General features: G+C 39.0%; 41 protein-coding genes, 2 pseudogenes and 1 riboswitch (1 of these 44 cut by a window edge). Of the genes and pseudogenes, 2 read left to right on the top strand and 41 right to left on the bottom strand.

Annotated elements, in window-relative coordinates; genetic code table 11:
* From V7D18_RS16910 to V7D18_RS16760, 31 genes and pseudogenes are all read right to left on the bottom strand, one after another.
* The coding region (locus V7D18_RS16910) for a helix-turn-helix domain-containing protein (RefSeq protein ID WP_426155826.1) at window positions 1–308 on the bottom strand (308 nt) is incomplete at its 3' end.
* A 303-nt stretch (window positions 309–611) separates the two neighbouring features.
* Window positions 612–797 (bottom strand): CAT RNA binding domain-containing protein, encoded by a 186-nt coding sequence (locus V7D18_RS16905; protein WP_426155824.1) that lies wholly within the window; start codon window positions 795–797, stop codon window positions 612–614.
* Between the two features lie 1,150 nt (window positions 798–1,947).
* Window positions 1,948–3,417: an N-acetylglucosamine-specific PTS transporter subunit IIBC gene (nagE, locus tag V7D18_RS16900; protein WP_426155822.1), complete on the bottom strand. Its 1,470-nt coding sequence runs from the start codon at window positions 3,415–3,417 to the stop codon at window positions 1,948–1,950.
* Window positions 3,418–3,489: 72 nt separating this feature from the next.
* Window positions 3,490–3,744 (bottom strand): HPr family phosphocarrier protein, encoded by a 255-nt coding sequence (locus tag V7D18_RS16895; RefSeq protein WP_426155821.1) that lies wholly within the window; start codon window positions 3,742–3,744, stop codon window positions 3,490–3,492.
* The gene (locus tag V7D18_RS16890) at window positions 3,741–4,244 is read right to left on the bottom strand and encodes a PTS sugar transporter subunit IIA (protein ID WP_426155819.1); all 504 of its coding nucleotides are present in this window, start codon (window positions 4,242–4,244) and stop codon (window positions 3,741–3,743) included. The genes V7D18_RS16895 and V7D18_RS16890 overlap by 4 nt, the downstream gene beginning before the upstream one ends.
* A gap of 21 nt (window positions 4,245–4,265) precedes the next feature.
* Window positions 4,266–5,093 carry a BglG family transcription antiterminator LicT gene (licT, locus tag V7D18_RS16885; protein WP_426155817.1) on the bottom strand — a complete coding sequence of 276 codons (828 nt, stop codon included), beginning with the start codon at window positions 5,091–5,093 and terminating at the stop codon, window positions 4,266–4,268.
* A gap of 154 nt (window positions 5,094–5,247) precedes the next feature.
* Window positions 5,248–5,868, bottom strand: coding sequence for a manganese efflux pump (locus tag V7D18_RS16880; RefSeq protein ID WP_426155816.1), 621 nt, complete (start codon window positions 5,866–5,868; stop codon window positions 5,248–5,250).
* A gap of 66 nt (window positions 5,869–5,934) precedes the next feature.
* Complete coding sequence (gene lepB, locus V7D18_RS16875; protein WP_426155814.1) at window positions 5,935–6,501, bottom strand: signal peptidase I; 567 nt, start codon at window positions 6,499–6,501, stop codon at window positions 5,935–5,937.
* 175 nt (window positions 6,502–6,676) lie between these two features.
* Window positions 6,677–7,963 carry a recombinase family protein gene (locus V7D18_RS16870; protein WP_426155812.1) on the bottom strand — a complete coding sequence of 429 codons (1,287 nt, stop codon included), beginning with the start codon at window positions 7,961–7,963 and terminating at the stop codon, window positions 6,677–6,679.
* Entirely contained in the window at window positions 7,960–9,003 is a 1,044-nt protein-coding gene (locus V7D18_RS16865; RefSeq protein WP_426155810.1) for a recombinase family protein, read from the bottom strand. The genes V7D18_RS16870 and V7D18_RS16865 overlap by 4 nt, the downstream gene beginning before the upstream one ends.
* The gene (locus tag V7D18_RS16860; protein WP_426155809.1) at window positions 8,978–10,618 is read right to left on the bottom strand and encodes a recombinase family protein; all 1,641 of its coding nucleotides are present in this window, start codon (window positions 10,616–10,618) and stop codon (window positions 8,978–8,980) included. Before V7D18_RS16860 ends, V7D18_RS16865 begins: the two co-directional genes overlap by 26 nt.
* 40 nt (window positions 10,619–10,658) lie before the next feature.
* On the bottom strand, window positions 10,659–10,910 hold the full coding sequence (locus tag V7D18_RS16855; RefSeq protein ID WP_426155807.1) for a DUF6870 family protein: 252 nt from the start codon (window positions 10,908–10,910) through the stop codon (window positions 10,659–10,661).
* A 156-nt stretch (window positions 10,911–11,066) separates the two neighbouring features.
* Window positions 11,067–13,385: an FtsX-like permease family protein gene (locus V7D18_RS16850; RefSeq protein WP_426155805.1), complete on the bottom strand. Its 2,319-nt coding sequence runs from the start codon at window positions 13,383–13,385 to the stop codon at window positions 11,067–11,069.
* On the bottom strand, window positions 13,382–14,065 hold the full coding sequence (locus tag V7D18_RS16845) for an ABC transporter ATP-binding protein (protein ID WP_426155803.1): 684 nt from the start codon (window positions 14,063–14,065) through the stop codon (window positions 13,382–13,384). Before V7D18_RS16845 ends, V7D18_RS16850 begins: the two co-directional genes overlap by 4 nt.
* A gap of 99 nt (window positions 14,066–14,164) precedes the next feature.
* Complete coding sequence (locus tag V7D18_RS16840; protein ID WP_426155802.1) at window positions 14,165–15,202, bottom strand: sensor histidine kinase; 1,038 nt, start codon at window positions 15,200–15,202, stop codon at window positions 14,165–14,167.
* Window positions 15,203–15,211: 9 nt separating this feature from the next.
* Window positions 15,212–15,898, bottom strand: coding sequence for a response regulator transcription factor (locus tag V7D18_RS16835; RefSeq protein ID WP_426155800.1), 687 nt, complete (start codon window positions 15,896–15,898; stop codon window positions 15,212–15,214).
* A gap of 111 nt (window positions 15,899–16,009) precedes the next feature.
* Entirely contained in the window at window positions 16,010–17,662 is a 1,653-nt protein-coding gene (locus V7D18_RS16830; protein ID WP_426155798.1) for an ABC transporter ATP-binding protein, read from the bottom strand.
* Window positions 17,663–17,682: 20 nt separating this feature from the next.
* On the bottom strand, window positions 17,683–18,615 hold the full coding sequence (locus V7D18_RS16825) for a radical SAM protein (protein ID WP_426155796.1): 933 nt from the start codon (window positions 18,613–18,615) through the stop codon (window positions 17,683–17,685).
* Window positions 18,612–19,961: a radical SAM protein gene (locus tag V7D18_RS16820; protein ID WP_426155795.1), complete on the bottom strand. Its 1,350-nt coding sequence runs from the start codon at window positions 19,959–19,961 to the stop codon at window positions 18,612–18,614. The genes V7D18_RS16825 and V7D18_RS16820 overlap by 4 nt, the downstream gene beginning before the upstream one ends.
* A gap of 1 nt (window position 19,962) precedes the next feature.
* On the bottom strand, window positions 19,963–21,384 hold the full coding sequence (locus tag V7D18_RS16815) for a radical SAM protein (RefSeq protein ID WP_426155793.1): 1,422 nt from the start codon (window positions 21,382–21,384) through the stop codon (window positions 19,963–19,965).
* Window positions 21,385–21,434: 50 nt separating this feature from the next.
* Entirely contained in the window at window positions 21,435–22,739 is a 1,305-nt protein-coding gene (locus V7D18_RS16810) for a radical SAM protein (protein WP_426155792.1), read from the bottom strand.
* Between the two features lie 4 nt (window positions 22,740–22,743).
* The gene (locus tag V7D18_RS16805; RefSeq protein ID WP_426155790.1) at window positions 22,744–24,078 is read right to left on the bottom strand and encodes a radical SAM protein; all 1,335 of its coding nucleotides are present in this window, start codon (window positions 24,076–24,078) and stop codon (window positions 22,744–22,746) included.
* 140 nt (window positions 24,079–24,218) lie between these two features.
* Window positions 24,219–24,344: a hypothetical protein gene (locus V7D18_RS16800; RefSeq protein WP_426155788.1), complete on the bottom strand. Its 126-nt coding sequence runs from the start codon at window positions 24,342–24,344 to the stop codon at window positions 24,219–24,221.
* Window positions 24,345–24,540: 196 nt separating this feature from the next.
* Window positions 24,541–25,128, bottom strand: a complete 588-nt coding sequence (locus V7D18_RS16795) for an accessory gene regulator ArgB-like protein (RefSeq protein ID WP_426155786.1) — start codon at window positions 25,126–25,128, stop codon at window positions 24,541–24,543.
* A complete protein-coding gene (locus tag V7D18_RS16790; RefSeq protein WP_426155784.1) occupies window positions 25,128–25,286 on the bottom strand; it encodes a cyclic lactone autoinducer peptide in 159 nt (52 codons plus the stop codon). The genes V7D18_RS16795 and V7D18_RS16790 overlap by 1 nt, the downstream gene beginning before the upstream one ends.
* A 96-nt stretch (window positions 25,287–25,382) precedes the next feature.
* Complete coding sequence (locus V7D18_RS16785) at window positions 25,383–26,690, bottom strand: GHKL domain-containing protein (RefSeq protein WP_426155782.1); 1,308 nt, start codon at window positions 26,688–26,690, stop codon at window positions 25,383–25,385.
* Window positions 26,683–27,414 carry a LytR/AlgR family response regulator transcription factor gene (locus tag V7D18_RS16780; RefSeq protein WP_426155781.1) on the bottom strand — a complete coding sequence of 244 codons (732 nt, stop codon included), beginning with the start codon at window positions 27,412–27,414 and terminating at the stop codon, window positions 26,683–26,685. The genes V7D18_RS16785 and V7D18_RS16780 overlap by 8 nt, the downstream gene beginning before the upstream one ends.
* A 59-nt stretch (window positions 27,415–27,473) precedes the next feature.
* A complete protein-coding gene (locus V7D18_RS16775) occupies window positions 27,474–29,261 on the bottom strand; it encodes a WD40/YVTN/BNR-like repeat-containing protein (protein WP_426155780.1) in 1,788 nt (595 codons plus the stop codon).
* Between the two features lie 74 nt (window positions 29,262–29,335).
* A complete protein-coding gene (locus V7D18_RS16770; RefSeq protein WP_426155778.1) occupies window positions 29,336–29,998 on the bottom strand; it encodes a polysaccharide deacetylase family protein in 663 nt (220 codons plus the stop codon).
* A gap of 195 nt (window positions 29,999–30,193) precedes the next feature.
* Window positions 30,194–30,556 (bottom strand): annotated as a pseudogene (locus V7D18_RS16765) (sigma factor-like helix-turn-helix DNA-binding protein); the annotation flags it as partial.
* Window positions 30,528–32,198 (bottom strand): recombinase family protein, encoded by a 1,671-nt coding sequence (locus tag V7D18_RS16760; protein WP_426155777.1) that lies wholly within the window; start codon window positions 32,196–32,198, stop codon window positions 30,528–30,530. The pseudogene V7D18_RS16765 and the gene V7D18_RS16760, both read right to left, overlap by 29 nt.
* Before the next feature lie 104 nt (window positions 32,199–32,302).
* Here V7D18_RS16760 and V7D18_RS16755 point away from each other — a divergent pair, with 104 nt between their 5' ends.
* A complete protein-coding gene (locus tag V7D18_RS16755; RefSeq protein WP_426155776.1) occupies window positions 32,303–32,491 on the top strand; it encodes a hypothetical protein in 189 nt (62 codons plus the stop codon).
* Here V7D18_RS16755 and V7D18_RS16750 read toward each other — a convergent pair.
* From V7D18_RS16750 to V7D18_RS16730, 5 genes are all read right to left on the bottom strand, one after another.
* Complete coding sequence (locus V7D18_RS16750; RefSeq protein WP_426155774.1) at window positions 32,475–33,851, bottom strand: nickel-dependent hydrogenase large subunit; 1,377 nt, start codon at window positions 33,849–33,851, stop codon at window positions 32,475–32,477. The two genes, V7D18_RS16755 and V7D18_RS16750, sit on opposite strands and share 17 nt — an antisense overlap.
* Before the next feature lies 1 nt (window position 33,852).
* The gene (locus tag V7D18_RS16745; protein WP_426155772.1) at window positions 33,853–34,746 is read right to left on the bottom strand and encodes a hydrogenase small subunit; all 894 of its coding nucleotides are present in this window, start codon (window positions 34,744–34,746) and stop codon (window positions 33,853–33,855) included.
* A gap of 15 nt (window positions 34,747–34,761) precedes the next feature.
* Window positions 34,762–35,361, bottom strand: coding sequence for a cytochrome b5 domain-containing protein (locus V7D18_RS16740; RefSeq protein WP_426155770.1), 600 nt, complete (start codon window positions 35,359–35,361; stop codon window positions 34,762–34,764).
* Between the two features lie 190 nt (window positions 35,362–35,551).
* The gene (locus tag V7D18_RS16735) at window positions 35,552–36,007 is read right to left on the bottom strand and encodes a hydrogenase maturation protease (protein ID WP_426155838.1); all 456 of its coding nucleotides are present in this window, start codon (window positions 36,005–36,007) and stop codon (window positions 35,552–35,554) included.
* An 86-nt stretch (window positions 36,008–36,093) separates the two neighbouring features.
* Complete coding sequence (locus tag V7D18_RS16730; RefSeq protein ID WP_426155768.1) at window positions 36,094–37,386, bottom strand: alpha-galactosidase; 1,293 nt, start codon at window positions 37,384–37,386, stop codon at window positions 36,094–36,096.
* A 105-nt stretch (window positions 37,387–37,491) separates the two neighbouring features.
* Here V7D18_RS16730 and V7D18_RS16725 point away from each other — a divergent pair, with 105 nt between their 5' ends.
* Window positions 37,492–38,349, top strand: a complete 858-nt coding sequence (locus V7D18_RS16725; protein WP_426155837.1) for a helix-turn-helix domain-containing protein — start codon at window positions 37,492–37,494, stop codon at window positions 38,347–38,349.
* Here V7D18_RS16725 and V7D18_RS16720 read toward each other — a convergent pair.
* From V7D18_RS16720 to V7D18_RS16700, 5 genes and pseudogenes are all read right to left on the bottom strand, one after another.
* Window positions 38,350–38,625: pseudogene (locus V7D18_RS16720) on the bottom strand (sigma-70 family RNA polymerase sigma factor); the annotation flags it as partial.
* A gap of 195 nt (window positions 38,626–38,820) precedes the next feature.
* Complete coding sequence (locus V7D18_RS16715; protein WP_426155765.1) at window positions 38,821–39,999, bottom strand: phosphoribosylaminoimidazolecarboxamide formyltransferase; 1,179 nt, start codon at window positions 39,997–39,999, stop codon at window positions 38,821–38,823.
* 14 nt (window positions 40,000–40,013) lie between these two features.
* On the bottom strand, window positions 40,014–40,727 hold the full coding sequence (locus V7D18_RS16710; RefSeq protein ID WP_426155764.1) for an IMP cyclohydrolase: 714 nt from the start codon (window positions 40,725–40,727) through the stop codon (window positions 40,014–40,016).
* Window positions 40,728–40,781: 54 nt separating this feature from the next.
* Window positions 40,782–40,864, bottom strand: a riboswitch (ZMP/ZTP riboswitch).
* Between the two features lie 62 nt (window positions 40,865–40,926).
* Window positions 40,927–42,285 carry an ABC transporter permease gene (locus tag V7D18_RS16705; RefSeq protein WP_426155762.1) on the bottom strand — a complete coding sequence of 453 codons (1,359 nt, stop codon included), beginning with the start codon at window positions 42,283–42,285 and terminating at the stop codon, window positions 40,927–40,929.
* Window positions 42,275–43,842: the 3' portion of a CARDB domain-containing protein gene (locus tag V7D18_RS16700; protein ID WP_426155760.1), read on the bottom strand. Its footprint extends 268 nt past the window's final position; the window shows 1,568 of its 1,836 coding nt (coding positions 269–1,836); its start codon lies off the right edge, out of view; its stop codon occupies window positions 42,275–42,277. The genes V7D18_RS16705 and V7D18_RS16700 overlap by 11 nt, the downstream gene beginning before the upstream one ends.

Here is a 43,842-nt window from a genome sequence, read left to right as displayed (position 1 = left end):
GAATTAATTATATATAACAATTCTTTTTTTTGTTTTAAGCTAAACTGGTTTAAAATTATTTCAATCTCCTCATCTATTGACTTTTTATCAATTCCTAACAATATGAATTCGCAGCTAACTGACAACGCTCGTGAAAGACGAAATAGAGTATCCGCAGAAAATCCTTTTATTCCATGTTCTATTTCGTATAAAAATTTAGGAGATATATCAGCCAATTCTGCCAATTTTTCTCGAGAATAATTGCTAGATTCTCTAAGTTCCCTAATATTTTTTCCTGCTTCTAAATAAAAATCATTAATCAATTTCATACTCACGTCCCTTTGCTTATATTAAATATATCATTATATTAATCTTTTTAAATGACCTATAGCAATAATCCCATAGAACAATAGCAGTATAAAATTATTTTAAATCTTTTAATTCCTGCTTTTAAACTTTTTAAAAATAATAAGAAATAAGCGTCAAACTTTAATATATAAAATATCATCTCGATATACAATATAAACAGATAATAGAAAAATTAAGAAGTCAAAAATATAGATTAAATCTAATTTGATTTAATATCAGATATACAATTTATAACCTATTCGCACTTTTGACCCCTATATATCTTAAGCTATGAAACTTAATGGATAATTAAAAGAAGACATTATGAGAAAATACAATAAAATTTTTTCTTTTAAAGATATGATCAAAGATGTACCAAAACTGATTTCTCTGCCCATGATGACCACTTCCTTGCCATATGGATACAGTGAAATGATAATATTGATATTAATAATTTTATGAATATTCATGACTTAGTATTAATTATCTCAGATGGTAAATGTATTATTTCCTTTCTTCCACCTCTTATTTATAAAAAGATTCTATACTGAATGTTGGGGTGTGCTTAAAAAGCACTTCACGTCGATTCCACCTTGAGATTTTTATTGAAACATAGTCAACTGAACAATCCTATCCTTGTTGTGGTTGTAACAACAAACGAGTTTACGATTACAGAACTCAGGAGATTGATGACATACCATTTCAGTAACGATTACTCTTGTTCTTCAGTAACGGTGATATCTCTGCACCAATTGTGGAAAACGATTTTCAGAATACTATTTCATCCTCCCACACCACCATCGAAGAACCAGACGATTGGCCTTTTAGGTTATTTCATTGCTCCGCCAGACTTTCTCCTTAAAACAGGTAGCCCTTCTTACCGGTGTTTCTGTCCAAACTGTTTGCCAACTTCTGAAACTCTCAACTATGCACCGCCAGATAAGTTACCAGAGGCTGTTTCCATCGATGAATTCAAAGGCGATGCTTCAACTGGAAAATATCAGTGTATCTTCGTGGATCCACTAAAACTCCGCATTCTCGACATTCTACCGGACTGCGCAATGCCCAAAAACACCTAATGATAGAATCATTAATTAAAACAGTTCTTAATTCAAGAATGGAGCGGGATTCAAACGAATCCCACCCCAATTATTGACAAAGGGCCAATTAAAAAACCAACTTTGACTATGAAAATAAGATATTATTTTCTTAATCAAAATTGGTTTTGCCTGCTTTCCAGTAACAATCCGATATTCACTTGTTTTAACTATAGCTGAGTTTTTTACCCTAAGAATTTCTTTCAAACTGTATACTTCTTCTGTTCAAAAAGAGTTCTCCAGCGTATTCAGATTAACATTGGAATGTTCAATCTCTCTGGAAAATCTATGAACCAACCGTACAAACTAGCCAGTTCTTCTATTAGTATAGTACATATACCGCGTCATCTTCACTTTCACATAGGGATGCTCATCGCAAACAGCTCCGCAGAAATAGTATAAAGAAATAGACCAGGAGCTGTACCAGCCACTGATTCCACTCCCTCTTTCTTTCCATATTGTCTAAAAAGACCTCGCACCAGCGATAAAAATCGTTAGTGCGACAGCCCCTTTCAGCCCAATATTATTTACAAAGCTTTTTAAATTCATCTGCAACGTGCTGAACCTGAGTTCCTACCACAACCTGAACGCTGTTCTTTCCAGGACGGATGACTCCTGCCACACCGGCAGATTTAATCTTCTTTTCATTTACCTTAGTGTAGTCAGCAATTTCCAGTCTTAATCTGGTAATGCAGGCATCAATACTGGTGATATTATCCTTACCGCCAAGTCCTTCCAGAATGATGGAAGCAACAGCTGTATAGTCATTATTGGCAAGAGTCACTGTACTCTCATTAACTTCATCATCATCATCTTCCCGACCAGGTGTTTTAAAGTTAAATAACGGGATTGCTAAACGGAATATTATGTAGTAAACAGCACCATAAGCAATACCGATTGGGATGAGCAGCCATGAGTTCTCCGCAAATGGTGCTTTGAAGCTTAAGAACCAGTCAACAAAACCTGCACTGAAGAAAAAGCCTGCACGTACAGGAAGTATTGCAATGATTGTCATGGAAATGGCTGTTAAACCTGCGTGGATTAAGTAAAGTCCGGGAGCAAGGAACATAAATGCAAATTCAATAGGCTCTGTAATACCTGTAAAGAAAGAACATAATGCGGCTGAGAAAAATAAACCGTATACCATTTTCTTTTTTCCTGGTTTTGCAGTATGGTACATAGCCAGAGTCGCTGCCGGAAGGCCGAACATCATGACAGGGAAAAATCCTGACATATACTGACCGGTCTGACCTAATATTCCGCCTTCTGCTGTACCCCAGAATTTACCGATATCATTCACTCCGGCAAGGTCAAACCAGAACACAGCATTCAGCGCATGATGAAGGCCAAGCGGAATGAGCAGGCGGTTAAAGAATCCATAAAGACCAGCTCCAACAGGTCCCAGACTTAGAATCATTTCACCGAATGCAACGATTGCAGAATAAATAGCCGGCCATACGAAGAACAATACAATACTGACCACCAAAGACGACAGGGCAGTAACAATTGCAACAGAGCGCTTACCGCTGAAAAACGCCAACGCATCAGGAAGCTTGGTTTTCTTAAACTTATTATAGCAGTTTGCACCGATAAGACCTGATATAATACCAATACACGGGTTTGCAATCTTACCAAAAGCTGGATTTACCTGAGATGCGTCAATTTTCATTAACAAAGCAACTGTTCCTGTTGAAAGAATAGTCGTAATCATCAGCCAGGAGACAAGAGCTGCAAGTGCGGAAGTACCCTCCTGGTCATCGGACATCCCTATACCTACACCGACAGCAAAGAGAATCGGCAGATTGTCAATAATTGCTGCTCCAGCTTTAATTAAAAAAGCAGCAATAACGGACCAGACTCCTGTAGCGGTCCCTTGCCCGGAAATTATGCTTGGGGCAATCCAGTATCCAATCCCCATCAGGATACCTGCTGCCGGAAGACATGCTACCGGAAGCATCAACGATTTACCTAGTTTTTGCAAATACTTCATCATAAAAAGAAACCCCTTTCTTTTTTTGTCCTGCCGGACATTTTTTATCCATACCTGCAGATCGGCAGGTTACGATCACCTTTTATCCAGAACAGACCGTATTGCGTAATACGCAGCCTCTTCATCCTCTCCCTCAAAGCGGAAGACAAGGACATCCCCTTTTTTTGCTCCAAGCCCCATAATAGCCAGGAGGCTTTTACAGTCCGCCTTTTGTAAACCCCAGTAAGCCTCTATGGTACACATATATTTCCCTGCCTCCATAAAAAGCTTAGAGGCCGGTCTGGCATGAAGCCCCATGGGATCTTCTATTTCATATCGATACTCCCTCATTTAACCACCTGCAATTCAATAACTGGTTCCAGCTCCTTTACTTTTTTACCAACATGACATTCCATATCCGGAAACTCCCCTGTATTTAAAATGATGACCGGTGTGATTAAATCATACCCTTTCTTTCTAATCTCCTCCAGTTCAAATTCCAGCAGAAGCTCCCCTGCTTTTACTGCATCTCCCTGTTTTTTAAAGGACCGGTATCCTTCCCCTTTTAATTTCACCGTATCAAGACCCACATGGATCATTACCTCTGCTCCGTTATCTGCAGTAATGCTGACTGCATGCATTGTCTCAAACATCACTGACAGCACTCCATTTACCGGAGCCACAATTCTTCCTTTTGAAGGGATTATAGCGATTCCTTTTCCCAGAATCTCCTCACTGAACGCAGGATCCTTTACTTCACTTAACGGGACTGCCATTCCTTCCACAGGTGCAAGAATATCCTCCCTTTTAACGCCCCCTCTTTTTAAATACTTCTTTAATGCTTCAAACATGCCGATTGGTTCCCCTTTCTTCTAGAGCCTCATTCTTTTGATATGAACTGCCAGATATGCAGTTTCCTCCTCTGTTACATCATGATGATATGACTCAAAAATATATTCTTTAATTTTTAGACTGCACTCGTATTCTTCCGGATACATTCCTGCTATGATATTACTGAATTCTGTATTTGCGCTGTTTAACAATTCTCCGGTAAGAATTCGCTGGGCAAGAAATCTTAAGTGGGTAATAAACCTCTGATAACTTAAGGATCCCTCGTCCGGTTCCATGGCAAAGAATTCTTTTACTATTTTTACCCCATTCTGAATCAGATTAGTCATATCGATCGTCTTATTCATGGCTGTATTGAGTTCTGCATTTACAATATGCATCGCTATAAATCCAGCCTCATCTACCGGAAGTCTGACTCCCACACTTCTCTCAATCAGTGCAACCGCATATTCGCCGATTAAATACTCTTCTTTGTAAAATGTCTTAATTTCACTGAGAATGGGATTTGAAAAAAACATGTTTTCCTTAAAGCGGTGAATCGCGAAACTTATATGATCAGTCAGTGTGATATATATATTCTGATTCAAAGTCCTGTTTAATACACTTTTCGCATAAGCAATGATTTCCGCCGACGCCTTGATGTGTTCAAGCGGAAGCTTCACAAGCAGTTCCTTAAACTGATCCAGACTGTTCTGGCTGTCTAACCGGAAGGTTTTTTCAATTTTGCTCTCTGCGACCGGGCGGCCCGCCTTAGTGCCAAAACCGATTCCTCTGCCCATGATGACCACTTCCATGCCATCCGGATCCAGTGCAGTTACAATATTGTTATTAATAATTTTATCAATATTCATAGATTACCTCTTATCAATAAAAAAACCAACTTTGACTATGAAAATAAAATGTTATTTTCTTAATCAAAATTGGTTTTGCCTGCTTTCCAGTAACAATCCGATTACTATTCACTTGTTTTAACTATAGCAAAGTTTTTGGGAAATGTCAATCTTTTTAAAGCTTACTAAAAGCAAGAAACAGAAACAGAACTCCGCTGAGCCAGGACAAATCCCAGCCTCTTAGTGCAGCAAGCCGTTTTCCCAGAAAAAGTCCGGTATACATCACGGCAATTCCTACTAAAAGTGCTGCCAGTGCTGCAAACCCCGGATTGATCATTAAAAACCCGGACAGAGCACCTGCAACCAGGCTGTCAATGGACATTGCAAATGAAAACATAACCGTCTCTTTCCATGACAGCGTTTTTGAATCATCCCAGTCAGCCGCCATGGGGTTTCCGTATATATTAATAATAATACTAAGCCCTGAAACGGAAAAAGTCAGATCTTTATGAACATGGACATGACTATTAATGTATTTTTTAATGGTATAGTCCAGCAGCTTCATCACTCCCAAAAAGAATAAACAGGAAAAGCCTGCTCCCTTTGCGAATGTTTCCGGCACAAAATTATCAATCACATTGCCGAATAACAGCGCTGCCCCCAGACAGCCGCTGCAGACTACATTGGCTGCAATTACCTTTATCCATGAAATGCCTACCCGGTTTGCACCATAGGCAATACTGGCAACAAACGTATCCGTACTCAGCGCCAGAACCAGAATGAAAATATTACGCATATTTCATCCATCTACCCTTTTTATTTTAATATATTCACAGGCAATTGGTTTGGCACCGGAATACAGCTAACTGATTTTTTTAATTCCGGGATAATAGCGGAACAATACCTTCGCCAGTATTTTATCCTCCGGTACATAAGGGTCACTCCAGTATCTGGCATCAGCAGAATTATTCCGGTTATCTCCAAGCATCAGATAACAACCGTCCGGTATGTTGAAATGATAATCCTCTGATTCCATGGGTTCCTTTAAATATGGTTCCTCAAGTGGAGTCTGGGACTGATTAATATAAACATGATTATTCTTAATGTCAACGGTTTCACCCGGCAGTCCGATAATCCGCTTAACCAGATGAATCTCTTCATTTCCAGGACCCGTCATGTGATCAAATATAACCACATCTCCCCTTTTGGGTTCTTCCTTAAACCGGTAAGCCAGTCTTGAACCGATGAGCCGGTCCCCTGTCATGATTGTTGTCTCCATGGACCCGCTTGGTACCTTGCTGTTGGCAATAAGAAACGTATTAATAAAAAATGCAATAACCGCTGCAATGACAATAATCTTCAGCCATTCAAACAGCTCCCTCTTTAAGCTTAGAGGCTCTTCCACTTCTTTGTTCTTTTTTACACTCATGTTTTTTCCTTCGACTGTTTTTTATTATTGTATCAAATGAAGAAAGAGGAATCAACTTATTATATCCCATTTCTTTTCAATTCTGTTCTAAGCCGTTCCAGTGCTTTTTTTTCAAGTCTTGATACATATTCGGCTGTCTTGTTAAGGACAAAAAATTTTTCTCCCTCATTCTCCGCTACAACTGATATGGATCCCGGAAACTCCATACAATGATAACTTTTCCATCGGTTTCAACATGGAAAGCCAATAGAAACCCTTTCATTGCTTCCTCATGCAAATGAGGAAAACGAATGTGCAAAAGCTCTGTTTCCATATCTGCAGTTTTTTTAACAAAGATATCTTCCGATATCTTTCCTGCTTTAAACCGCCTGTACAGTTTAAATGCATCACTCTGTTTTGCTGCTTTGTCACCTTTTTGTACTAAAAATACCAGCAGTTGTAAACAGGTAAGGATTGCCGTTTCCAGTTGTGAGTCCTGCAGATGTCCTGCAATGCAGTCAGCTCTGTTCCCGCTTTCATGTACTCTATATTTCTTTTTAAGGGACCTGGCAGCTTCAAATATTTCCCGTATCACAATACCCGGGTGCGCATCTGGTACAATGATCCAGTTTTCTTCCGCAATGCGGACATCCTTTTTGCTCCCTGTCTCTTTTGGCGCTACCTTTCCATATACCGCATCTCCCACATATCTCTGGTCGGACAATATTCTGGTAACCGTTCCTGCTGTCCAGTGTGTTTCTTTCTTGCAGCCGGTGCAGTGGAACTTTTCTTTCCGCTGTCTGCGTACCATATACGGAGAAGGGATTCCTTCATTATCCAATAAACAGGCGATGGATGTACTTCCCATTCCGCTTAAGAACAATTCAAAAATGCGTCTGACAACAACCGCACACTCCTCATCCACAAGCAGCTGGTTTTTACTCTTTTCCGCCTTTTTATAACCATACGGTGCAAAAGCTGTCACAAACTTTCCCTGTTCTGCCATCATCCGCCGTACACTTCTTATCTTCTCCGAAAGATCCTTACTGTATGCCTCATGAATGATATTCTTAAAACCAACTTCAATGGCTCCTGCCGCTCCTATATTCTCAAAGCTGTCAAAATGGTCATTCACCGATAAAAACCGTATGCCGAGAAATGGAAAGATCTGTTCCAGATAATTTCCTGCTTCAAGATAATTTCTTCCAAATCTGGAAAAATCCTTTACAACAATACAATTGATCTGGTGTGACTTTGCCATTTCCAGTAATTTTTTTATCCCAGGACGGTCAAAATTCGTACCGCTGAAACCATCATCCACCAGTTCGATAATCCGGCTGCCGGAAAGTTCTCTATGCCCGCGGACAAAATCAGTGAGTAAAAGCCGCTGGCCGGATATACTTTCACTCTCACGGGCTTCCCCTGAATTATTATCCTCATCCGATATCCGCAGATAGAGAGCGGTTACGTTTTGCCCGCTCATCCTGCCGGCCCCGTGTAGTTGGACCCGGGCCCGGACTTCTTCCTGCCTGCAGCCTTGCCTGAAGTCTCAATTAACTGCCGGACCTTCTCAAAAGCAGCTTTATCAATAATTGCTTTATGTGTATTTTCTATGTAATTCCATTCTGATTTTGGAATTTCGATCTTTTGTCCCCCTTTGTAATAAGCAGAATCACTTTTACGCTCCACCATACAGCCGCAATAAACCGGATTTTTCAAGATACCCAGGACCGAACCGCTGGACCAGTGAGACAGGGCTTCTCCTCTGGTTCCCTTAATGAAACCCCTTTCATACAGAAGCCTGCTATAGGAAGCAGTTCCCTGATCATTTAAGATTCGTGCAATTTCAGCAGCACTGATCCCTTCCAGACGCATTTTAAATATATCACGTACTGTGCCGGCCGTTTCTTCGTCTATCTCCAGTTTATATCTGTTGTTATCTGATTTTTTATATCCGTAGGGCGCAAATCTTCCCAGAAACAACCCCTGTTTCTTTTTCGTTTCAAATACCGTGCATATTTTACGTGAAATATCCTTTGCATATATATGATGACAGATATTTTTGAGTGAAAGAACCAGTTCGTCATTGGATGTAACAGAAATACTGTCATAATTATCATTAATGGATATAAACCGCACCCCCAGGAATGGGAAAATTTTTTCCAGATAATTTCCCCCCTCCATATAGTTTCTCCCAAAACGGGAAAGATCCTTCACTACAACACAATTGATATTGCCCTTCTTAATTTCCTCAAGCATGGCTGCGAATCCCGGTCTGTCAAAATTAGTACCTGTCATACCGTTATCGTAAAATATGGAATGCAGAGTCAGCCCTTTTTTTTCTGCTATATAGTTTTTTATCATCTCAATCTGGTTTTTGATGGAATCGCTGCCGCATCCATTATCTTCAATGGAAAGCCTGGCATAAACAGCGGTATTATAAGTTGATATACAGGCTTTGTCCGGAGAAACGGATTCCAGCAGATCTCGATTATTTCTATTTGGTCTTGCCAGTAAAACCACCCCCTGTATGGTATACTCTTTCAAACTCTGTGGAAAAAGTAAAATAAACCCGCAGTGTATTTTTATCCGTCACTTCAATTTTTTCAATCAGTGACGCCAGCAGCGGACGTGTCAGCTCCCTGATCTCTTTATATTTTCTGAATTCCTCAATCCATCCGTTTTGTAATTCATAATTATTGAAAAAATTCCAGCGTTCCTCATTTAATAGTTTGACCGCCTCTTTTATCTGCCTGCAGTTCTCTTCATAATTTGATTTCCATGCAAAGTAATGATCCTGGTTTACAATTCCCTTTTTATAATCTTCATAAAGCTCCAAAATATTTTTTTGACAGTGGCTGTACTCTTCCTGTTTTTTTTGAATACGCAAATCTGTTTTTTGTACGTCAGCCTGTTTTAAAGGTAACGCATCTATGTAATCCAGAATCTCATCCATCTCACAGGCCGTATGGATCACTTTTTGCAGTACTTCCAGCACACAGGCGGTTAATTTAAGTTCGCCGATCCGGCTTCTGCCCGTACATTTTTTTCTGTCTGTCTTTTGTGTCCTGCATACGTAATAAACATAGGTTTTGCCGCCGGATTTAACAGGTCTTCTAATCATACCATGATGGCAGCTTCCGCACTGCAACAAACCGGAAAACAGATGAAGATCATCATTTTCCGGTGCAGTTCTCGTATCAGCAGCCATCAGCCGTTTTACCAGGGCAAAATCATCTTTTGAGATAATCGCCTGGTGTGTGTCAGCTACTTTCATCCACTGGGCTGGGGGCTTTTTGAATCTTTTTTTTATTTTGTAATTGGGGCTGCTTTCCTTTCCCTGTATCATGGTTCCGGTATAAATTTCATTTTTCAAAACACGGAGAACAGAAGCAGCAGACCATTTTGCCACCGGCTGAAGCTGGAAAGAAGTGCTGTAAGCCCACCCCAGCATCCGTTTGTACTCCAGCGGCGATAAAATACCCATAGCATTGAGACGTCTGGCAATACCCTGATTGCTCATGCCCTGAATTTTCCATTTAAATATGTCGCGGATTGTCATTGCTGCGTAATCGTCTATTACCAGCTTATACTTATTTTCCGCTGACCGAAAATACCCATACAACGGAAATGCCCCTATATAATCCCCCTGTCTGCGGCGTATATTCTGTCCGCTTCGTACTTTAATAGAAATATCCCGGCTATACGCATCATTAATCAGATTCTTAAAGGGAATAATCATACCATCTGACTGGCTCAGTTTACTGGCGCTGTCAAAGCCATCGTTAATGGCAATAAAACGTACTCCCATAAACGGGAATACCTGCTCAATATAACGGCCGGTCTCAATATAATTTCTTCCGAAACGGGACAAATCCTTTACAACAACGCAATTAACAGATCCTTCCCTGATATCACGCAGCATTTCTCTCACGGCAGGTCTGTCAAAGGATACCCCGCTGTATCCGTCATCGATCCGTTCCGAGCAGATCTCAATTTCAGGCTTATTCTGTAAAAATGACCGGATTAATGTTCTTTGATTTGAAATGCTGTTGCTCTCCATTTTATCTCCGTCGTCTTTTGATACCCGGATATAGATTGCTGCTTTATATTTTCTACTTCCATCAGATAAAACCATAAAAACCTCATTTCACCAGCTCTTGCATCGCTGATCTGCGTTATGCATTTTTTAAATACTGCTTCAGCCGGTCATTTAAAGTAGTTTCCGTATCTGAAAATACACATTGGATTACCATGTCCCCGTACTTAAAAAGATATGGGTTTTTAATCTGCCTGATAAAATCAACAATCCGTTCTTCTTTTGGCAATTCCGTGTTTATTTTTACAGAGCAAATGTCCACTAATGTATCTATATCAATACTGGATGGATCAATTGCACGTAACTGCTGTAATTCATCTGCAGTCAGCATTCGCTCACCTCTTTGCAGGTCTTTCATATAACTCTATGAAAACTGCGGATTGTCCTATTACCGAAAGGAGCGTCCCGGAGCATTGACAGCTGCACCGGAAAAGCGGTTAAAGTAATTAATTATACTCTAACCGCTTTCCATACAGAAATTATTTAATTACCATGCATTCACTACATTTACAATCACCATTTCTTCAATCTTCTTTGTTGGTGAAATTGCCGCCGCAAAGGTTGTTAATATGGCGGCTGAAATTATAATACTCAGGACGAGTAAAGGCGGCTGCCAATTTTGGCCCCAGTTTGCAGTAATTAACATGTTAAAGAAGATCCGGTGTAAAAGAAGCCCCAAAATGCCTCCCGTAATGCTGCCGGTTATGGCATATGCAGCTGCCTCTGCCATAACTACCCGCTTTAACTGCCCGCCGGACATACCAACTGCGCGCATGACTCCATAATGATTCATTCTGCCAGACACACTGGCATTAACCGTATTAATAATATTAATCAGTGCGACAAAAGCTATTACCAGTAAAAATCCATATACAAATACAGCCATCGCAAAATAACCGGTACGGACTTCATTGTTGTGCTGCTGCAAATCAAGAAGTTTTATCTGGGCAGGAAGCTTTTGTCTGACCTGATCAGATATATCCTGTGTTACCTGCATATCAATGACCTTATAATCAGAAATGCCGGTCAGTGCAGTAAACGTAGATTCGGAACAGACGATGATCCATTCACCGTTCTCAGAATCAAAGGGAACTCCTGAAACAATTCCATCAACTTTTACTTTATATGGTATTGCTCCGATATTCAGCGTAACTACATCTCCGATCTTCCAGCCAAATCGTTCTAAATACCCGTAATCCACCAGTACACCGTTTCCATTCTGCACCTGATCAATATCGCCCGAAATCAGTGCCTCCTTTGCCCATTGAAACTGGGGTTCATCATAGGAAACAAGGGTTGCTGTATTTGCTCCATTTTTATCGCTGGCCTGGATATTGGTATAGAACATTCTCCCATACACATTTTTTACATACGGAAGTGATTTAAGGCTATCTTTCAGAGAGTGATTCAGCTGTGCTGTATTCTGATCTCCTTCCAGTGTCATATCAGGAGCATATGGCTTTAAAGGACTTAAAGCATGATTCATGAAGGTAACAAGAATCGTAAAACACAAAAAGAGAATAATGCTGATTGCAAAAGATCCGGAAATTAATATCATGCTTTTGGTATTTGAAAAAGCATGGTTTAATCCCATTGCTATATCAACAGGAAACAGCTTTGTATTTGATGCTTTTGTAATACTGTAATTATTAAATTGATTGATATTGCCTGTAACTGCTTCCTGGGGCGAAACTTTAGCCGCATGTTTTGCCGGTGCATCAGAAGCAATCATCACTACGATTATTCCGGTCCCTGCTCCGGCAAGAATTCCCGGTAAACTGATCTTAAACATGGGCATGACTGGAAGGTACTGGGAATTTAATCCATTGAGAACGGCAATTGCTATCCATAGTATGATACTGCCGGCTAATACCCCTGCCGGAATCGCTCTCAGGCAATACTGCAGTCCTTCCAGCCTGACATAGCGTCTAATCTGTTTTTTTGTCGCGCCCAGGCAGCGCAGCAGACCAAAAAACTGAGTTCGTTCCAATATACTCATATTAAAACTGCTGGCAATCATAAAAACGCCTGCCAGTAAAACGAGGACGAATAAAATACCTGCAGTAAGATAAACCGACAGCATGGTAGAATTATCACTCTGTCCCATTAACCCCAGAAGCATCACATTTGTTGAAACCTGCTTATCAGACAATTGATATTCCGCTTTCAGCTGGGAGAGAGCTTCATTAATATTTACTTTGTTTTTAAATTGAATATAAAAAAACTCCTTATACTGGCTGGCCGGAAGTTCACGCATTCCCTCTGGTGATAACTGCAGACCGTGAGCATCCGAACCTTTTAAAGTAGAATAATCCCGATACATTCCGCTTATCTGATACTTCCGTACCTGCCCATCGCTAAAAGCAACCTCTATCCAGTCTCCAATAGAAAGGTTAAATTGTTCCATCGCCGGTCTGTCCAGCAAGGCCTCCCGGGCAGAAGCCGGATAGTGTCCGTTTGTCACAATTAAATTCATCTGCCTGGCAAGCTCCTCGCTGCTGCTCTGTACAATTAATTCCTTTCCCTTATAGGTTGTATCTGCAGCCATACCAAGATACCCGGCCACATTTATATCCTGCCGTTTTCCTATTTTTACAGCAAGATTATCCGGAAGATCAGATATGATGGCATGCCAGTTGCCATAGCGGCGGATTGCCTCATCTGTCTGGGATCTTAAGCTCATATCTGCCATTCCAAAAATAGTTGTTACCAGCATAACTGATACAGTAATGCATATTACCGTCAGCCGGCTTTTCCTTTTGTGTACTCTGGCATATTGAAAAACAAGGGAAAGATAGTTATTCATTGAACATACCTCCCCAGATCAGTAAGTATGCCGTCCGTCACCTCTAAAACCCGGTCAGCTGCAGAAGCAAGGCCCCTGTTATGAGTAATCATGATTATCGTCTGCTGGTAACGTTTCGATGCTGTCTTTAAAAGTGCTATTACTTCAGCACTATTTTGAGTATCTAAATTTCCTGTGGGTTCATCAGCAAGAATTAGCATAGGACGCGCAATGAGAGCTCTTCCGATGGCCACCCGCTGCTGCTGGCCTCCGGACAGCTGACGCGGCAGATGGTTTCGTCTGTCTTTTAAAGATAGTACAGAAAGTATTTCTTCTACGTATTCCGGGTCCGGTTTCTGGTAATCAAGCAATAGTGGAAAAACAATGTTCTGCTCTACATTGAGTTCCGGTATTAAGTTAAATGCCTGAAAGATAAATCCGATATTTCTGCGGCGAAATATGGTCAGTTCCTCATCCTTCATCTGGAAAATATTTTTTCCGGCTATCATCACTTTACCTGACGATGGCATGTCAAGTGCGCCTATCATGTTCAGTAATGTACTTTTTCCAGAACCCGATTCACCCACTACTGCAATAAACTCACCTTTCGGAACAGTAAAATTCACATTTTTTAATGCCTCAACTGCCGTTTCTCCTGAACCATAGGTTTTACAAAGAGCACTGATTTCTAATAAACTCATAATCTGCCACACCTTTCTAAACAATTGATTTCACACAATTAATTGGCTTAATTCAATGTTAGAATAGCATTGTTTCATTACCCGCACATGAATCTTAGATTACATTTTAGTAATATTTGGAAAACACATGGTAAAAGTACTTCCTTCGCCCAGAACGCTATTTACGGAAATGGTTCCATTGTGTGCCTCTATAATCGCTTTTGCAAGAGGAAGCCCAAGTCCAAGCCCCTGCACATCTCTTGAGAAGCGGCTGCGGTAAAATCGCTTAAAAATATGATAGATGTCTTCCTGATGAATACCGCTGCCATTATCCCGGACCTTAATCTGTATCACAGATGGCAGCTCTTTCCATTCAATTTCAATGAGGCAGCCCGCACCAGTATGATCAAGTGCATTTTTTATTAAATTTCCGACCGCCTCTGCTATCCAGTTCTTATCACAAAAAAGCGACGAGGTTTTTGAGCCCTGTAAGGAAATGATCTTTTGTTCCTCACTGGCCTGAAATTCAAACCGGGATTTAATACCATTCATCATTTCGGCTATGTTTTCTGCTTTTTTCTCAACAACAATTGTTCCTGCATCTAATCTGGATAGTTTTAACAGATTCTGAACCAGTACCTCGATCCTGTCCAGCTCCTGCTCGGACAGCGAAACAAATTCCTGTATTGCTGCCATATCCATGGATTCATCCTGCAAAAGCCCGTTGTAGATATTAAGCGCAGCCAATGGGGTTTTTAACTGGTGGGAAATATCAGAAATAATTGCCTTTAAAAACTCCTTCATCTCCTGTTCTTTGGCGGCCTGTGCATTCAGTACGGAAGCAAGTGTATTAACTGCATGAAACAATTTATACAATTCGCCTTCATGATTGCAGTCAATACTGATGTTGGTATTGCCTGACAGGAATGAGTTTACCTGCGAAGCAGCCTGTTCAATGATTTTATTTTGCTTCCGGAAATAAAACAGAGAACTGCTTAAAATACATACCGCCAGCAATAAAGAGAGTATAAAATATTCAATCATTAATTTTCCGCAAAAACGCCACGAAATCAACTGGATCAGGAGCATAAAACAGCCTAGTATTAAAAATTCCCGAATAAAAAAATTTTTAATTTCTGCGGTCGTAAAAATTTTCATTCCGCCACCTCAATCATTTATATTCCATTTATAACCCATACGTCTGATTGTCAGCACCATCTGCGGGTTGCCAGGTTCGTCTTCAATTTTCAGCCGCAGCCTGCGTATATAAACGTTCAATGTGTTTTCGTCGATATAATCCCCCTCATTATCCCACAGTTTATCTAAAATCGTATCTTTTGTTAGAATTTGATTTGGATTTTGCATGAAAAGGCAGAGCAGCCGATATTCCACTGCAGTCAGATCCAATGGCTTTTGCCTCTTATAAGCCTGTCCCTGCAGCAGCAACACCTGTATACCATTAGAAGCCAATTCTGTTTCTGTGGTCTCAAAGTGCTTTGCCCTTCGCAGCAAAGCATTGATTCTTGATATAAGCACCCCAAGTTTAAAGGGCTTGGTAATATAATCATCACCCCCCATATCAAGACCCATGACAATATCCGTTTCCTCGTCAAAAGCAGTCAAAAATATAATAGGTACTTTGGATATCCGGCGCACTTTTTCACAAAATTCAAACCCTGATCCATCAGGCAGAGATACATCCAAAATTAATAAATCGTATTTTCCATCTGCCCACTCTGCATTGGCTTCTCTCACCGAACGCGCAATATCCAGATCATACCCCTGCTTTTTTAAAGCATAGGAAAGTCCGTTAATTAAACTCAAATCATCTTCAAGCAATAATATCTTACTCATTTTTCTCCAAACAATTTTATATTTTGAAATATTGTACAATTACCGATAGCACTTATTACCATTCATTGCTATTATATGCGATCATTCATGGAATAGCAATGAATGATCTAATTAAAATACCTCTTTTCTTAATTCTAAAATTTTATTACAGATCTTCAGAATCCTTGGACGGTGAGTAATTATTATTATTGTCTTTCCTTCCAGATATCCGGGCAAAATCTGGCATATATGATCTTCAGATTTAATATCAATTTCAGATGTAGGTTCATCCATAATATTAATTGGTTTATTTTCCATTATCAGCCTGACAAATGAAATTTTTTGAGCTTCCCCTCCCGATAAATTCATTTTATTTTCTCCGATTATTGTATCTAAACCATCCGGAAATTTTAAAAGATCAATTGTGAAATCCCTGCATATTTCAAGTATTCTTCTATCTTCATATTGGTGATCAGGATCAATAATCGATCTGAGGGTACCACTTAAAAAATAACAGCTTTGCGGCATACAGCTTATATTTCTTCTTAAACTTTCAACCTTATAATCATCAATTTCAATTCCATCTATTAAAATTTTACCTTTATAAGCTTTACAACCCTTTGTCATTAGTTTCATTAATGTAGTTTTGCCACAGCCATTATTGCCGATGACTCCTACTACATCACCTTTATTAATTGAGTAATTTAATTGATTTATAATTAACTCTCTTCCATCATACTTAAAACTTAAATCATTAAATACTATATCTCCATTCATATTATTAGCAGTGTAATTGCCATCAGAAATAACATCATCACTTTCTAAAAAGGTAATAACTTTTTTTAAAACTACCATTGTCTTTTTTACTTCCAGATAATCAGCAGTTAACGTTAAGATTGGACTATAAATCCTCTGTGTATACAAGACTAAATTGAATATATCTCCTATACTTATTATTCCATCTAAATTCTGCTTTGTTCCAATTACCAGTATTGCGAATACTGACAATACATTAAAAAAAATACCTATACTATTAGTTAAAGCGGAGAGCATGTTTTGTTCAATAAATTTCGAAATTACTCCTTCATTTCTTTTCTTAAAATTTGCAAATACAGTATTTTCGTATCCAGTCATCTGTATACCCGTTATATTATTTAATGTCTCATTAATAAAAGATAAAAATTGTCCCATCAGACATCGTAACTCTTTTTGATTGCTTTTAGCTTTATTGCCAACAGCATGATAGAGACAGCAGAAAATAACAGCAAGCAAAAGAAGCAGGACCCCAAAATAAATATTAATATAACTGATATAGATAAACAAACCACAAATAAGCAATAAATTTGTTAAAATTCCCAATATTATATTTGACAGAAAAATTTCTATTGATTCAATATCTTTCTCTATAATTGTTACAATCTCACCTACATTTTGCTTATTCCAAAAGGTGCAATTACTTTTCAGTACTTTATTATAGGCTATCTCCTTTAATCCCCTGCCTATATTTTTACCCAATGAATAAAATGCTGCTTTCTGAAAATAATTTGATATTACTACAATTATTCCAAATAGCAGCATATAGCAACACTTTAATAATATCGATTTATAGTTTATTCCATTATTAATCTCATCAACTATTATCCCTACAAATCCAGGGAAAACAACTGATGAGATTATAAACACTAACATGGTCAAAAAACAAGTAACCTGTTTCTTAATAAAATATTGATAGGTAATACAACTATCCCTGTTTAATATAGTTAACAATTTAATTATTTCGTTCAATAATATCACCTACAAACAGCTTAGCAGTTTAACTTGTCCAGGATCTCATCTAAATATTTTATGTCATTATTTAAAAACAGATCGTAACATGCGTGACATGTGTCTGTATATTCATGCGTCAAATTCATTGGAACATCGTTTTTGCTAATATAGTCAAAATACGGCTTTATTCCATTATTCGCAATGTATTCCGTGTGTCCATTCGTCTCAGCTTTTTCTATCAGCTCTGCCAGAGATTGCTCATAAATTGATCCAACACAACGACTGGGAACAAAGGAACAAATATTTCCGCACGGATATACCTCTCCGGTTGGAGTCACTGACAGCATCCCCTGTTCTCTGCAAAATTTATTGATATCATTTGTATATATAAAATCATTCCTGTTGAATTTTTCTTTTGCTCTGCCTATAGGGTAACAGCTTATCTCCGTTAAAATATTTCCAAAAGCTTCATTTTCTATATGCTCAAGAAGCCCCTTTAACCTACTGCTGTTTTTTGTAACTGTACAGCCAAGCACAACCCTGACATTTACAGTTCTTCCGGCTCTTAAAACATTAACAATGTTTTTGTAGGAAACATATTTTCCATGAAAATCATCCGCACTTATTTTAATATGTTCCGCTCCATTTTCTTTCAGCTGCTCTAATTTTTCAACTGCATGTTCATATGTATCGGCCCAGTAGCAGTTTGTTGTTATGGTTAATGCCAGCTGCTGTTTTCTTACATAGTTTGATAATTCCAGCAACTCGTCATAGTAAACAAATGGCTCACCACCAGATATTCCAATTAATTTTATACCTGCATCTTTTGCTTCTTTTATCAGTTTTTTAGCTGTATCCAGGCTCATTTTTTCTTCCCGCTTCGGCGAACATGAAAAAATACATATATCACACTCTGCATTACACTTATAGGTATAAATTAATCCCAACATATAATATTGATTCAATTTCATTCCAATCCCTCCTCTAAAAAAGTTTGTTTCCGTATCTTATCCATATTTCTTTTTACAAAAATATAATATTTTAAACTATTACTATAAATAATTTTTGCAAATTCACAGTATAAATCTTTATGATCTATTGATTTACAGCCACCGCCGCATAATCTTTTTGCCCAGCATTCATTGCAGGATTGATCATAATGAAATGATCTGTAAAAATCCTTCCAGCTTACCCCTTCATTTATATTTCCAGAATATTTGTCAGCCTTGTTTAAGGTCCTGCAGCATTTATAAATGTCTCCACTTGGCGTGAATTGAATTGTAAATGGATTAAAATACATACAGGATTCTTTCAATAGTTTCTTATCAATAAAACAGTACACGTCCGTAATGTTTCTTAGGGACTTAAAGTTACCTTCTAAATATTGAACCATCATAAGATTTAAAATTTCACCCATCTGTAATGAAATTTTCTTCATGTCATCCGCGTCAATAAGTAAATCCGTTCTATTTGTCTCAGCTATATCCACATATACCTGGTCGAAACCAATGTTCCATAGATATTCCACATCTTTTTTAAATGTAGCCACTCCAGGTTTACTTAATGTCATCCTTGCAATAATATTTTTATAACCATTGCCCCTGAATTTATTAACACATTCTGCTACTTTCTCAAATGACCCTTCTCCATTCTTAAAAACCCGGCAGAAATTATGAATATCTCTATTACCGTCTATACTGATATTTATACTGATATTGTTTGCGATAATCATTTCCATAATTTCATCATCCATTATTGTTCCATTCGTAGTCAGCAGATAGCTAATTCTTTTATTTCTCTCTTTTGCCTTTTTATTTATATATTCAATAGAAAACTTCACTACCTTACTGTTTAATAATGGTTCTCCGCCAAAAAACCGGACACTATAATAGTCTATGTCCTTATTTGCGTATTTAAAAAAATAATCAATGCATTTCCGGGCCATATCTACTGACATAAAATTACTGGTTTCTCTTTCTCCGTATTCCCCAAAACAGTATTTACACTTCATATTGCACGATTCAGTTAGTGATAACCATAATTTATGTACAACATTACCCTGTTTCCATTGTTCTTCCGTTATTTTTGTGTGATTTCTTATTCTTGTTTTCTCATGAGAGCGGTTATCCGAAATTATATTTAAGTAGTCGTTTAATTCCTCACTGGCTTCATACACTTTTACTCCTGAAGCAGACATCCGAAGCAGCTCACAATTTATAGGTTCAATAGAAGGATAAATCATTCCACTTTCCCCATTATATAAAAAACAGTCCTGGTTCATAGAAAACGGGAATATAGTTTCATAATTGATATTCAAATTATCTCCCTCCTGACAAAGATTTCAGCTTTTGTGGATATTTAATTTGCAGTCTGGCATACAGCCTGAGACCTTCCTGGAAAGTAATTTTGCTTTTTACGCATAACTGTTCTGATGGAATATTAATATCACCGTTATAAACATCATGCTCATAAGGGCAGCCATCTCCGCAGTATAACTGATACCAGCATTCGGTACATTTATCAACTTTTTCTTTCTTAAGTTTCTTCGAAAGTATATCCAGACTGTCATTTTCTATATTTCCTAATTTGTGTCTCTCATCCCCTATAAACCTATGGCATCTATATGCGTCTCCTGACGGAGAAAAAATAAATATTCCATTTTGCCAAAAATAACAATTACTCGTAAAATCTTTTCTATCAATCGTTTTAATTATTTCAATAAACGGAGAATATACATATGGGTCATTATTTACGATATTTTGATAACTAATATCAGCCAATTCACTTATCTGTTTTTTTAATTCCATATAATCATCAAAGTTATATGTATAATTCTCTCCAAAAACTAAATTCCCATATACATTTTTTATTCCCATACTCCACAGCCAGGTAACTGATTGTTGGAAATAACGTATACTTTGGGACGTCAGGCACACATAAGCAGACAACCTGGTGACGACTTTGTTCAACTGATTCAAATGTTTTATAATTACATCATAAGTAGCTCCTCCAGATTTATAACCTCTATTACTTTCATGAATTTTCTTCAAACCGTCAATACTTACATTTACATGAAAAATATTGTCTTTAAATAGCTCCAATATCTTATCATTTAGTATTGTGCCGTTTGTTGTTATACTATAGCGGGCAATACCTTTTAGATTTTTTAACAGATGGTTTATGTAATTTACAGAAAAGATTATCACTTCCTGATTCAACAATGGTTCTCCGCCAAAAAAGACTATATCATATATACTCTGCTCCCTGTTTATCCGCTCATACCAGTAGTCGATACATTTTTTTGCTGTTTCAACACTCATCTGCTCTTCACTTAAGTATCTGTCACTTTGCTCAAAGCAGTATTTACAATTTAAATTACAATTATGTGTAACACTAAGCCATAAATTACCTTTAAAGGATTCTTTCCCCTCAAATAAATATTCTTTTTCAAAATAGTCATATACCTTTTCTGTTTCAGTCAAAAATCCTTTCTCAAAGCTATCCCTCATGGTTTTTACAGCATTTTTTATTTCATCCAAATTATATTTCTTTTCTAAAATCCGGAATATCTCATCATTATCATCATGATTTCTCAGATTGTACATTGGCGATAACGAAAGAAGATCGTTTACTAAGGGATCCACTTTATATATCAATCCACTTCCCCCATCGAACACAAAATCCTGATCTTCTGCTTTAAACGTTAAGAATGGACTGATCTTATCATTTAGCTGTTTCATATTGCCTCCATTTCATTATGAGCTTAAGTGTCCTGCAATCAGACAACGCTTTAGAAAATGTATTTTGCCTTATGGGTAATAATATAATCATACATATAAATTCGCAGAGCAAATATATGACGTTTTAAACTGCAGCGTAACTTTTTCTGCTCCAAATTATCCCATAATTTACTGCTTAAACACTCTCCTCCACATAAATATCTGGCCCAGCATGAATCACAGTCTTTTTCAGCAAGCATTGTTTTTTTCAAATATAATAATTTATCTGCTTCAATTCGATTATTAATATTTCCAAACGATGTATTACTTTCCATTAGTACAATACAGGGATACATATTTCCATCGCTGTCAAATGCTGCCCGGTTCTTTAATGTGCTGCAGGGAAAAAAAACCGGTTGTTTTAAATGAAGTTTTTTCATGTTATCAGTCAGCGGCTGACAGGTAATAATTAGTCCTTCTTCCATCTTCTTTAAAATATAATCACATATTTTTTCATATTCACATTTTAATATATTAATATGTTCTTTTCTAAATTGCATTTCCTGTCTATCTGAATCACACAAATAAAAGTGTATGTTTTTAACACCTTTTTCGTATAAATATTTTGCTGTGTCAAATATGTTCAAATTTAATGGTGTTATTGTAACATTAATATGTAGATCAATTTTATTTTTTACTTTTTCAATAACGTCATGCACTTTTTCATATACGCTGATGCTGTTTTTATTATCTGAACGTAAATAATCATTGACTTCCTTAATATGACTATCCAGACTCATGATAAATCCGACATTGTATTTCTCCAAAATGGCAATTCTCTCATCATCAAGCAAAACAGCGTTGGTAGTTGTAATGAATTCCACCTTTTTGTTATGAATTTTACCTAAATAGCTGCCATATTCCAAAATATATTTAAATGTCTCCATATTCATAAGAGGTTCTCCGCCCATAAGTGTTATTATGAGATAATCTTTATGAGAGAGGTGTTTAAATATAAAATCCAGTATTTTTTCCGCATTTTCTTTTGATAAAACGCCGCCTTTATTATCATGGTTATCATTGACAAAACAATACTTACATCTGAGGTTACATTCGTATAATAAATTTATATCACAACCTGCAATCTCTATTGTATCTGCATCATAATAGTTTAATTTAGTCTGAAGATTATATTCTCTGCTTCTTTCTTCATTATCCATTAATTCCTTTATAATTTTGTAATCACTGTTTTCCTTAGATTCACTGCGTTCTATTTTTTCGTAAACAGTCATAATCTCTTCATTGTATCTATAAATATTAAGAGTGTTCGGCAGAAAAATATATTTATTATTTTTAACATCTATAACTTTAAACATGCGATTACTCCTTTTTTTGAGTTTGAACCGTTGTATATAGTTTAATTCCTTCTTCTATCAGTAATTTATTAAAATCACAATAAACATCATAAGGCTCATCTAAATTATTATTATATAAATAATTTATTTGAGGACATGACGTGCATAATTTATTAGCCCAACAGCTGCGGCACTTTTCATTATTTGCTTCTGTTGAATATTTTTCTTTTAAAAAATCACTGTTTTCATATATGTTGCCGATAACAAACTCATGATTTCCCACCAATCTGTGACATCTGTAAACATCACCATTTGTCTCTACCAGCAGATTTTTGTCAGAATAGAATAAACAGTTATTATTCATTCTGTTATACAGCAGATATCCATATAGTTTAAAATTATATATACTTATATTTTTATGATTGTACATCTCTAACGCAAGATTATGGATCTGATCACGTAAACACTTTATATCATCATTCGTGATTTTGTATTCATCTTCCAAAGAAGCTACCATATTTAGCGCAATTGATTTTATTCCTAACCCCCATAACATTTTAACATTATCTTCTAAATGCCTTGCATTTTTATGAACAATTGTCAATCTGGCCGTTATATTATATATATTATTTTCCTGCATGAGCAGTATGGTATCAATTGCTTTTCTAAAGCTTCCATCCCCATTGCTGAATGGCCTGTTTTTATTGTGATTCTCTTCGTCTCCATCAATGCTGACTGTAATACTGAAATTATTATTTTTTAAAAGCTTAAGTAATTCTTCATCCATTATGGTGCCATTTGTGGTTATTTTATATTTAACTGGTATTTTCCCATACAGTAAATCATTTAAATACCCCAATGAAAAGGCAATAACCGTTTTATTTATGGTGGGCTCTCCCCCAAAAAAGGTTATTGTTGCTTCCTCTGCACTCTTATCCAGCCGCTGATACCAGTAATCAATTGTTTGTTTAGCATCATCAATTGACATTAATGGTTTATGAGTTCCGTACGTACCATCGCCTCCATAGCAATAGACACATCGCAAATTACATTTATGAGACACATTCAGCCATAAAGAATCAAATACAGCACGATTCGAATTCTCTCTGCTTTTTCTATTGGGCAATAATTTAGAATAAGCTTCCATCTGTTTGTCAATATCAGCTGCAGGATATTTTTTTCTCAGTTGCTCTGAAACGAGATCTTTTTCTCTGACGATATTACTTGTCAGAATATCTTCTACAATATCTGAATATTTAAATATACAGTTGGATTTGCTGTCATACAGATATAAATTATCTTCATAATCTTGAAATTTTAAAATACAATTATCAGAAGATATATTTTCACCAATAACCACTTTCGTCATCTCCTTAATTTAGAAAAAAATGCAACTAGGCTTCAATAAAGTTCAACAATATGTTACGATTTTACTTTTTGAATCAACATGATCCTGTTGAATTACAATAATACAGTAGGACTTATGTAAGAATACACTTATTAGCGTACTCCCCAGGAACAGATACTCTGACATGTGTCACAAGTATCAACTGCTCCGCAGCCAAAATACTCATCTTTTTTTTCTGTTTTCTCTTCATTATTGATAGGTACTATTAAGTTCTCCATAAAATCTCCTTTCTTTGCCTAGTTGCATTTTAAGAGAGATATTTTATAATACCTTTTTGTTTTTTCCTCTCCTGTAGGTATTCTATCAAATCATGCTGCTGTGTGCTTTATCATGTAATTTTATCCATTATCAATGTAACTTTTTTTTATTTTAACTCATTGAAAAAGCAGCCTGAGCTGGCTGCTTTTTCATACTCTAAATTTTTGATATATTTTCTCTAATATCTCTTCGTGACAGTTCCATAAGCATGGAACTTAAAATTACAATCATAATATACATAATTAATGACATAAATCTCGTAAAATTAAAAAACCAGAAAATCATATCAAAAACTACAATGTACGATAAAATCTTTCTTCTCTGATGTGAGAAATAAACAGCCTCTGCTTCATCCTGTATCTGCCTTTCAGCTGTAGCAGGTGCCAATTTATAGATTGTCCACACGATTCCTATAGTAATTGAAATAGAAAAATATCCGGCTGGATTAATATATCTGGATAAAACCAATACACTGCTGATCACCAGACAAGAACAAATACAACACCAGGTATAACGTTTAAAATGTAATCCGCCTACGTAAGATCTTAAAGAAAAAAACACCGCTATAAAAATACAAAATTCAGTAAATGACTTTAAATATACGGCTATAATGGAACTTATAAATAAGCACAAGAGCATTTCTATACCCGTTTGTATTCCATATTTATAAATATGGTAATCCTCTTTTTTAATTCTTCCATGGAAAAGGAGATAGTAAGCGGCTTTCTTAGCAAGTCTCTCCATCAGAATTTTCTAAATTTCTTCATGTCCGGTTTTTCAGGCTGATGATAAATAGCACAACATAGAGTATTTGCTGCCATAACGGAAAAACTGGATGCAAAACAACTGATTACACTGATCACTTTTGAGTTACTCAAGATACAATCTTTAATTTTTTTCATGCCTATATAACCTCCTAATATTTTTTTTAATTATAAACTTTTTAGATGTCATTTTAATAATGATGTAATTTTTAAGGCATTAGATGTAACTTTTTCTTATGAGTATAAAACAATTTTCAGTCTAAAAATATTATTATCACACTCTGTGGTTACATAACCATGATATTTTTCAGCAGCTTTTCGAATGGAATCTATACCAATACCGTGGTTCTCCATATCATCTTTTAATGTCAAAATTTTTCCCTGCTTGTTTTTCCTGATATTTCCATCAAAAGAATTCTCTATTAATATTATCAAATTTCTAAAATCAATCCTCATTAAAAGCTTTATATACCGCTGGCTGCTTTTTAGCCGGATATTAGCCTCTATCGCATTATCTAAAGCGTTTCCAAGAATAACACATAAATCTGAGCTGTCAAATGGCAATGAGGTTGGTACGTCTAATTTTGTAATAAATTCTATATCATTATTTTTGGCTAATGCATATTTATAGTTTACCAGAGCATCAATAACAGAATTATTCGTATTTGCGATTAGTAGATTTTGAAAGGGTTTATCCATAATGATATTATCTAAAAAGGTGTCTAATTCATCATATTTTTCTTCTTCCGAAAGTTTTTTTAAATAGATTAACCGATTCTTCAAATCATGCTTTGTGCGTCTAAACTCTTTTACGCTATTTTCTTTTTCTTTTATATACATATCATATAAATTGATTGCTTGCTCAAATACCAGATTTTTTCTTTTTAATTCAAGATTTTCAGATAAGCGTAAATATAAATTAAACATCAAAATATTAATGGTAAACATGATGAGTAATGATAAAAAAGAATTAAAGATATTTTTATGACCAGATAAATTGCTCCTCATCATAAAAGAATCATATACTACATACATACTTCCATTTAAAATGAGCATAAAAGCTATAATATATTTCATTGCGATTCCTTGCACGCTATCATTACCAAAAAATTTTTGCAATGCCTTAACAAGTATTAATAGTAAAATTTTTGATAATAATGACCCCAGTAATTCCAACGCATGATCATATACACCCAGAATTATGAATATATAACCAACTAAAAATTCCATCATCATCCATAAGGAGTTATATAATATGGTAAATATAATCTTTCCAGATACATTTCCCTTATATAAAAGACTAATGAAAAAAATCAAAAATACATTTACTGCTATCTTCAGATATACCGGTAAATCTATCAATTGCATTATTGCACTTATCTGCCAGATAAAATAAATGCTCCATAAAGCATAATCATATACCCGGTTTACACTTTTCTCAAAAAAAATTTGAAAATATTCTTTTAAAATCCATAAAGACATTGCTGCCATTAATGCTGCCATAACTGCATGAATGACCATGCCCATAAAATAATTATTCAATTATGTCCCCCTCTATTTGATTCCAATAAAGTTCAGCTACTTCTTTTCTTCTGTCTTCACTTACAAATAATACTTTTCCATCAATTAATTCAATTTGTTCAAAAGATTTTCGCACAACATACATTGCATTTACCAGGTAAGATTGATGTATACGCCAAAATTCAATTTTTGACATCTTAAATTTTGTTTCAAGTTCATTCAGTTTTTCATAATATTTAACTACGCTTCCATCTAATCTGTGTATGAAGACCACACGCCTCTTACTTTGAAAATATAAAATATCTTTTACTAAAATCTGATAAGTGTCTTTTCCATATTTGTATCGAAAATAGCTGTCTCCAGAAATTATTTTGTCATATGCCTTAATAAAGTATCTTTGTAATATCTCTCGTTCTATTGGTTTTACTAAAAATTGAAAAGGTTGTACATCATAAGCCTCAATCGCATAAGAGGTATGACTGGTAACATAAATAATCAGAACTATCTCATCAGCTTCCCTAATCTTTCTAGCCACTGTAATGCCATCCATACTCTTCATTTCAATATCCAGGAATATGAGATCGTACTTTATCTTTTCTTCGCATATATTTCTCACCAAATCTCTTCCATCAAAAAAAACATCGATATCGACTGAGACATTCTGTTTCTTGGACATTTGAAAAATTATATTTTCAAATTCACCTGTAAACCTGATATCATCATCGCAGATGGCAACTTTAACCATACCACTCAACCCCTTTTCTTTCGCAACTCCTCAGTATTTTTATCGTAGCCAATATCCTCTTATTTACCAGCCCTAACCCAGATCCCTCTGCCGCTTGTCCCTGCAAATATCCGCTTATCACCGATTAAGATTGAATACACATCAATTGATTCCAGACCAGAGTTAAATTCATTCCAGTTCTTTCCCTTATCAAGAGACTGAAACATACCGCCTCCGTAGGTCCCGGCAAAAACTGTTGATTTTCTAACAGCAAGTGAATTAATATTTCCGCTCGCCAGACCGGAATTGACTGGCTTCCAGCTGGCTCCTCTGTCCGCAGACATGAAAACTCCGTCGCCGGGTGTCGCCGCTAAAATAAATGAATCAGTGCCAGTCAGTGAAAAAATCTGGCCGTTGGTCAATCCGCTGTTCACCTCCTCCCAATTCTTCCCGTGATTGGAGGAGCGGTATACTCCTCCTCCAAATGTTCCCGCATAAATGTCCGAACCGCTTACAACAAAGGAACTGATATAGTAATTTTTCAAATCCTGATTTATGCTTATCCAGCTGTTTCCATTATCATTGGAACAAAATATACCCCCTCCGAATGTCCCGGCATAAATGTCTGTTCCATTGACTGCAAGACAATAAACAAATGGATTGGTCAGCCCTGCATTGACTGCCTGCCATGTATTGCCATGATCCGTAGATTTATAAATTCCTCCTCCATTGGTTCCCGCATAAATGCCGGAATCATTTACAGTAAGAGTAAATACAAAGGGATTTGTTAATCCTGGTCCGGCTTCCTTCCAGTTCATACCGCCATCTCCGGAGATAAACACCCCTGCCCCGCTGGTTCCCGCAAAAATATCAGAATCACAGACAGTAAATGAACTGATATGGGTATTAATTAATCCCTGATTTGTTTTATTCCAGCTTGTCCCATTGTCAGCTGAGAAAAATACACCGCCGCCGTCAGTACCTGCATAAATGCCCGAATCATCTGCAATCAGGGAATATACATAAGGATTTTCCAATCCTTTATTGGCCGCTTTCCATCCTGTTCCTTCAAAGAGAAATATCCCCTCCTCAGTACCGGCAAAAACACTGTTTTTTCTCACAGTAATGGAATTGACGTTTTTACTGTCCAGCCCCTGGTTCAGTGCCTGCCAGCTTTCCCCTTTATCTGTTGAAACAAATACTCCTTTGCCTGCTGTGCCTGCATAAATTACCGATTCACTTACTGCAAGGGAATTGACCTGCAGTGAGGTCATACCAGTATTAACCTCATACCAGTTAACACCATGATCCGGGGAACGAAAGATACCCCTGTCCTCCGTTCCTGCAAATATATCTGTACCATTTACCACAACTGCTTTCACATCGCCTGAAGTTAATCCCTGACTGGCTTCATTCCAGTTTAAACCGTTGTCTGCTGAGTAAAAGATGCCTTTGCTGGTGCCTGCATAAAGGTACTCTTTATCTGCCGCGAGAGAGAATACCATAATATCCTCCCATTTGGGATCTATGGGCCTCCAGCTGATCTTTTCTACAGGTGAGACAAAAATACCCCCGTTTGTTCCCGCAAAAATATTCGTTTTGCTGACTGCCAGAGAATAGATACTGCTGTTTGTTAAACCCGAATTAACCGGCTTCCAGTTTTTTCCATGGTCCGAGGAAAAAAATACGCCATTTCCCTGAGTACCTGCAAAAACCTTTTGATCTTCCACTGCCATACAATGAATATATCCTCCATATGGGCCATTAACCTGCTTCCAGGTGCTGGAATTTTCTCCTTTGAAGAAAATAATAGCTGCAATAACAAAAGAAATTGCAAGCAGGAAAGGCAACCAAAGCTTTTTAATCATGTTCTTCCCCTTTTCATCCAGTGAATAAAAACGCTGCCCATAAAAAAAGGCAGCGTATATGAGTTATGTACGAATTAATACTGTGCAAAGCCAAAACCACGATTCTTTAAGTTATTTACTATGGTGGGTACAGCTCTTAGAGTATTCTGATAAGAATCATGCATGAGCGGATTTCCTCCAGCCTGCAGGTTGTTACAGGAATTGATAATTGTCTCTGTACTTGCTCCTTCCCAGTCGCTGGTATAGACAGTGGGGGTAACAATGGACAGACCCAGTGCTGAGCATGCCTGAGTAATTGTATTATTGCTGTAAAGATAAGGCAGCCTCACCTTGGTGGGTCTGGGCTTGCCAGCATTTTGAATCACCTGGCTGCATTGCTGGAAATCATTGTAAACCTGCTGATAGCTCCAGTTGCTCATGTAAGAGTGGGTCCAGCTGTGATTCTGAAGACTGAATCCTGAGTTTAAATAGGCATTCCATGCAGTCTGGTTGCCGGCAATCCTGTTGCCCCAGACAAATAAGGTTGCGCGGTAACATCCTGCATTTTTTAAATTGGATATCAGTGTCTGTGAAGTAGCATTGTTGGGACCGTCATCAAAGGTCAGGTACACATTTCCCGCATAAGCAGCCGCTTTCATATCTGCTGCCTGATCCTGGGCGTAAACATTAGTAAATTTTAGTACTCCAATTGTCAGGACCAACACGGAAGTCAGTAAAAATCTTGCTTTTCGCTTCATACAAATTCCCCCTTATGAGCTGAAAATCACAATTAATTAGTTAATATTTACAGGATTATAGTAACATGTACAGAGCCAATAAGCAAGTTTTTTCTACTTTTATTTGACAATACATTGTATTATGCGTAATTTTACAAATATTTACAAAATATATTTTTTTTCGACATAATCTTATATCCCCATTGTACCAAAATTTTAAAGCCTGTTTTTTATCCCTATTATGACAGCAGAGTAGGATCTCGAAATTCCCATGAGATCTGCAATCTCCCTCTGTGTGTATTCCCTGCCTCCATGAAGTCCATAGCGCATGCCGATGATCGTCTTTTCATTGTCCTTTAAACAGGAATCAAAAACTTCATAAAGTTCCTTGATATCCTGCTTTAGTATGATTGTCTCCAACGTTTCCTTATTCTCCATTTCGATCACATCAAGAAGACTCACTGTTTCTCCATCCTTGTCTACACCGATGGGTTCATATAAAGAAACCTCTTTTGAATATTTTTTATTAGCACGAAGGAGCATTAGGATCTCATTTGCTAGAGTCACAGGACGGCTCCCTGGAACCGAAAAGATAAAGATGAACGTTTTCTCCATCCCAGACAACCTGTTTCACTAATATCCGTATGGCCGCACGTTTCTGTTCTACATCCATTCGATCCACAGTCTTTTCAAAAGTGGAAAGCATTTCTTTTTGCAGGTCAAATTCCAGAGCAGTCAGTTCTTTACCCATGGCGGTTTCCTTACATGTTCCTATCTGAAAAAGAATTTGCTCTTTCTTTTTATGCAGTTCATCGATCTGTCTGACAATATAATCCCCCGCCGCCGTTCCTCCGGCATTCTTTAAAGAGGCAACAAGACCTTCAATCTCTTTTCCTGTCTGTAAAAGCTCTTCTTCCAAACGGCTTAAATCCATCTCATAATCCTGTTTTTCTTCCTGAAGCTGTTTTCTGCCCTCCTCCATTTGTTTCACAAATTCCTTTTTATCTTCCGATATTTTTTTTAATTCTTCAATTACCATGCTGTCCAGCAGATTTCCATTTGCGTTCTTCATTGTACAGCATTTCATGCGGCTTTTTTCTTTCATGGAACAGAGGTAGGAATAGATCTGTTCTCCCCTGTCATTATACCTGCCTGAAAGCTTGGGGCGCATATAATCATGGCATGCTCCGCAGATAAGAATGCCGGAAAGAAGTGCCACATTACTTCTGGGCCTGCGGTAATTTTTTGATTTATTCCGTTCCAGCTGACGCTGGACGCTGACCCACTGCGCCCCCGGGATCAGTCCCTCATGTTTACCGATTGCCACAATCCATTCTTCCATATCCTTCATCTCATGGGCTCTGCCCTGCTTTTGTAAGGTCCGGTTATATGCGATGACACCATGGAAGCCCTTAAAATCAGACCGGTCTGCAAAAAGCTCCACCTTTTTCTCCTTCAGATATTCATAAGCTTCCTGATCTGCAATCATATATACCGGATTCATAAGAATTCCCTTAATTGCAAAACGGCTGAATATCCGTCCCTGTTTTGTTTTGTATCCATTCTGTATGAGATAAGTCTCTGTCTGTGTGAGGGAACCGGTCTCCAGAAACTTCTCATATATTCGTTTTACCAGCTTCGCCTCTTCCGGAATCCGTTTCAGCTTATATGCCTTTTTCTGCTTTCCGTCAATGGTAACTGATGTCACCCGTTCAGACTGGTAACCGGTAGGGGTGTTTCCTCCAAGCCACCTTCCGCTTTTCGAGAGCTCATGCATATTATCCCGGATCCGTTCTGCAATGGTTTCCCTCTCCAGCTGGGAAAATACAGAAGCGATATACATCATGGCCCTTCCCATGGGCGAAGATGTATCAAACTGCTCTTTAATTGAAATAAATGAAATATCCAGATCATTCAATTCTCCAATCAGGTTTGCAAAATCCCCGATATTGCGGCTGATCCGGTCAAGGCGATAGCATACAATGGCTGAGATGTTCTTTTTCTTCGCCTCTTTCATCATTTGTTTAAACTGGGGGCGCTCTAAATTTCCTCCGGAAAAGCCCTCATCTTCAAAAACCATGGCACTGTCCGCTATGCCTTCCCCGTAATGAGCCGTAATATATTGTCTGCAAAGCTCAATCTGATTACCGATGCTTTCCCCTTTCCCGGTAAATTTGGATTTTCTGGAATATATGGCAAATGGTTGATTTCTGTCTTCCACCACACAAATCCTCCTTGTTTTCTCATGGAAAGCGAGTCCTCAAACATACCGGACACGCAGAATAACATACAAATATATAAACCCTGAATTGTAAGGCATTCTCTATGAATATGATCGTATATAATCCCCAGACTGAGGAAGATAAAAAAGAACTTGGCAGAAGGGCAGCCATCATTCATAATCAGGTACTTATGCAGTCAGTCCGCCTGCTTCACTGCCCAAATGACCAGAAAAAAGCGCTGTTAGACGCAATAAAAGCAGAAAGTACTCAGGTGTTTAAACAACCTGAATAATTTTATCCCATTTTCCCGGAACCAATACGTGAGTGGCACAGGAAACGCAGGGATCAAAGGATCTTATGATTCTCCCTATTTCCACCGGCATACTCTCTTCTTTCACCGGGGCACCCATAAGTGCCTGTTCTGCTGTTCCCATTCTTTGTCCTGTCTGAGTGGATAGGTTCCAGGCGGAAGGAGTAATAATCTGGTAGAACAGGATTTTCTTCTCTTCAATTGTCAGCCAGTGGCCAAGTGCTCCGCGGGTTGTATCAATCAGACCAGTTCCATAAGCATGTTCCGGTACTGTATACTCCTGCTGCATCGGCACATCGGGAATGAGATTTTCCAAAAGAGTATTCATGATCTGTGTGATTTTCTTTGCTTCCAGAACCCTGGCAATGGTTCTGTCCATAACAGATATCCCATGTCTGTACTCTCCAGAGAGCCATTGTCTTGCTAACGGTCCCACTTCAAAAGGCATCCCGTTGTATCTGGGGGCTCTGATCCAGGAATAGGCGTCCGGCTTATTCCTGTCCGGTTCATCCGCTTCATTAAACCACGCATATTCGTCTGACTGGGCAATAAGTGCCGGATCGAAATGGGAATACTGTTCATTTGTATAAACATATGGGTCAACATATAAAGTCCCAAGCTCTTTATAATGATCAAAGCAGCCGTAGGTTAAAAGATTACGATAGCCGCCTCCAAAATGATAATATTCCGGATAATAAGCAGCAATTTCATACACATCCGGCAGCATTTTTTCCGTTATAAACTGTTCAATCCCGAATAAAATTGATTTAATGGCAATAATCATATCAACTGTAACAGGTGATGTGATTCCGCCTATAAATACTCCATGATTGTGAGGTGCCTTTCCTCCCAGAATGGCTAACATTTTATGGGCATTCCTGCTGTATTCCAGGGATTCAAAATAATCATTTACCAGGCGTGTATTAACCTCTTTGGGCAGCCTGTAATCGTAGTGATCTGTTTTAAAGAGAGGATAACCCTCCGGCAGTTTCACATAGTCCGGAAGAGTATACTGGTAAAGATGCCTTAGATGATTCTGCAGAAATTCACAGGCATGAAGCAGATCCCTTACATACCTGCCCTGCTCTGACGGAACAATCCCAAGGGCATCTTCCAGGGCTAAAGAGGAAGCCATAGAATGGGCTGTGGAGCAGATTCCACAGATACGCTGTGTAAAATACACTGCATCCAATGGACTTCTGCCAGTCAGCATCTTTTCAAATCCGCGAAACATCAGTCCTTTTGTCCTTGCATCTGTCACGGCATTATTTCCCACCACTGCTTCTATTTCCATAAAACCGTTGATTCTGGTAACCGGATTGATAATAATTGTCTCCGCCATATTATTCCTCCCTCATGGTATCATAGGTGATGAAGGGCTCCATGGCATCCGGAAATCCAAACTGAGCACATCCGATGCAGGGAGTGTCATCTCCTACCGGCCAGTTTACGTGCCCGTTCCATTGGCGAATCGGGCAGTCCGTCTGGGTCACTGGTCCCCTGCATCCCAGCATGAACATACAAGTCTCTTCTCCCAGCTTTGTCGCAAAAATGCCCTCGTCAAAATAAGATCTTCTGGGACAGCGGTCATGAATTGTTATGCCATAGAACATCAAAGGCCGGTCCATATCGTCCAGAGGCGGTTCCCCGTAAAGAATTAAATATGCCACTGTTCCCATTAGCCAGTCCGGATGGCAGGGACATCCCGTCAGTTTAATCACTTTCCGGTCCACAACATCTGAAATTCCAGTGCAGTCTGCCGGATTCGGTCTTGCTGCCGATACCCCGCCATAAGATGCACAGTCTCCAACTGCAATGATATGGGAGGCATGTTCCCCCAGCCTGATTGCAGCTTCCAGACCTGTCACTTCTTTCCCCTCATGACGTCCAATAATATGATACAGCCCATTGTCCTTCCTGGAAACAGCTCCCTCTACTGCAAGTATGTACTCATTCCCAATCATATCGAACAGCTGATCCATCGCTTCTGCGCCCTCAGATGCAATCAAACTGTTGCTGTAAATAAAGTTTGTCATCTGTGTCATAAGATACTGGAAATCCGGATTCTGACCGTCAAGGAGGGAAATCGTATTTCCTGTGCATCCATCCAGCTCCAGCCATACCAGATTGGGCTTTGTCAGCTTCTGGCTTCCGATTTTCTCCATTGCCCTGGATACCAGATGTGTGGTTTCCTTTAATTTAAACTCCTGAAAAGGACATGAATGTTCTCCCTTCAATGATTACCGCTCCCCCTATTCCTGAATCATGTACCCTACAACCGGCAGCACACTTAAAACCATTGCTCCCGGATGACAGGATGCAAACTCTACGCTTAAATCCCTTCCTGCAGACAGACCCCAGAAATGATTACCTCCTGACCATAACCGGTTATTGGTTACATTATAGACTACTCCATTGACAGCAACATAAGCCGGAGCACCGTTTTTTCCATCATATTTTGACAGCTGCTCCGGTGTAAAATAGGTCAGGGGCTCTGGCTCTGGGATTTCTCCCGGCTGCTCTCCTCCTGTTGCTCCTCCTGTTTCACCGCCTGTTGGGCCTCCTGTTTCACCGCCTGTTGGGCCTGCACCTGTTGGGCCCATCGGCACACCCGTCGGTCCCATTTGGCCTCCTGTCAGTCCTCTTGCCTGATCGTCCATCTGACTGGCAAATAAACCTTTCTCCTGCATCTGTCCGAAATAATAGACATGATTCTGCAGCATAATTAATTCACTGCTTAAGTGATCCAGTACATCATCGCTGTTGTATTGATTGGAGCGAAGTTTCTCCACATCAGCATTTAATCTCTTTAAACTGCTGCCAAGATATGTCATTAGCAAATCCATATCCATACTTAAACCTCCTTACCCGTTTTTACGTTTTCTTATTCACCGGTCAAATCTCTGAAGAAACGCCAAATCATCATCACTCTGTCTGGTTAAAGGCTGAACTGCTATGATCAGATGGCGCTTATCTGTTAGAATATATGTGCAAGCCTGCCTTTTAAGCCTCATTTCCATGTTTTTTGTACAAGAAGGCACTTCATTCCGTTTCCCGCTTTGCTTCTTCTGACAGAATACCTCTTATAATGTCTTCTGTTTCTCTGCAAATTTCCGGAAGCTGCCTGTAAAGGGCAGGACTTAGCTCAAGGCCTGGGACAATCCGGGAAGCCTCAATCCCAATTAAGTATCCTTTTACGGAACATCTGTAAAGTTTCATCAGATCCAGAAAACTCATGTCGTGCTGCATGGACAGATCCGATCCCTGGTCCATAAGCTCATTTAAGGAAAATATTTTCACAGTACCCGGCCGGTCTCCTGATGTCATGGCATCTAAAATCAGTATAAAATCCTCGGGATTCAGAGAATAAAAACATCCCTCACTATCGGTTTCTCCATAGATTATTTCCAGTTCTGAATTATGGAACCGTTTTTCCATCTCCTGTGCAACGATAAGTCCAATCCCGTCATCCTTCATCAGCCGGCTGCCAACAGCGATCAGTTTCGTTTTTCATCCCCCCTGTCTTATTTTTTTATGTATATGAAAAAGACATGGGAATATTCTCACTCCCATGTCTTTCATATTCAGGTTCCCTGGAACCGGCAAAGTTTTGCTCCGTGACCAGGTACTTTTAATACCAGATCCTTTGTTTTACAAGTAAATGTTTCACCTGCCCAAAGTTCTTTAAAACAGATATCTTTAAAATCTTCTATATTTAACAGACAGGGCGAAATGACAATCTCACTTTCCTCCTCAGAAAGATTAAATACAGCCAGATAGTTAAAACCATTTTCCTTATGGCTGCTGTGCCAGATGCACCGATCCTCATTGCGCGCAATCTGTGATGCTTTGCATTTATCACTGAGAAGGGCTAAAACTTCCGGGTTTGTAAGCAGTCCCTTCGTCCATTTGTCCAACAGAGTCAGTTCAGCGCCAATCATCAGCGGAGAGCGGAATATACACCACAGAGTCATCATAGTAATCTGCTCATCCTTTGTAAACCGGGTCATTCTCTCATCTCCAAAGCCTTTTCCCAGCATACCTACCGGAAGCATATCACAATCCGGGTAGTTTCCTGCACTCACATGATTCTGCCAATGTTCGCATCGAACAAACATCTGTTTTAACAGATTCCAGTCATCCCAGAAATCATCGGTAATCCGCCACATATTGGCGTAAGTTTCATAATGCCACGCCTCATCAAGCCGGGCAGGTCCTGGTGAAAGGCTGAGAACCATCTGCCTCCCGCTGTTTTTGATTGCATCATGAAGCATGCGTATCTCTTCTTTTGCAGATGCTGCGTCCATACGGCAGATATCATCGCATTTGATAAAATCCACTCCCCACTGAGCATACAGCTGAAAAACAGAATCGTAATACGCCTGTGCCCCCTCTGCCCGTGGAATTACTCCATACATATCCGGATTCCAGGAGCAGATGGAATAAGGATCTGAAATTCTGTCTGCTGTTATATCTGTATTCATTATTTTCATGCAGTTATGAGCTGCTATACGGGGAATTCCCCTCATGATGTGAATTCCAAATTTTAAGCCCAGTCCATGGATATAATCAGCCAGTGGTTTAAAACCCTGACCTCCCGAAGAAGACGGAAAACGGTCCGGACACGGCCAGAGTCTGGAATATTCATCAATCTCAACCTGCCCAAAGGGGATATACTGGCACTGTTCCCGTCTGGTTCCGGCATTATGGGCATACCACTGTATGTCAACCACGATATATTCCCAGCCATATTCTTTTAAATTCTGTGACATATATTCAGCATTAGCCCTGACCTCACGTTCTGTTACTGCCGTATCATAATAGTCATAGCTGTTCCATCCCATGGGAGGTTTTTCTGATGATAAATTTCTGCTCATATACATATCCTTTCCTGGTAAATTATTGATAAATCTGATATCATTATAACAACTGGGTAATCGATTACAAGAGTAAGAACACGATACATGGAGGGTAATTTTTTGATGAACGAATCTTGCCAGACATTTGGTTTTCTCGATATAGACAGACAATGGAATGCTCCCCTTTTTCTCTGGGATTTTGGTATGGAACAGCGGAGCAATGAATCCTATGATTTTCAAAATTATAATCGCAGCGGGTATTCCGGCTATTTGTTTCAATATACGTTAGATGGAAGCGGAATGTTTGAAACAGAGGGCCAGACTTACATTCTTTCCCCTGGAAATGCTTTTTTTATTACATTTCCCGACTGCAGCAGATACTACCTGGCTGAAAATAGTTCATGGAAATACTTTTACATACATTTTGACGGGGAGATGGGACATTATTTTTTTAAGCGAATTCAGGCTCTGGAAGGGAAAATTTTTTCTATTGCTAATACAAGTCAGGCCATATTATTATTTTTAGAGGAATTCCAGGCTGTGAAGGCAGGAAAAAAATACGTTCGTTACGACAGCGGAATCTTTTTATATGAATTTCTGACCCTGCTTATGAGAGAACTGGAAACGCCCCTAAAATCCATCAAAAATGCCTGTGTGGAAGATGCTGCAGCGTGGCTTCAGAAAAACTATAAATACCAAATCGGGCTCTCTCAGATGTGCCGGGAACTTGATGTGAGTCTTCCCCATTTAACCAGACAGTTTCATTTACAGACAGGACACTCTCCTATAAAATATCTAACCAGTCTCCGTCTGGAACACGCGATATCCCTTCTTTTTAATACGTCCATGGGTCTGGAGGAAATTGCAGCTGAATGCGGATACTCCAACAGCAATTATTTTTCTAAGGTTTTCAGAAAAAATATGGGAATTTCACCTGCTCAATACAGAAACCGGCATAACGGGTTTCAGAAGCCGTTATGATAGGATATCATTCTCCACACATTTCGCCGCATAAGTGGCCAGCCTTGATCCTCTGTCCGGATGAAAGGTATTAACAGCTTTGATTAACCCGATGGTTCCCACGGACAGGAGATCTTCCATATCATAGTCTGTATTCTGATACTTTTTTGCTACATGGGCCACAAGACGCATATTACGCTCGATGAGTGTGGCTCTCGCCTCCTGATCCCCTTCCTGGTATCGTTCCAGACACTCTCGTTCCTCTCGCGCAGTTAAAGGTTTGGGAAAAGTTTTCAAAGAAAGCCACCTTAAACTTACTTAATCCTATTTTATGCCGCGCCAGCCTTTAAAGTGCTTTTACAAAAAATATAGGCTGGTACTTATTTTTTCTCAGATCATTTACATTACTTTACATAATATTTTTATGTAAAGTAATGCCATCAAAAAAGGACCGGACATTGGTCCGATCCCTTCAGTCAGTGATTTATTTTATTAATGATGGAACAGGCGGATTCCATTAAATGCCATTACCATACCGTATTTGTCACAGGTTTCAATCACCTGATCATCCCTTACGGAGCCGCCTGGCTGAACAACGTACTTCACACCGCTTTTAAATGCCCGGTCAATGTTATCTCCAAATGGGAAAAATGCATCAGATCCAAGAGATACCTCAGATAACTGATCAAGCCACTGCCTTTTTTCCTCTGCCGAAAAAACCAGGGGTTTTTCCTTAAACACCAGCTCCCACCTGCCGTCTGCCAATACATCCATATAATCCTCACCGATATAAACGTCAATTGCATTATCCCTGTCTGCACGGCGGATATTTTCAAGAAATGGAAGTTCAAGCACCTTTGGTGCCTGCCTTAAATACCAGTTATCCGCTTTGCTGCCCGCCAGTCTGGTACAATGGACGCGGGACTGCTGTCCGGCTCCGATTCCAATTGCCTGTCCGTCCTTTGCATAGCAGACGGAATTGGACTGGGTGTATTTTAACGTAATCAAAGAGATTAGTAAATCAATCTCAGCAGCTTTAGGAATCTCCCTGTTCTGAGTCACTCTGTTTTCCAGCAGTTCCCGGCCGATCTTAATTTCATTTCTTCCCTGTTCAAACGTAACTCCGTAAACCTGCTTTTTCTCTATGAGCTCCGGAGAATATTCCGCATCAATTAAAATAACATTGTAATTGCCGTTCTTTTTGGATTTTAAAATGTTCAGAGCTTCCGGTGTATAACCAGGAGCAATAACGCCGTCTGACACCTCTCTCTTTATGATCTTTGCCGTATCCTCATCACAAGGATCTGACAAGGAAATATAATCACCAAATGAAGACATGCGGTCAGCTCCCCTGGCTCTGGCGTAAGCACAGGCAAGAGGCGAAAGCTCCCCCATATCCTCAACCCAGTAGATCTTTTTTAAAACGGGACTTAAGGGAAGTCCTACTGCTGCACCTGCGGGAGAAACGTGCTTAAAAGAGGCAGCTGCAGGCAGACCGGTGGCCTCCTTTAACTCTTTTACCAGCTGCCAGCCATTGAATGCATCCAAAAAATTAATATATCCGGGTTTTCCGCTCAATACGGTTATCGGCAGATCGGATCCATCTGCCATATAGATTCTTGATGGCTTCTGATTGGGGTTACATCCATATTTTAATTCTAATTCATTCATCTTTCGCGCTCCTGCTATTTATTCTTATTTATTATCCGGGTCTTAAATTCCCCTGTTACAAGATCAATATAACGAACAAACAACGATACCTTATTCTCTTCATTCAGACTTTCCCAGATCATGGAAGTGAACTCATCCTGATCATCTAAAACTTCCACCAGTTTTGGTTCCCCTTCAAAGCTTGGCAGCGGATTGCCGTCATGCATATAGGTATGAATGAAGTGGGCTTCTCCTGGTACTGGATTTTCATAGGCAAAGGTGAAGCGGTTGCAGGCAGATGGATCTCCATTGTTGCTTTTTAATATAGACATGGCATAGTTAAATCTTCCATCCTCCATATGCATAATACCGGATATACGCGGAGTATAATTGGGACTGTCCGGCTCAAATTCCCTGCTGCGGAGTGTCTGCTCAAACGTCAGCTGAAAATCCATTCCTTTATAGATGGTGTCTGTCTGATCTCCGTTAGTCACAATTGTTTTGTTGCCCATGACACGAACCGGAGCATAGATAATCAGACTGGGATCTGTCAATTTTGAAGGATCGTGAGCCTGGGTACGGATTCCATCCCCATCTTCCACAAATACGCGATTGCGGCTGTTGACACTTCTTCCCATAATAAAATAGGCTGTTACTGCCTTCCTGCCATCGGGGGATTTGCCGATAATTATCCCTCTTCCCGGATAGGAATTGTTCGTTAAATCATCCTTCAAAGAAACCAAATTCATGACTCCTAGTCCTCCTTCATCAAAAAAAACGCAAAAAACCGCCTGGACATCCCATAGCGGTGCCCAGGCGGTCGGCTTCTGAATGTAACGTGCTCCCCGTGGTTTTCTCCACTTATCCGCCAGTTGCACGTACCTTGTTTAACATAATAAATGATTCCTCCGAAAAATGCAAGGTCTTTTTTAATTTTATTACATCGTTTCACTCGTTGCGGATGGCAGCAAGAGGACTGAGTTTCATGGCTCTCAGTGATGGGAAGAATCCGGCAGCCATGCCTACAAAAACAGAAAAGCCTACGGCAGCCAGAGACAGCCACACCGGTATTCTGGATAAATCTCCAGGCATATCCGGCATAAAACGGCCTGCCAGAAAACGGTTTATGAGAAAAGAAACCCCATAACTGAATACAATTCCCGTTACGCCTCCAAGAAAACCGATAAATCCGGATTCCAGAAGAAACATATCTCTGATATGATTCATATCAAGCCCCAGTACCTTTAAAATACCGATCTCCTTCGTTCTTTCATAGATGGACATCATCATGGTATTGGCAATTCCGATTGCTGCAACAAATAAGGATACCGTTCCGATTCCTCCAAGCAGAGCCTGAACCATCTTAGCCTGCTTCTGGGACTGTTCCAGCCATTCCATATTGCTGTTTGCCTGATATCCCATATCTGTAATGGCCTTTTGAACTTCCGTTACATTGGCCATATCGTCCACCTCCACAACCGCCTGGTCATAGATAAAATAGCCGTAAGGTTTACCCTTTTTATTGGTAGGCTGATTGGGAATGGGTTTTTTCTTAAAAATCTGCTTTAACTGGGATTTTAGTGCTTCCAAATCTACATAAACATTGTAACTGTAATTATTATAGTCCTCCACACCTCCCGCTACCAGACCTGCTGTCTTCAACAGATATTTTTTAGGCGGTTTGACGGGAGTTTTCCCGTCATCCGATCCGCCGTTTTGAGCCTGATAATAGGCATCCGTGTCAAAAACCACAAAAATGGGTCTGTTCATAAAATCAATATCAGGAATCTTGGTTGGATCATCGTAAAAATCCTGACTTCTGCTTTTCGGATTACTGAATTGCCTGGCGACCATATTTCCAACAACCATCTGCAGCTCTTTTTTCCCTTTATCCGGAAGATGCCCCTGTTTTAAAGATATATTCTCCATGTATTCCGGAGTTACTCCGATCACAGTGATATTCGCCTGATATGCCCCCTGGCTCATGATCGTATCCGCCTGCAAAAGCGGGGAAGCTGCCTTTACATGATCCAGTTTTCCAAACTGGGCAATCACATCATCCGTCATGTGCTTTGGTTCGTTCTTTCCATCTCCGCCAAACGATTGATTGGAGTAAACAGTGACTTCAGTCAGACTTCCATAAGAAGCGTACTGTTCCATGGTAAGTTCATTAAAACCGATCCCCAGAGATACCATAACAACTATGGAAGCTGTACCAATCAAAACTCCCAGAACAGTTAAAAATGTCCTCATCTTTCTCCGTCTTAAATTGTTCACACTCATGGAAAGCAAATCGCTAAATCTCATCGTTTAATTCCTCTTCTGCTGCCAGCTTCTTCTTTTTTCTTCTTTTCCAGAAGAAAAAGGCGGCACCGGCTCCTGCAGCGATTAATACGCCAATGGCTGGGATAAGAATTTTACTGTACTTTGCAAAACCTGTGGGCTGTACATCTGCAGGCATTTCGCCCATATCACCTGTATCCGTTCCTGTCTCTTCCGGCTCTGTTACCATCAGTGTGACTTCTTTTTCTATCGGATCAGAAACGACACCGTTTTCATCCTCATAGGTAATTAAAATCTTGATTTTTCCGTCATCTGCTGTGGGAGTTGTACCCGTAATCATGGCATCTACATTACCGGTTTCTCCTGGCTTAATATTACCGATATAGGTAGTGGTCTGCTGGATAGAATCTCCTACGAACGCCACCATGACATTATAAAGTAGAACCTTGCCCGTATTATTAACAGGGAACATAATGTTGGTTTCAGATCCTGCGGCTATTGATTCCGGCATGATATCGATGGTTCCTGTATTTAAACGTGCCACCTGTTTGACCGGGATATTAACTGTTATCTTTTCTTCCGCATTTTTAAATTCAGGGCTGTCATATTTTTCATTAATGGTCAGGCCATAGGTTCTCTGGTCCACCCAGGCCCCAGCCCGGAGCTTTACCTTCACATCTGTGGTCTGGCCTGCCCCAAGGGTATTCACAACGATGGAAGAGCTTCCTTCATCCGTCGTAAACACAGCGCTTTCCGTTACCTTTTCAGACTCCAGATTAAAAAGAATGTTGCTCGCAGTAACACTCTCCGAAGCGTTTTTCATATGCAGCGTGAGCTCAAACTCCTCACCGGCGTAAACCTTCTCCGGATTGGTTTCAAAGCCGTCAACAACAATCCTGGCCTTGGTTCTGTCGTTGGCATTAAACTCTTTTGTCTCTTCCTCTTTATCCTTATTCTGAACCTTTACATAAAAAGTCTCTTCTGACTTCTGGATATCACCGTCTGTACTGTCCCGGTATTCGATGGTAAATGTAATGGGATAATATCCGCTGTATACATCTTTCCTGATCATCATGCTGTAAGGCACGGATATGTTCTCTCCGCCCCCAATCCGGTCATAATGTTTGGTATAATTTCCATCGTTGATATCAAAAGGGAATTTTGTACTGTCCTGATTTACCCCCATTCGTACATTCACATCAAATGCGGTCAGGGAAGAGGAATTGCGGACATTCATATTGAAATTCATGACTTCCGGATAAGTGCCGAAGGGTGTGCTCTGATCTTCGCCAAGCTCAAAGCTTATGGTTCCTTCATTTGCTCCGGAAGAGGTTGTGGCGGAAGATTTCGTAATCCAGATGTTTACCTTCTCATAGGATGCATGGGCTCCGTCATCTTTTTTCTTTGCATCTGTAACGACCTCTAACGGCACTAAGTAATAACCCTCAGATACATCTCGCCGGATTCTTGCAGTAATGCTGAAGGTTTTAGAACTGCCGCTTTTAACTTTGCCCAGCTTTTTATTATCAAATGTGTTTGAGGAAATTTCGAAAGGAAACACGGAGCCTGTATATGTTGTGG

Source organism: Lacrimispora sp. 38-1, assembly GCF_049890855.1.
Taxonomy (GTDB): Bacteria; Bacillota; Clostridia; order Lachnospirales; family Lachnospiraceae; genus Lacrimispora.
Note: the sequence above shows the minus strand (reverse complement) of the source record. Positions and strands in the feature narration are given on the sequence as shown.

Excerpts from the sequence above, each read along its gene's own strand:
- V7D18_RS16730 (WP_426155768.1), bottom strand. The coding sequence starts at position 37,386 with ATGAGCAGAAATTTATCATCAGAAAAACCTCCCATGGGATGGAACAGC.
- V7D18_RS16815 (WP_426155793.1), bottom strand. The coding sequence starts at position 21,384 with ATGAAACAGCTAAATGATAAGATCAGTCCATTCTTAACGTTTAAAGCA.
- V7D18_RS16750 (WP_426155774.1), bottom strand. The coding sequence starts at position 33,851 with ATGGCGGAGACAATTATTATCAATCCGGTTACCAGAATCAACGGTTTT.
- V7D18_RS16895 (WP_426155821.1), bottom strand. The coding sequence starts at position 3,744 with ATGAGGGAGTATCGATATGAAATAGAAGATCCCATGGGGCTTCATGCC.
- nagE (WP_426155822.1), bottom strand. The coding sequence starts at position 3,417 with ATGATGAAGTATTTGCAAAAACTAGGTAAATCGTTGATGCTTCCGGTA.
- V7D18_RS16850 (WP_426155805.1), bottom strand. The coding sequence starts at position 13,385 with ATGAATAACTATCTTTCCCTTGTTTTTCAATATGCCAGAGTACACAAA.
- V7D18_RS16740 (WP_426155770.1), bottom strand. The coding sequence starts at position 35,361 with ATGGATATGGATTTGCTAATGACATATCTTGGCAGCAGTTTAAAGAGA.
- V7D18_RS16810 (WP_426155792.1), bottom strand. The coding sequence starts at position 22,739 with ATGTTTAAAGTTATAGATGTTAAAAATAATAAATATATTTTTCTGCCG.
- V7D18_RS16825 (WP_426155796.1), bottom strand. The coding sequence starts at position 18,615 with ATGAAATTGAATCAATATTATATGTTGGGATTAATTTATACCTATAAG.
- V7D18_RS16860 (WP_426155809.1), bottom strand. The coding sequence starts at position 10,618 with ATGGTTTTATCTGATGGAAGTAGAAAATATAAAGCAGCAATCTATATC.
- lepB (WP_426155814.1), bottom strand. The coding sequence starts at position 6,501 with ATGAGTGTAAAAAAGAACAAAGAAGTGGAAGAGCCTCTAAGCTTAAAG.
- V7D18_RS16795 (WP_426155786.1), bottom strand. The coding sequence starts at position 25,128 with ATGGAGAGACTTGCTAAGAAAGCCGCTTACTATCTCCTTTTCCATGGA.
- V7D18_RS16905 (WP_426155824.1), bottom strand. The coding sequence starts at position 797 with ATGAATATTCATAAAATTATTAATATCAATATTATCATTTCACTGTAT.
- V7D18_RS16845 (WP_426155803.1), bottom strand. The coding sequence starts at position 14,065 with ATGAGTTTATTAGAAATCAGTGCTCTTTGTAAAACCTATGGTTCAGGA.
- V7D18_RS16890 (WP_426155819.1), bottom strand. The coding sequence starts at position 4,244 with ATGTTTGAAGCATTAAAGAAGTATTTAAAAAGAGGGGGCGTTAAAAGG.
- V7D18_RS16855 (WP_426155807.1), bottom strand. The coding sequence starts at position 10,910 with ATGCTGACTGCAGATGAATTACAGCAGTTACGTGCAATTGATCCATCC.
- V7D18_RS16780 (WP_426155781.1), bottom strand. The coding sequence starts at position 27,414 with ATGGTTAAAGTTGCCATCTGCGATGATGATATCAGGTTTACAGGTGAA.
- V7D18_RS16870 (WP_426155812.1), bottom strand. The coding sequence starts at position 7,963 with ATGAGCGGGCAAAACGTAACCGCTCTCTATCTGCGGATATCGGATGAG.
- V7D18_RS16800 (WP_426155788.1), bottom strand. The coding sequence starts at position 24,344 with ATGGAGAACTTAATAGTACCTATCAATAATGAAGAGAAAACAGAAAAA.
- V7D18_RS16880 (WP_426155816.1), bottom strand. The coding sequence starts at position 5,868 with ATGCGTAATATTTTCATTCTGGTTCTGGCGCTGAGTACGGATACGTTT.
- V7D18_RS16705 (WP_426155762.1), bottom strand. The coding sequence starts at position 42,285 with ATGAGATTTAGCGATTTGCTTTCCATGAGTGTGAACAATTTAAGACGG.
- licT (WP_426155817.1), bottom strand. The coding sequence starts at position 5,093 with ATGAATATTGATAAAATTATTAATAACAATATTGTAACTGCACTGGAT.
- V7D18_RS16725 (WP_426155837.1), top strand. The coding sequence starts at position 37,492 with ATGAACGAATCTTGCCAGACATTTGGTTTTCTCGATATAGACAGACAA.
- V7D18_RS16775 (WP_426155780.1), bottom strand. The coding sequence starts at position 29,261 with ATGATTAAAAAGCTTTGGTTGCCTTTCCTGCTTGCAATTTCTTTTGTT.
- V7D18_RS16710 (WP_426155764.1), bottom strand. The coding sequence starts at position 40,727 with ATGAATTTGGTTTCTTTGAAGGATGATTTAACGAACAATTCCTATCCG.
- V7D18_RS16715 (WP_426155765.1), bottom strand. The coding sequence starts at position 39,999 with ATGAATGAATTAGAATTAAAATATGGATGTAACCCCAATCAGAAGCCA.
- V7D18_RS16835 (WP_426155800.1), bottom strand. The coding sequence starts at position 15,898 with ATGAGTAAGATATTATTGCTTGAAGATGATTTGAGTTTAATTAACGGA.
- V7D18_RS16770 (WP_426155778.1), bottom strand. The coding sequence starts at position 29,998 with ATGAAGCGAAAAGCAAGATTTTTACTGACTTCCGTGTTGGTCCTGACA.
- V7D18_RS16755 (WP_426155776.1), top strand. The coding sequence starts at position 32,303 with ATGAATATGATCGTATATAATCCCCAGACTGAGGAAGATAAAAAAGAA.
- V7D18_RS16790 (WP_426155784.1), bottom strand. The coding sequence starts at position 25,286 with ATGAAAAAAATTAAAGATTGTATCTTGAGTAACTCAAAAGTGATCAGT.
- V7D18_RS16840 (WP_426155802.1), bottom strand. The coding sequence starts at position 15,202 with ATGAAAATTTTTACGACCGCAGAAATTAAAAATTTTTTTATTCGGGAA.